Annotated in this window: 37 protein-coding genes and 2 rRNA genes (2 of these 39 running past the window's edge); 13 read left to right on the forward strand and 26 right to left on the reverse strand. The window is 61.0% G+C overall.

From position 1 onward, the window contains the following. Window positions 1–140 carry the start of a ferredoxin--NADP reductase gene (locus ACVWSC_RS25415; RefSeq protein ID WP_442109891.1) on the reverse strand. 637 nt of this gene lie to the left of the window's left edge, so only the first 140 of its 777 coding nucleotides appear in the window; the start codon lies at window positions 138–140; the stop codon falls past the left edge of the window. 230 nt (window positions 141–370) lie between these two features. Here ACVWSC_RS25415 and ACVWSC_RS25420 point away from each other — a divergent pair, with 230 nt between their 5' ends. Continuing rightward, complete coding sequence (locus tag ACVWSC_RS25420; protein ID WP_442109893.1) at window positions 371–1078, forward strand: LuxR family transcriptional regulator; 708 nt, start codon at window positions 371–373, stop codon at window positions 1076–1078. 87 nt (window positions 1079–1165) lie between these two features. Beyond that, complete coding sequence (locus ACVWSC_RS25425; RefSeq protein ID WP_442109895.1) at window positions 1166–2290, forward strand: methyltransferase; 1125 nt, start codon at window positions 1166–1168, stop codon at window positions 2288–2290. Window positions 2291–2355: 65 nt separating this feature from the next. Here ACVWSC_RS25425 and ACVWSC_RS25430 read toward each other — a convergent pair whose 3' ends face one another. Genes ACVWSC_RS25430 through ACVWSC_RS25440 form a run of 3 tightly spaced genes read right to left on the reverse strand, consistent with a single transcriptional unit; the run spans window position 2356 to window position 4974 of the window. Next, the gene (locus ACVWSC_RS25430) at window positions 2356–2511 is read right to left on the reverse strand and encodes a DUF2474 domain-containing protein (protein WP_442109897.1); all 156 of its coding nucleotides are present in this window, start codon (window positions 2509–2511) and stop codon (window positions 2356–2358) included. 12 nt (window positions 2512–2523) lie between these two features. After that, window positions 2524–3531, reverse strand: a complete 1008-nt coding sequence (gene cydB / locus ACVWSC_RS25435) for a cytochrome d ubiquinol oxidase subunit II (RefSeq protein ID WP_442109899.1) — start codon at window positions 3529–3531, stop codon at window positions 2524–2526. Window positions 3532–3534: 3 nt separating this feature from the next. After that, window positions 3535–4974 carry a cytochrome ubiquinol oxidase subunit I gene (locus ACVWSC_RS25440; protein ID WP_442109901.1) on the reverse strand — a complete coding sequence of 480 codons (1440 nt, stop codon included), beginning with the start codon at window positions 4972–4974 and terminating at the stop codon, window positions 3535–3537. Window positions 4975–5331: 357 nt separating this feature from the next. Here ACVWSC_RS25440 and ACVWSC_RS25445 point away from each other — a divergent pair, with 357 nt between their 5' ends. The 3 genes from ACVWSC_RS25445 (at window position 5332) to trmA (ending at window position 9181) form a co-directional block, all read left to right on the forward strand. Beyond that, the gene (locus tag ACVWSC_RS25445; protein WP_442109903.1) at window positions 5332–6552 is read left to right on the forward strand and encodes an MFS transporter; all 1221 of its coding nucleotides are present in this window, start codon (window positions 5332–5334) and stop codon (window positions 6550–6552) included. A gap of 251 nt (window positions 6553–6803) precedes the next feature. Further along, a complete protein-coding gene (locus ACVWSC_RS25450) occupies window positions 6804–8099 on the forward strand; it encodes an NCS2 family permease (protein WP_442109905.1) in 1296 nt (431 codons plus the stop codon). Next, entirely contained in the window at window positions 8096–9181 is a 1086-nt protein-coding gene (trmA, locus tag ACVWSC_RS25455; RefSeq protein WP_442109907.1) for a tRNA (uridine(54)-C5)-methyltransferase TrmA, read from the forward strand. Before ACVWSC_RS25450 ends, trmA begins: the two co-directional genes overlap by 4 nt. 61 nt (window positions 9182–9242) lie before the next feature. On the opposite strand, the gene ACVWSC_RS25460 is transcribed toward trmA, so the two are convergent. Next, window positions 9243–10400 carry an alkaline phosphatase family protein gene (locus ACVWSC_RS25460; protein WP_442109909.1) on the reverse strand — a complete coding sequence of 386 codons (1158 nt, stop codon included), beginning with the start codon at window positions 10398–10400 and terminating at the stop codon, window positions 9243–9245. 161 nt (window positions 10401–10561) lie between these two features. Here ACVWSC_RS25460 and ACVWSC_RS25465 point away from each other — a divergent pair, with 161 nt between their 5' ends. Then, on the forward strand, window positions 10562–11425 hold the full coding sequence (locus ACVWSC_RS25465) for a shikimate dehydrogenase (protein ID WP_442109911.1): 864 nt from the start codon (window positions 10562–10564) through the stop codon (window positions 11423–11425). 36 nt (window positions 11426–11461) lie between these two features. Here ACVWSC_RS25465 and ACVWSC_RS25470 read toward each other — a convergent pair whose 3' ends face one another. Further along, window positions 11462–12130 (reverse strand): TetR/AcrR family transcriptional regulator, encoded by a 669-nt coding sequence (locus ACVWSC_RS25470; RefSeq protein ID WP_442109913.1) that lies wholly within the window; start codon window positions 12128–12130, stop codon window positions 11462–11464. A 77-nt stretch (window positions 12131–12207) separates the two neighbouring features. Further along, entirely contained in the window at window positions 12208–14112 is a 1905-nt protein-coding gene (quiC, locus tag ACVWSC_RS25475; RefSeq protein ID WP_442109915.1) for a 3-dehydroshikimate dehydratase QuiC, read from the reverse strand. A 302-nt stretch (window positions 14113–14414) separates the two neighbouring features. On the opposite strand from quiC, the gene ACVWSC_RS25480 reads away from it, so the two are divergent. Beyond that, window positions 14415–15755, forward strand: coding sequence for an MFS transporter (locus tag ACVWSC_RS25480; RefSeq protein WP_442109917.1), 1341 nt, complete (start codon window positions 14415–14417; stop codon window positions 15753–15755). On the opposite strand, the gene ACVWSC_RS25485 is transcribed toward ACVWSC_RS25480, so the two are convergent. The 3 genes from ACVWSC_RS25485 to ACVWSC_RS25495 form a co-directional block, all read right to left on the reverse strand. Then, a complete protein-coding gene (locus tag ACVWSC_RS25485) occupies window positions 15752–16630 on the reverse strand; it encodes a DMT family transporter (protein ID WP_442109919.1) in 879 nt (292 codons plus the stop codon). The genes ACVWSC_RS25480 and ACVWSC_RS25485 overlap by 4 nt on opposite strands. Before the next feature lie 15 nt (window positions 16631–16645). Next, the gene (locus tag ACVWSC_RS25490) at window positions 16646–17461 is read right to left on the reverse strand and encodes a sugar phosphate isomerase/epimerase family protein (RefSeq protein WP_442109921.1); all 816 of its coding nucleotides are present in this window, start codon (window positions 17459–17461) and stop codon (window positions 16646–16648) included. A gap of 123 nt (window positions 17462–17584) precedes the next feature. Further along, window positions 17585–18361 (reverse strand): IclR family transcriptional regulator, encoded by a 777-nt coding sequence (locus ACVWSC_RS25495; RefSeq protein ID WP_442109923.1) that lies wholly within the window; start codon window positions 18359–18361, stop codon window positions 17585–17587. Between the two features lie 178 nt (window positions 18362–18539). Between ACVWSC_RS25495 and ACVWSC_RS25500 the strand changes: the two genes are divergently transcribed. Next, window positions 18540–20258 (forward strand): FAD-dependent oxidoreductase, encoded by a 1719-nt coding sequence (locus ACVWSC_RS25500; protein ID WP_442109925.1) that lies wholly within the window; start codon window positions 18540–18542, stop codon window positions 20256–20258. Window positions 20259–20392: 134 nt separating this feature from the next. Here the strand turns inward: ACVWSC_RS25500 and pcaG are convergent, their stop codons facing one another. Both pcaG and pcaH read right to left on the reverse strand, forming a co-directional pair. Beyond that, entirely contained in the window at window positions 20393–20998 is a 606-nt protein-coding gene (gene pcaG, locus ACVWSC_RS25505) for a protocatechuate 3,4-dioxygenase subunit alpha (protein ID WP_442109927.1), read from the reverse strand. A gap of 10 nt (window positions 20999–21008) precedes the next feature. After that, window positions 21009–21728 (reverse strand): protocatechuate 3,4-dioxygenase subunit beta, encoded by a 720-nt coding sequence (gene pcaH / locus ACVWSC_RS25510; protein ID WP_442109929.1) that lies wholly within the window; start codon window positions 21726–21728, stop codon window positions 21009–21011. A 200-nt stretch (window positions 21729–21928) separates the two neighbouring features. Here pcaH and ypfJ point away from each other — a divergent pair, with 200 nt between their 5' ends. Both ypfJ and ACVWSC_RS25520 read left to right on the forward strand, forming a co-directional pair. Next, window positions 21929–22810 (forward strand): KPN_02809 family neutral zinc metallopeptidase, encoded by an 882-nt coding sequence (gene ypfJ, locus ACVWSC_RS25515; protein ID WP_442109931.1) that lies wholly within the window; start codon window positions 21929–21931, stop codon window positions 22808–22810. Between the two features lie 200 nt (window positions 22811–23010). After that, window positions 23011–24930: a methyl-accepting chemotaxis protein gene (locus tag ACVWSC_RS25520; RefSeq protein WP_442109933.1), complete on the forward strand. Its 1920-nt coding sequence runs from the start codon at window positions 23011–23013 to the stop codon at window positions 24928–24930. Window positions 24931–25004: 74 nt separating this feature from the next. Here the strand turns inward: ACVWSC_RS25520 and ggt are convergent, their stop codons facing one another. The 3 genes from ggt to mdaB form a co-directional block, all read right to left on the reverse strand. Then, window positions 25005–26672, reverse strand: coding sequence for a gamma-glutamyltransferase (ggt, locus tag ACVWSC_RS25525; RefSeq protein ID WP_442109935.1), 1668 nt, complete (start codon window positions 26670–26672; stop codon window positions 25005–25007). A gap of 117 nt (window positions 26673–26789) precedes the next feature. Further along, window positions 26790–27686 (reverse strand): LysR substrate-binding domain-containing protein, encoded by an 897-nt coding sequence (locus ACVWSC_RS25530; protein ID WP_442109937.1) that lies wholly within the window; start codon window positions 27684–27686, stop codon window positions 26790–26792. 67 nt (window positions 27687–27753) lie between these two features. Beyond that, the gene (gene mdaB, locus ACVWSC_RS25535) at window positions 27754–28344 is read right to left on the reverse strand and encodes an NADPH:quinone oxidoreductase MdaB (protein ID WP_442109939.1); all 591 of its coding nucleotides are present in this window, start codon (window positions 28342–28344) and stop codon (window positions 27754–27756) included. 196 nt (window positions 28345–28540) lie between these two features. Here mdaB and ACVWSC_RS25540 point away from each other — a divergent pair, with 196 nt between their 5' ends. After that, window positions 28541–28855 carry a putative quinol monooxygenase gene (locus ACVWSC_RS25540; RefSeq protein ID WP_442109941.1) on the forward strand — a complete coding sequence of 105 codons (315 nt, stop codon included), beginning with the start codon at window positions 28541–28543 and terminating at the stop codon, window positions 28853–28855. Here the strand turns inward: ACVWSC_RS25540 and ACVWSC_RS25545 are convergent. Beyond that, a complete protein-coding gene (locus ACVWSC_RS25545) occupies window positions 28845–29609 on the reverse strand; it encodes a sulfite exporter TauE/SafE family protein (RefSeq protein WP_442109943.1) in 765 nt (254 codons plus the stop codon). The two genes, ACVWSC_RS25540 and ACVWSC_RS25545, sit on opposite strands and share 11 nt — an antisense overlap. A gap of 77 nt (window positions 29610–29686) precedes the next feature. On the opposite strand from ACVWSC_RS25545, the gene ACVWSC_RS25550 reads away from it, so the two are divergent. Next, window positions 29687–30592 carry a LysR family transcriptional regulator gene (locus ACVWSC_RS25550; protein WP_442109945.1) on the forward strand — a complete coding sequence of 302 codons (906 nt, stop codon included), beginning with the start codon at window positions 29687–29689 and terminating at the stop codon, window positions 30590–30592. Window positions 30593–30719: 127 nt separating this feature from the next. On the opposite strand, the gene mmsB is transcribed toward ACVWSC_RS25550, so the two are convergent. Further along, window positions 30720–31607, reverse strand: a complete 888-nt coding sequence (mmsB, locus tag ACVWSC_RS25555) for a 3-hydroxyisobutyrate dehydrogenase (protein WP_442109947.1) — start codon at window positions 31605–31607, stop codon at window positions 30720–30722. Window positions 31608–31618: 11 nt separating this feature from the next. Then, the gene (locus tag ACVWSC_RS25560; RefSeq protein ID WP_442109949.1) at window positions 31619–33145 is read right to left on the reverse strand and encodes a CoA-acylating methylmalonate-semialdehyde dehydrogenase; all 1527 of its coding nucleotides are present in this window, start codon (window positions 33143–33145) and stop codon (window positions 31619–31621) included. A 137-nt stretch (window positions 33146–33282) separates the two neighbouring features. Here ACVWSC_RS25560 and ACVWSC_RS25565 point away from each other — a divergent pair, with 137 nt between their 5' ends. After that, window positions 33283–34230, forward strand: a complete 948-nt coding sequence (locus ACVWSC_RS25565) for a LysR family transcriptional regulator (RefSeq protein ID WP_442109951.1) — start codon at window positions 33283–33285, stop codon at window positions 34228–34230. On the opposite strand, the gene yfiB is transcribed toward ACVWSC_RS25565, so the two are convergent. The 8 genes from yfiB to ACVWSC_RS25605 all read right to left on the reverse strand — a co-directional run. After that, window positions 34227–34727 carry an outer membrane lipoprotein YfiB gene (gene yfiB / locus ACVWSC_RS25570; protein WP_442109953.1) on the reverse strand — a complete coding sequence of 167 codons (501 nt, stop codon included), beginning with the start codon at window positions 34725–34727 and terminating at the stop codon, window positions 34227–34229. The genes ACVWSC_RS25565 and yfiB overlap by 4 nt on opposite strands. Window positions 34728–34730: 3 nt before the next feature. Continuing rightward, window positions 34731–36002, reverse strand: a complete 1272-nt coding sequence (gene dgcN / locus ACVWSC_RS25575) for a diguanylate cyclase DgcN/YfiN (protein WP_442109955.1) — start codon at window positions 36000–36002, stop codon at window positions 34731–34733. Then, window positions 35999–36574, reverse strand: coding sequence for a regulatory sequestration protein YfiR (yfiR, locus tag ACVWSC_RS25580; protein WP_442109957.1), 576 nt, complete (start codon window positions 36572–36574; stop codon window positions 35999–36001). Before yfiR ends, dgcN begins: the two co-directional genes overlap by 4 nt. Window positions 36575–36687: 113 nt before the next feature. Then, the gene (recD, locus tag ACVWSC_RS25585) at window positions 36688–38769 is read right to left on the reverse strand and encodes an exodeoxyribonuclease V subunit alpha (RefSeq protein ID WP_442109959.1); all 2082 of its coding nucleotides are present in this window, start codon (window positions 38767–38769) and stop codon (window positions 36688–36690) included. Continuing rightward, window positions 38766–42446: an exodeoxyribonuclease V subunit beta gene (gene recB, locus ACVWSC_RS25590; RefSeq protein ID WP_442109961.1), complete on the reverse strand. Its 3681-nt coding sequence runs from the start codon at window positions 42444–42446 to the stop codon at window positions 38766–38768. The genes recD and recB overlap by 4 nt, the downstream gene beginning before the upstream one ends. Then, window positions 42443–45922 carry an exodeoxyribonuclease V subunit gamma gene (gene recC / locus ACVWSC_RS25595; protein WP_442109963.1) on the reverse strand — a complete coding sequence of 1160 codons (3480 nt, stop codon included), beginning with the start codon at window positions 45920–45922 and terminating at the stop codon, window positions 42443–42445. Before recC ends, recB begins: the two co-directional genes overlap by 4 nt. Before the next feature lie 206 nt (window positions 45923–46128). Beyond that, window positions 46129–46244, reverse strand: a 5S ribosomal RNA gene (gene rrf, locus ACVWSC_RS25600). A 129-nt stretch (window positions 46245–46373) separates the two neighbouring features. Beyond that, window positions 46374–48013, reverse strand: a 23S ribosomal RNA gene (locus ACVWSC_RS25605) (it continues 1251 nt past the right edge of the window).

Consider the following 48013-nt stretch of genomic DNA (forward strand, 5'->3'; position numbering starts at 1 on the left):
GTGACACCCAAGCGCGCGAACTGGCCGGAACGAAAGCGAAACCCCGAATCGCGGGTGGTACGCAAGCTGAACAGGCTGGGGGTCAGCGGCTGGACGTCGAGTAACGTCTGGCGAGTGAACTTTTCAGCGCTGGCAGTCATGACTTACTCCAAAGAACAGATGCGCCCAGTGTCGCCCAAACGCGCCTGGATAAACACCGCTGGATTGTAGTGGCATCACCTGATGCTCAACTGCACACATCTGACAAAGTACCGTTCGGCATCAAAGACAACTGCTTGTTACGAAAAACTCAGCAAGGCACTCGGGTATTTCCTACACTGCCCTTCACTATCTTGGATCCTAGATTGTCTTCACAGGGAGGTGTGACGCCATGCGCGACTGGAAGCAAGAGCAGCTGCAACAATTACGCAGCGAAACGGATGAACAACGGATGTTCGAGGTGGTGGCGTCTCTGGCAGCACAACTGGGCATGGAGTTTTTTTCCTTTACGCTGCGCGCACCTCAAGCAGCCACGCAAGCGCAGTTCAAGTCTTACAACAACTACCCTGCCGCCTGGAATGAGCGCTACGAGCGCTGCAATTACCTGAGCATTGACCCGACCGTCGCCCATTGCCGTCAATCGATGCTGCCGATACTTTGGGACGATGAGGTGTTTCGAGAGACGCCCGAATTCTGGCAGCAGGCCCAGCTCAATGGGCTGCGTTATGGCTGGAGCCAATCGGCTCACGACCTGCGCCACAACGAAAGCATCCTGAGCGTGGCACGTAGCCACAGGCCGATAGAAACCCAAGAGTTTCATAAAGCTGCTGGGCAGATCATGTGGCTGTGTAACCTGCTGCATACGCTGATACTGGGTCGCCAACCCGCGCCGCCTCCCCTTTCGGTGCGCCTGTCTGCCCGTGAAACCGAAGTGCTGAAATGGTCAGCAGCCGGCAAAACCGCTGCCGACATCTCCTGCATCCTCACCCTCTCGCAAAGCACGGTGAATTTTCACATTCGCAGCATCATTAACAAGCTCGGCTGCAGCAACAAAGCCGGCGCCATTGCCATCGCTGCCAAGAACGGCCTTCTGGAATAACCCCCTGCCCGTCAAAGCCCTGTAGAATCATGCCCCTGTAATGCGTGGCCAACGGCGCCGCGCGCCCCTGCCTCAGAGCCTTTTGCCATGCCCTTGTTGACCAGCCCTTTTGCCGAACTCGACCTGCTTCGCCAGCCCGAGCAAGCCAACGATCCCCTGCAAGCGTTCGACGCCGCCGACGAATACCTGTTGGAACACCTGGCAGAACAGTCACCAGCCCCCAGCGCCCGCGTACTGGTACTCAACGACAGCTTCGGGGCCCTGGGCATCAGCTTGAGCCGTCATGTGCAGGTCAGCAGCAGCGGCGACTCGCACTTGGCCCGCCTGGCACTGGAGAAAAACCTGGTACGTAACGGCCAGGCCTTCGACGCGGTACCGTTCATTCCTGCCAGCAGCCACTGGCAAGGGCCGTTCGACCGTGTGCTGGTGCGCGTGCCCAAGACCCTGGCCTTGCTGGAGGAACAACTGATCCGCCTGCAGCCACATCTGGCGCCCGGCGCCCAGGTGATCGCCGGGGCAATGATCAAGCACCTGCCGCGTGCCGCTGGTGATTTGCTGGAAAAGTACATCGGCCCGGTCCAGGCATCGCTGGCGCAGAAAAAAGCCCGCCTGCTGATTGCCACGGCGCAGGACAAAGGCCCGTTCAGCTCCCCCTACCCCACGCGCTACGCGCTCGACGCACCGCGCCTGGAATTGCTCAATCATGCCAACGTGTTCTGCCGCGAAGGCCTGGACATCGGTACTCGGGCGTTTCTCCCGCACCTGCCCGGTAACCTGGGCAGCGCCCGGGTAGCCGATCTGGGTTGCGGCAACGGCGTGCTGGCGATTGTCAGCGCACTGAACAACCCGCAGGCGCAGTACACCCTGGTCGATGAGTCGTATATGGCGGCGCAATCAGCGCAGGAGAACTGGCAGGCGGCGCTGGGTGATCGTGCGGTCAGCATCCGCGCTGACGATGGCCTGGCCGGTCAACCGGCGCAGTCGCTGGACGTGGTGCTGTGCAATCCGCCGTTCCACCAACAGCAGGTAGTTGGCGACTTCCTCGCCTGGCGCATGTTCCAGCAGGCCCGCGAGGCACTGGTGGTGGGTGGGGCGCTGTATATCGTCGGTAACCGCCACCTGGGCTACCACAGCAAACTGGCACGACTGTTTCGTGGGGTTGAGCAGGTTGCGGCAACGCCCAAGTTCGTGGTGCTCAAGGCGCGTAAGTGATGTAAAAAAATCGCGGGGCAAGCCCGCTCCTACCGGTAGGAGCGGGCTTGCCCCGCGATCAGTTGCTAAGGCGTGCTCAACCCAGCGGCTGCCATGAACATGCGCATCAACCAGGCCACAATCCCCAGCGCCGTGACGCTGCCAGCCCAGATAACGGCCAGCCAGCCCAAACGATGCAAGAGCGGCTTCTTCTCTTCTTCAAAACTGTCTTTGCTATTCATCGCCAGGCACTCCTAGTGATAGCCATCCTCGTGGGTCACCTTGCCGCGGAACACGTAGTAGCTCCAGAAGGTGTAGCCAAGGATGAACGGAATGATGAACAGTGCCCCCACCAGCATAAAGCCCAGACTTTGCGGCGGCGCCGCAGCATCCCAGATCGAGATCGATGGCGGGATGATGTTCGGCCACAAGCTGATGCCAAGGCCACTGTAGCCAAGGAAGATCAGTGCCAGGGTCAGCAGAAACGGGGTGTAGTGTGCATTACGTGCCACCGCCCGCAGCAAACCGTACAGCGTCACCAGCACCAGGATCGGCACCGGCAGGAACCAGAACAGGTTAGGCAGGGTGAACCAGCGCGTAGCGATTTCCGGGTGCGCCAGCGGTGTCCAGATGCTGACGATACCGGTCACTGCCAGCAGCACCAGGGCCAGAGGACGGGCCAGGTCATGCATTTGCAGTTGCAGCTTGCCTTCGGTTTTCATGATCAGCCAGGTGCAGCCGAGCAAGGCGTAGGCAACGATCAGCCCCAGCCCACAGAACAGACTGAATGGCGTCAGCCAGTCAAAGGCTCCCCCGGCGTAGCTGCGGTCGACCACCTTGAAGCCTTCGATGAAGGCACCCAGCGCCACGCCCTGGAAGAAAGTGGCAGCCAACGAACCACCGATGAACGCTTTGTCCCACAGGTGACGTTTCTCGGCCGTGGCCTTGAAGCGAAACTCGAACGCCACGCCGCGGAAAATCAAACCGACCAGCATCAGCATCAATGGCAGGTAGAGTGCCGACAGCACCACGGCATAGGCCAGCGGGAAGGCGCCGAACAGCGCCGCCCCGCCTAGCACCAGCCAGGTTTCATTACCGTCCCAGACCGGTGCGACGGTGTTCATCATCACGTCACGGTCCTGCTCGCCTTTGACGAAGGGGAAGAGAATGCCAATCCCCAGGTCAAAGCCATCCATGACCACGTACATCATGATGCCGAAGATAATGATCACGGCCCAGATCAGTGGAAGATCAATACCCATGACTCAGTTCCCCTTGTTCAGGCTGGTGTGTTCGCCGTCATCGTGATCGTCATCGGCAGCCGACAACGGTCGCGCAGGTGTACGGTGCTGACCAGGCCCTCCCTTGATGGTTTCTTTACCCTCGCCGGTTTTTGGCCCTTTGCGCACCAGGCGCATCATGTAACCCAGGCCCGCACCGAACAGGGCGAAATAGACCACCACGAACATCACCAGCGTCACGCCCAACTGGACATAGCTGTGGTTCGAAACACCATCGGCGGTACGCATCACGCCATAGACCACCCAAGGCTGACGCCCGACTTCAGTGGTGAACCAGCCTGCGAGGATCGCAATCAGGCCAGAAGGCCCCATCCACAAGGTCAGGTAGAGGAAAGGACGCGAGCTGTAGAGTTTGTCGCGCATGCGCAGCCAGACACTCCACAAACCGACAAAGATCATCAGCATGCCCAGACCGACCATGATCCGGAACGACCAGAACACCACGGTGGAGTTAGGCCGATCTTCCTTCGGGAACTCCTTCATCGCCGGTACTTGCTTGTCCAGGCTATGGGTCAGGATCAAGCTTCCGAGTGCCGGAATTTCCAGTTTGAAGTGAGTGGTTTCAGCTTCCATGTCAGGAATGCCGAACAGGATCAGCGGGGTCGGCTCGTCACCGACATTCTCCCAGTGGCCTTCGATCGCCGCGATTTTCACCGGCTGATGCTTGAGGGTGTTCAAGCCGTGGAAGTCACCAATCACTGCCTGAATCGGCGCGACGATCAGGGCCATCCACATGGCCATCGAGAGCATTTTGCGAATCGCCGGGTTGTCACGGCCACGCAGCAAGTGCCAGGCCGCCGATGCGCCGACGAAGAACGCCGTGGCAACGAACGCCGCCGTCGCCATATGCATCAGGCGATACGGGAACGAAGGGTTGAAGATCACCGCGAACCAGTCAACAGGGACGACGACGCCGTTGACGATCTCGTAGCCCTGCGGGGTCTGCATCCAGCTGTTGGAGGCAAGAATCCAGAAGGTGGAAATGATCGTACCGATGGCAACCATGACGGTTGCGAAAAAGTGCAGGCCACGGCCTACGCGGTTCCAACCAAAGAGCATGACACCCAGGAAACCGGCTTCGAGGAAGAAAGCGGTAAGCACTTCATACGTCAGAAGTGGCCCGGTGATAGAACCGGCAAAGTCGGAGAACTTGCTCCAGTTAGTGCCGAATTGATAGGCCATGACCAGGCCGGAGACCACGCCCATACCGAAGTTGACGGCAAAGATTTTCGACCAGAAATGGTAAAGGTCACGGTAGACGCTGTTGTTGGTTTTGAGCCACAACCCCTCAAGCACAGCCAGGTAACTTGCCAGGCCAATGGTGATGGCTGGAAACAGGATGTGAAAGGACACGGTAAATGCAAACTGGATTCGGGCGAGATCTAGAGCCTCTAATCCGAACATAGTGCTTCCTCTGTCAGGTAATCCGGCGTCAGGCGATGCACCTTGGCGCCAACTGCCCCCACGGTAGTTCAGTGCGGCTAGTTGGAGTTGTTCTAAAACTTCACAACGCAGGGAATTCGGCCGTTAGGCCCAACCGTTGCAAATGAAACTATTGATCCAGATCAACGGCTGCTTGAAAAGGATAGTCCTGAAAGGCCCGCGAGGTTGTGTGGTTGATTGCCGCAGATCAGTTCCGTTGATTTTTTGGCGCCCCAAAATGGTGCACTCATTCGCGCCCGGGGGTGACCTGGCAACTAGTTGTTACAAACTAGTGGTAATCTGCTCCACTGTTTCCCTCGCCAAGGCTCTGTTCCGCCAATGTCAGCCCCTGCGCCGCTGCTTTTGCGTCACCACCGCCCTTTCCTCGCCTTCTGGCTGGCCCGGGTCTGTACGGCCAGCGGCTTTCAGATGCTGACCGTGGCGATTGGCTGGCACCTGTACCAACTGACGGGTAATGTCCTCGATCTGGGCCTGGTCGGCCTGGTGGAGTTCGCTCCACGGGTACTGTTCATGCTGCACACCGGGCATGTTGCCGACCGCTATGACCGCCGTCGCATCGCCGCCATCTGCCAGAGTGCCCAGGCCCTGATCGCCCTGGCCCTAGTGGTGGGCAGCAGCACTGACAACATCAGCCGCGAGCTGATTTTCATCCTGGCTTTTCTGCTCGGCAGCACCCGCTCGTTCGAAATGCCAGCGACCCAAGCACTGCTGCCGAATGTGGTGCCATCTTCGTTGTTTCCACGCGCCGTGGCGGCCTCGGCGTCGGCCATGCAAGCGGCCACCATCGTCGCCCCCGCCGTGGGAGGCTTTCTCTATGCTTTTGGCAGTGTGTGGGTCTATGGCCCGACCGTGGCGTTGTATGTCACCGCCTGCATCCTGACCCTGAGCCTCAATGTCCGACCACAAGTGCCGCAACAAGGGCGCGCCAGCCTCGACTCGCTATTGGCCGGAATACGCTTTATCCGCAGTCGCCCGGACATCCTCGGCGCCATTTCCCTGGACCTGTTCGCCGTGCTGCTCGGCGGTGCTACTGCCTTGTTGCCGGTATTCGCCAAAGACATCCTGCTCACCGGCCCCTGGGGCCTGGGCCTGCTGCGTTCGGCACCGGCAGTCGGCGCGCTGTTGATGTCGCTGTGGCTGGCGCGCTTCCCGGTCGAGCGCAAGGTGGGCCGGGTGATGTTCACTGCGGTCGGCATCTTTGGTGTGGCCACTATCGCCTTCGGCCTGTCGACCTCGTTCTGGTTCTCCCTCGCGGTGCTGGCCGTGCTCGGCGCGGCCGACATGATCAGCATGGTCATTCGCGGCGCTTTCGTGCAGCTGGAGACGCCGGATGAAATGCGTGGCCGGGTCAGTGCGGTGAATGGCTTGTTCATTGGCGCGTCGAACCAGCTGGGCGAGTTCGAGTCGGGGTTGACCGCGCATTGGTTCGGCACGGTACCAGCGGTGTTGCTGGGCGGGGTCGGGACGCTGGTGGTAACCGGGGTGTGGATTAAGCTGTTCCCAAGCCTGGCGCAGCGCGATCACCTGCACAACCGCTGAAAAACTGTCGTGTAAGGCATTGTGGGAGCGGGCTTGCCCCGCGAAGCGGTATGACTGACGAGTCGCAATCGCGGTACAAGTCGGATCGCCGCACCACCGCTCCCACCATGATCGTGCAATGACGAGCATGCTGGTATGATGCGCGGCTTTTTTCCGACTCAATCACAATCAACACGCCGTACGGTACGGTCTGTGCTTTGCTGATGGGGTCGATACATTCACGGCGCCGGGGCGCGCCACGGGGAGCAGGCATGCTGGAAAGGCTGTTTCAACTAAAAGCACACAACACCAATGTCCGCACCGAAATTCTCGCGGGCGTGACCACCTTCCTGGCCATGGCCTACATCCTGTTCGTCAACCCGAGCATTCTCGGCGAGACCGGCATGGACAAAGGCGCGCTGTTCGTAGCCACCTGTCTGGCCGCCGCCATCGGCTCGACCACCATGGGCCTGATCGCCAACTACCCGATTGCCCTGGCACCGGGCATGGGCCTGAACGCATTTTTCACCTACACCGTAGTCCTGCACATGGGCCACACCTGGCAGGTAGCGCTGGGGGCGGTGTTCATTTCGGCGGTGTGTTTCTTCCTGCTGTCGATCTTTCGCATCCGGGAGTGGATCGTCAATAGCATCCCGCTGCCGTTGCGTTCGGCCATCGCTGCCGGTATTGGCCTGTTTCTGGCGCTGATCGCCCTGCATAACGCCGGTATCGTCGTCGATAACTCGGCAACGCTGGTGGGCCTGGGTGACCTCAAGCAACCCGCCCCCATCCTCGCCACCCTGGGCTTCTTCCTGATTGTCGCCCTTGAAGCGCTGAAGATCCGCGGCGCGGTGTTGATCGGTATTCTGGTGGTGACCGTTGCCTCGATCGTATTGGGTGTTACCCCGTTCAACGGTGTGGTCTCGATGCCGCCTTCGCTGGCGCCAACCTTCCTGCAACTGGACATCAAAGGTGCACTGGATGTCGGCCTGATCAGTGTGATCTTTGCCTTCCTGTTCGTTGACCTGTTCGACAACTCCGGCACCCTGATCGGTGTTGCCAAGCGTGCTGGCCTGATGCGCAAAGACGGCCACATGCCGAAGATGGGTCGCGCCCTGATCGCCGACAGTACTGCGGCCATGGCCGGTTCCCTGCTGGGTACCTCGACCACCACCAGCTACATCGAATCGGCTGCAGGCGTGAGTGCGGGCGGCCGCACCGGCCTGACCGCTATCGTCGTCGCCATCCTGTTCCTGCTGGCGCTGTTCTTCGCACCGCTGGCCGGTAGCGTACCGGCCTTCGCCACCGCCCCTGCGCTGTTGTTCGTCGCCGTGTTGATGGCCTCGGGCCTGGCTGAAATAAACTGGGACGACATCACCGAAGCCGCGCCCGTGGTAGTAACCGCCCTGGCCATGCCGCTGACCTATTCGATCGCCAACGGCATCGCCTTCGGTTTCATCACCTGGACGGCGATCAAACTGATCTCTGGCCGTGGCCGTGACCTGAACCCGGCGCTGGTGATTCTCTCGGTTCTGTTCGTCGTCAAGTTGGGCTGGTTCAACGCATGAGTGCAGTTTTCGACCCTTCGACCTACACCCAGCAGCTCGACGCCAAGGTCGAGCGCCTGCGCGAGCTGCTGGCGCCTTTCGATGCGCCGGAGCCGGCGGTGTTCGATTCACCACGCGAGCACTATCGGCTGCGCGCCGAGTTCCGCCTGTGGCGTGAGAATGAACAGCGCTTCTATGCGATGTTTGCCCCTGGCGAGAAGTACACGCCGATTCTGATCGAGGACTTCCCGATCGCCAGCCTGCGCATCAATCAGCTGATGCCGCAGCTCAAGGCCGCCTGGCAAGCCAGCTCGGCGCTGAGCTTCAAGCTGTTCCAGGTCGAATTCCTCACCACCCTGGCTGGTGATGCAATGATCACCCTGTGCTACCACCGTCCACTGGACGAGCACTGGGAGACGGCAGCGCAGCAGCTGGCCCAAGACCTGGGCGTGAGTATCATCGGCCGCTCCAAGGGCAAGCGTGTGGTGATCGGTCGCGACTACGCGGTTGAAGAACTGCAGATTGCAGGGCGCAGTTTCCGTTACCGTCAGCCAGAAGGCGCGTTCACGCAGCCTAACGGCGCGGTGAACCAGAAGATGCTCAACTGGGCCTATGAAGCGCTCGGCGAGCGGCAGGACGATCTGTTGGAGCTGTACTGCGGCAACGGCAACTTCACCCTGCCCCTGGCGACCCGGGTGCGCAAGGTGCTGGCCACGGAAATCAGCAAGACTTCGGTCAACGCTGCGCTGCATAACCTCGACGACAACGCGGTGAATAACGTGCGCCTGGTGCGCCTGTCGGCCGAAGAGCTGACCGAAGCGCTGAATGAAGTGCGCCCGTTCCGTCGTCTGGAAGGGATCGACCTGAAGAGCTATGAGTTCGGCAGCGTATTCGTCGACCCGCCGCGTGCCGGGATGGACCCGGACACCTGCGAGCTGACCCGACGCTTCGACAACATTCTGTACATCTCGTGCAACCCGGAAACCCTGGCGGCGAATATCGCTCAGTTGCACGATACGCACCGTATCGAGCGTTGTGCGTTGTTTGACCAGTTTCCGTATACCCATCACATGGAGAGTGGGGTGTTGCTGGTTCGGCGTTGAGTGTTTCGCGGGGCAAGCCCGCTCCTACACAACCTGTAGGAGCGGGCTTGCCCCTCGATCCCTAGCACATCAATAGCGGTACCCGCTGGTCGTCATCAGTCAGTGCGCCGTGGTGCCCTCGCCACTGGCTGGCATGCTTCTCCACCTCGCTGCGAATAATCCCCCCTGCCCCCGTCGGCACCACAATCAGGTCGCCGATCCGCGCTTCGGCCTGGCTCAACATCACATCGCCAAACAGCCCCTTGGCAATCGCCTGGGCCTTGGACATCACCCGGTATTCATCGCCCAGGCGGTTTTGCCAGCGCTCGTGTACCCGATCCTGCTGGGTTGGCACATACACATGACGGGCACGGATATCACCGGCGATGGCGCGCACGCCGTCCTGCAACACCGGGTCGAGATCGAAGTCGCGCACCTGTGCGTTATCCAGCGCCAGCATGCCGTGGTCGGCGATCACCATCAGTTGCACGGAATCCGGCAGTTGGTCGGCGATGGCCCGCGCCAGCTGATCGGCGATTTCCAGCTGTTTGAGCCAGGCTTCGGAGCCTGGGCCGAACAAGTGCCCGGCGAAATCCAGGTCACCGAAATAGGCGAAGCAGAAGGCAGACCCGGAACGCGCCAAGGCGGCATTGATCAACTGCGGATAGGCGTCATAGGCCGGCGCCGGGAGGATCTGCCCGGCCTTGTAGATCGCCTGGCTGAACGCCGAGTTGGCATAACGCCCGAGCATCACCGTGCTGATGGCGATCCCCTGCGCACTGGCCAGGCTCCAGGCATCCGCGGGCACGATAAACGCCTCGGGCGCAGGGGCCGAACCTGGCTGCGCTTCGGCATGCAGCGCTGCGGTGGTCCACGACAAGGGCGACAGTTCGGTGTGTTCATCAAGAGCAAAGCTGCAGCCGACAATGCCATGGGCACCGCTGCCCAGCCCTGAACTCACCGAGGCCAGGCTGGCGGCCGTGGTCGCCGGAAAGCCGACGCGAAAATGCCCGTCCGGCTGCATTAACGAGGCCAGAAACGGCGCGTGCCGGGCATGGGCCTGCAACAGGTTCCAGCCCAAACCATCAATCAGCAGCAGGCAAGTCGCCTGCGAGCGATCAAGGTGGAAGCTGTTGCGAAAGCCCCGACCACCCAGGGCGGCGAAGATCGACTGCGTCAGGCTGGCCAGGCCCGGCCAGGTTTCTCCCATCAGCTGCAAATCGTTGAACGGCATCGCCATGTCTCCCTCCGTGGTCTGGTGCAAAGCAACAGGTGTAGCACAGGCTGTGCGATCAGCGCACACAAAAACAGCGCAAGGCGTGCTCATCGATTGACCAAATTAACCATTCGGTACATTTTCAATGCACGCGTCTTCCCAAGAACAACATTGGAGTTTCCCTCATGAATCCGGCTCACTCTGCAGGCATCCTCGCCGGCTTGATCGGTGCTGGCATCCAGGCCTCGCGAACCCCGGCGCTGCACGAGCACGAAGGTCATGCACAGGGCCTGAACTACCTGTACCGGCTGATCGACCTGGATCAGCTCAAACTCGACAGCAGTGCCCTGGAACAACTGCTCACGGCGGCCGAGTGCATGGGCTACACCGGATTGAACATTACCTACCCGTGCAAGCAGGTCATCCTGCCGTTGCTCGATGAACTGTCCGCCGAAGCCCGGGGTATTGGTGCCGTCAACACCGTGGTGCTCAAGGACGGTAAACGCATCGGCCACAACACCGACTGCCTGGGCTTTGCCGAAGGTTTTCGCCGTGGCTTGAGCGATGCACCACGCCGCCAGGTGGTGCAGATGGGTGCCGGAGGCGCGGGTGCGGCGGTGGCCCATGCGCTGCTGGCAGAAGGGGTTGAGTGCTTGATCATCTTCGATGTCGAGACGGACCGGGCCCAGGCGCTTGTGGATAACCTCAATACGCATTTCGACGGTGCCCGGGCCCGTGTCGGGCATGATCTGGACAGCGCCATGGCCAAGGCCGACGGGCTGGTCAACAGCACGCCGATGGGCATGGCCAAACTGCCGGGGATGCCGGTTCCCAAAGCGCTGCTAAGAGCCGATCTGTGGGTGGCGGAAATCGTCTACTTTCCGCTGCAAACCGAGCTGCTGCGCGAAGCCAGGGCGCTGGGCTGTCGCACCCTGGATGGCTCGAACATGGCGGTGTTTCAGGCGGTGAAGGCGTTTGAACTGTTCAGCGGGCGTGAGGCGGATGCTTCACGGATGCTTGGGCATTTTCAGCAGATGGGGGCTGAGTAGGATCGCGGGGCAAGCCCGCGCCTACATCCCCGCGATTCAGGCCTTCAGAAAGCGCAACACCGACTCACAGATCATCTCGCGATGCCGCGCCTTGAGCGCTGCATCCTCAAAGTCGACCTGGAAAATTTCGCCAAAGGTGTTGCGGTTCGAAACCCGGTAAAAGCAGAACGAACTGATCAGCAGGTGCACATCCAGCGCGTCCAGCCCCTGGCGGAAAACACCTTCGGCAGCGCCGCGGCGCAGAATCTCGTCCAGTGCGATCAGCACGGTTTTGTTCATCGAGCGAATCGCCGAGGAGCGCTTCACGTACTCGCCGTGGTGCATGTTTTCGTTGCAGACAATCCGCACGAAATCGACGTTGCGATCATGGTGATCAAAGGTGAACTCGATCAACCGGCGAATACCCTGGCGCGGCTCAAGCTCGGCCAGGTGCAGGCTGCTTTCGGTGTTGCGAATATCACCATAAAGCTTCTCCAGCACTTCGACATACAACTGCTCCTTACTGTTGAAGTAGTAGTAGATCATGCGCTTGGAGGTCTGGGTGCGCTCGGCAATGGCATCAACCCGGGCGCCCGCCAGTCCTTGCTGGACGAACTCGCTGATTGCCGCTTGAAGAATGTTCTCGCGGGTCTTTTCCGGATTGTTTTTGCGCCCCTTGCGCGCCACTGGTTCAGGGGCTGCGCAGAGTGCTGGAATTGTGGTCATACGGGACTCGTGGCCAACAGTTAACCCGGTGATTATGAGCCCCGGGTGCAAAGGAAGAAAGCCTGCCGGCCGCTTCGCTACAAACGCGCTTGCGCCGGTGAACCGCCTCGCGCCTTGGCCATGGCTGCCAGGCGCACGGCAACGTTGGCAGCGCCATAGCCGCTGTACCCGTTGCGCCGTTGCAAGACTTCGAAGAAAAACCGTTCTTCGAATGGCTCGGTGTACACGTGGAACAATTCGCCGCCTTGAGCATCACGGTCATAGAGCACGTTGTAATAGGCCAGCTCGCTGAGGAACTGGTCATCAAAATCAAAGCGTGCAGCCAGATCGTCGTAATAATTGAGCGGGATGTCGAGCAAGGCTACGCCCGCCTCCTTGGCCTTTTTCACGGCAGTGAAAATATCGTCGCAGTCGAAGGCAATGTGATGCACGCCCGAGCCACGGTAATGCGACAGTGCATGAGCGATGGCCGTGTTGCGATTCTCCGAGATGTTCAACGGCAAGCGAATCGAACTGCAGCGGCTGCGCAATGCCCGGCTTTTCACCAAACCATAGGGATCAGGCAGGACCACCTCGTCATCGGCAGTGAAATCCAGCAGGCTCTTGTAGAACAGCGCCCAGCTGTCCAGGCCATCGGCCGGCAAGGCCAGGGCCATGTGGTCTATACGCTTGAGCCCGAGGCTGTTGCCCTCAGCCTGCGCCAGGCTGAAATCGGTGTCGTAGATAGTCCGCCCTTGCGCGTCCTGATCGACCAGATAGATCAAGCTGCCATCTGGCGCCCGCACGGCCGCCAGTTCTCGCTCATTCGGCCCGACCAGCCCACGATACGGCTGGCCCTGATAAGCCACCGCCCGAGCCAGGGCCTGGGCACTGTCCTTGACCCGGATTGCCGTGGCGCACAATGAAGGGCCGTGGCTTTCAAAAAAGTTATGGGCAAACGAATAGGGCTCGGCGTTGAGAATCAGGTTGATATCGCCTTGGCGCAGCAAGCTGACATTCTTCGAACGATGCATGCCAGCGCGGGTGAATCCCAGACGCTCCAGCCAGTTGCCGAGCTTGGCGCCGAGGGCATCATCCACGGCAAACTCGAGGAACTCGATGCCGTCGTAGGCGCTGGCTGCAGGTGGCGCGAACAGCAGGTCGTCGGGTTGCTCAAGCGGCTGTGCCAGGCGCTGGCGGGTCTTCTCTTCAAGGTACAGCAGTGAGCGCAGACCATCGGCGGCGGTGGCCCGCGGCGGCGCTGCGCGGAATCCATCGTTGAAGATTTCCAGCGACAACGGCCCGCGGTAACCGCTGCTCAGAATCGGCGCCAGGAACCCGGCCAGATCGAATTCGCCCTGCCCCGGGAAGCAGCGAAAATGCCGGCTCCACTCCAGCACGTCCATGGCCAGCAGCGGCGCATCGGCCATTTGCACAAAGAAGATCTTGTCGCCGGGTACTTGGGCGATAGCACTGGGGTCGCCCTTGAGCGACAGGGTATGAAAACTGTCGAGAATCATCCCAAGGTTAGGATGATCGGCGGCCTGCACAATGTCCCAGACCTGCTGCCAGGTCTTCACATGGCGGCCCCAGGCCAACGCTTCGTAGCCGATGCGTAAATCACGGGCCCCGGCGCGTTCGGCCAGCAGTCGCAGGTCGTCGACCAGTACCTGGCGCTCGCCCAGCGAATCGGCAGCCACGTTGCTACACACCAGCACCAGATCGGTGCCCAGCTCCTGCATCAGGTCAAACTTGCGCTCGGCGCGGTCCAGGTTGCGTGCCAGCCGCTCACGGCGGCAGCCTTCAAAGTCGCGGAACGGCTGGAACAAGGTGATTGCCAGGCCCAGGTCCGCGCAGCGCTGGCGAATTTCCCGCGGGCTGCCGGCGTAGTAGAGCAAGTCATTCTCGAAGATCTCTACCCCGTCAAAGCCTGCGGCAGCAATGGCTTCGAGTTTTTCAGGCAAGGTACCGCTCAAGGACACAGTGGCAATCGAACGCTGCATTTTTATGGCTCCGATGGGTAGGCAAAACCCGGATGCTGCGATTATTGGCGGTGTACACTTTTTGCTCAATTAAAAAGGTACTAACTGGTTAGTTTTGTGTGCGATTATCGCCCAAAATAGCGTTCGGTGAATTGACCCTTTTTTGACCACAGGCGCACCATTTCGACACCGGGCAGAAATGTTCGACGCGCCAAAAGCGCCTCGACGCCTGCCATTTCAAACGACAGCCGCACACCCCGGCGTCCTTTGCGTTGCATTACCCATGCTTGACCCATAAACATAAAAATACGGGTACCCCTCCCATGATCCATTCGCACAGCACCCGCATAGCCCAACCGCTGGCCAGCGGTCCGCACGCCGGCATCGGCGATAAAATCCGTGGCGCCATGGCGGTCGGCAAGACCCGTTGGGTCATGCTTGCCCTGGTGTTCTTCGCCACCACCCTGAACTACATCGACCGCGCCGCCCTGGGCGTCATGCAGCCGATTCTGGCCAAGGAAATGAGCTGGACGGCGATGGATTACGCCAACATCAACTTCTGGTTCCAGGTCGGCTATGCCATCGGCTTCGTCCTTCAAGGGCGGTTGATCGACCGCATCGGCGTCAAGCGTGTGTTCTTCTGCGCCGTGCTGCTCTGGAGCCTGGCGACCGGTGCCCATGGCCTGGCGACTTCGGCGGTGGGCTTTATGGTTTGCCGCTTCATTCTTGGCCTGACTGAGGCGGCCAACTACCCGGCCTGCGTCAAAACCACCCGCCTGTGGTTCCCGGCGGGTGAGCGGGCTGTGGCTACTGGCATCTTCAATGCCGGCACCAACGTTGGTGCGATGTTCACCCCGATGCTGCTGCCGTTGGTGCTCACCATTTGGGGCTGGCAGGCCGCCTTCCTCGGCATGGCCGCGCTGGGCCTGGTGTGGGTCGTGTTCTGGGGCTTGAAGTACTTCAACCCGGAAGACCATCCAAGCGTCAGCAAGGAAGAACTGGCCTACGTGCAAAGTGAAGTGGAGCCGGAACAGAGCCGCGTACCCTTTTCGCGCATCTTGCGTATGCGCGGCACCTGGGCCTTCGCCTTGGCTTACTCGATGACCGCACCGGTGTTCTGGTTCTACCTGTACTGGTTGCCGCCGTTTCTCAACCAGCAGTACAACCTGGGCATCAGCGTGACGCAGATGGGTATCCCGTTGATCGTCATCTACATCAGCGCCGACTTCGGCAGCGTCGGAGGCGGCATTCTGTCTTCGTTCCTGATTGGACGTGGCATGGCACCGGTCAAGGCGCGCCTGCTGTCGATGCTGCTGTTTGCCCTGACCATCATCGGTGTGATCTTTGCCGCTGGCGCCAGCAGCCTGTGGGTCGCGGTACTGGCGATTTCGCTGGCAATCGCCGCGCACCAGGCCTGGACCGCCAACATCTGGAGCCTGGTGATGGACTACACGCCCAAGCACATGATGAGCACGGTGTTCGGCTTCGGCGGCATGTGCGCCGCGATTGGCGGGATGTTCATGACCCAGTTGGTGGGCTACATCCTGACCACCACCAACAACAACTACACCTTGCTGTTCACCATGATCCCGGCGATGTACTTCATTGCCCTGATCTGGATGTACTTGATGGCGCCGCGCAAAGTGCCGAACGTCGAAGCTTAGGGTTTGCGCTGCAACCAGGCAGCGCCCAGCCCACTCAGGCAAATCAGCGCAATCCCGACCAGCCCGGCCATGTCCGGGCTGTGTCCGAACAGCACCAGGCCGAGCAATCCGGCAAACACGATCTGACAGTAACTGAACGGCGCCAGCATCGCCGGTGGGGCATGGCGGAAAGCCTGAGTCAGAAACAGGTGCGCCGTCATGCCGCAAGTGCCCAGCGCCACGGCCATCAAGCCGTGAATGAAGCTTGGGGTTTGCCAGAACATTGGCACGATGGCGCTCATCACCAGGGTATTGAGCACGCCGGTGAAGAAGTTGCTGGTGGTCGGGCTATCGATGCCACTGAGCTTGCGGGTCAGCAACTGGTAGAAGCAGAAACACAGCGCTGAGCCGAACGGTAGCAGCACCGCAGGCGTGAACAGTTCGCCGCCCGGGTGAATGATCACGGTGACCCCGACAAAACTCACCAGCACCGCCACCCACTGCCCACGGGTGACCTTCTCGCCCAACAACGGCAACGACAACGCCGTTACCAGCAAAGGCGCGAGGAAGTTGACCGCCGTGGCTTCGGCGAGCGGGATGTATTGCAGGGCCGTGGTAAACAACAGGCTGGTGCCCAGCAGGCACAAGGCGCGCAACGCTTGCAGCCCGGGGCGGCGGGTGCGCAACACACGCAGCCCGGACTGCGGCAGGAAGATCGCCATCATCAGCAGGGTATGCACCAGATAACGGGCCCAGACCACCCAGAGAATCGGATAGAACCCAGCCAGGTACTTCGACAAGGCGTCATGACTGGCAAACAGGAAGGTCGCCAGCACCACCAGCAAAATGCCCCGCAATGGCTGGTTGGCATCGTTAAGCGCAGAGGAACGGGGCATGAGATCAGCTCGCGGTCAGTGCTGCACAAGCAGCTGATGGGTCTTGTCCAGGGCCATTTGTGCCCGTTGCAGAGCGCTGACGCCCTGTTCATACAAGTGCCGGGTGGGAATTTCCAGGCTCAAGGGGATCGAGGGCGGCAAGCTATCCAGCAGCCCTGGCAGGTCGCAATCGCCGTCCCCCGGAAAACGCCGCTCATTACGGGCTTGTCGCAAAATCTCGGCCATGTCTTGGGGACGCGGCCCCGCCACGTCGCACAATTGAGCATAACGCAGGCGTGACGGGGCCAGCTTGCGCAAGTCATCCAGCGACGATTCCGAACGATCGAAATGGAAGGCATCGACCAACACACACCCATTGTCGCGCCCGGCCTGCTCGACAATGCGCACGGCTTGATTGAGGTTCTTGGCATCGGTCCAGGGCATGAACTCAAGGTGTGGGTGCAAGCGGTAGTGTGCGGCCAGCTCACACAGCGCGGCGAAACGCTCGGTCAGACGCTGCTCATCAGGATCGTTGCCGGCCACCAACAGCTCGCTGGCTCCGAACTCGGCGCCCACTGCCAGCAAGGCCTCGAAGTCGGCGACGCAGGTGTCGGGTTTGAGCCGCAGGATTTCCACATCCAGCACGTTGATGCCGGTGTCACGCAGGCGGGCGGCAGTTTGCCGACGCAAACCGGCGTCGGTCACCAGCGGAAAGTGATGTTCCTCGGGTGTGGCGGGCTCAAGGCGCAGGCCGACATGGCTGTAACCGGCGCGGGCGGCAACTTCGACCATGTCCACAGGGGACAGCTCGAGCACGGTCAGGGCAGCGAGGGACATCACGCGTTGACTCATGGTTGTGATCTCTGAAAGTGGAATTCACTTATTTAGAACCATGTTCCACTTTCAGTGCAAGGGAAATAATAGGATCGCGGGGCAAGTCGGGTCGCTGTCCCGCCGCGCCTACAGGGTCGGGAATCAGGTGAAGAGTTCGGAGGCTGGGCTGGCTGCTGATAATTCTGCGGCGGCGGCCAACAGGGTGGGTGCCAGTTCATGCAGGCGGGCTTCGCTCATGCGTGCGCTGGGCCCGGCAACACTGAGGACACCCACGGCATGGCCATCCACCGGGTTACGCACCACGGCGGCCAGGGCCGAGGTGCCAACCGCCGAGCTTTCTACCACCCAGGCATACCCATGCTCGCGCGCCAGCCGCAGGCGCTCGAGCAGTTCGGCATTGGAGCGCGGCGCGTTGGGGCCGAACGCTTCTGGCTCGGCGATCCCCTGACGCTCGACCAGCAACAAGGCTTGCGCATCGCTCAGGCTGGACAGCCAGGCATGCCCGGAGGCGGTGTAGAACAACGGCGCGTCGCGCCCCATGTCGGGGTCATAGCGCAGGCCCGAACGGGCGCCCTGGGCCTTGGCAATCCAGGTTTGCCGGTCGCCATCGATCACTCCAAGGCGCACCAGTTCACCACTTTGCTGCGCCAGGCGATCGAGGATCGGCTGAACAATGTCGGCGCCGCTGCTGCCCAGGTAGCGAAAGCCCATGGCCACCAGGCGCGTGCTCAGGTGGTAACGCTGGCTCTCGGCGTTTTGCCGTACATAACCCAGGCGCATCAGCTCGGCGAGCATGCGGTGGGTGGCGCTCTTAGGGATATCCAGCTCTTCGGCCAGGGTCTGCAGGGGCAGCCCACGGGGTTCGCTGGTAAGGCGTTCGAGAAGGCTGAACGCGCGTTCGATCTGACTGCCGGCCATGGTTCACGGTCCTTGAAAATTGTGCCGATTCTAAAGAGCCACGGGCAAAGCGCAAAACACTGTCCGATCTTCGCCCACTTTATACGCTCAGCGCTTGGATGAGCAGCACATGGAAAACTAGAATATGGAATCTTGTTCCAGAATATAACAAAACCCATTGTTCGAGGAGAGACTGCCCATGGCTACCGGTTCCCCCACGCCCGCACAGGTCGATTGCGATGTACTGGTCATCGGCTCCGGTGCGGCCGGTTTGTCAGCTGCAGTGACGGCAGCATGGCATGGGCAGAAAGTGATTGTCGTGGAAAAGGATGCGGTGTTCGGCGGCGCTACGGCCTGGTCGGGCGGCTGGATGTGGGTGCCGTGCAACCCGCTGGCGCAGCGGGCCGGGATCATCGAAGCGCGTTCCCAGCCACGCACTTACCTTGAGCACGAATTGGGGGAACGCTTTGACGCCAGCATGATCGACGCCTTTCTTGAGGCTGCGCCACGCATGGTGTCTTTTTTCGAACGCCATACCGCGCTGCAATTTGCCGATGGCAACGGCATTGCCGATATCCATGGTCGAACCCCGGGTGCCGGTACCGGTGGGCGTTCGGTGATTGCCGCGCCCTATGACGGACGCGAGGTCGCCAAACTGCTCAAGCGCCTGCGCAAGACAATGCGCGAAACGTCGTTCCTGGGCATGCCGATCATGGCCGGCAAAGACCTCAACGCGTTCCTCACCCTGACCCGCTCGTGGCGCTCCCTGCTGCATGTGAGCAAGCGCTTCTGCCGCCACCTGCTCGACCTGGCGCAATACGGCCGGGCGATGCAACTGGTCAACGGTGTAGCGCTGGTTGCACGTTTGGCCAAGTCAGCGCAAGACCTCGGCGTGTTGCTCTGGGAGTCGGCCCCTGCCAGGCAGTTGCTACAGGAACAGGGCCGGGTCAGCGGCGCGGTGGTCGAGACGGCGCGTGGGCCCGTCAGCATTCATGCGCGAAAAGCCGTGGTGCTGGCGGCCGGTGGATTCGCCAACGACATCGAGCGGCGCAAAGCGCTGTTCCCGCGAACCCCAACCGGCCACGAACACCTGGCCCTGCCGCCGCTGGGCGCCAGCGGTGATGGCTTGCGCCTGGGCGAAAGTGCCGGAGGCCAGGTAGCTGACGACCTGCACAGCCCGGTGGCCTGGGCGCCGGTTTCGCGGGTTAACCACAAGGACGGCAGCAGCGGACACTTCCCGCACATTATCGAACGCGGCAAACCCGGCATCATCGGGGTGTTGGCCAACGGCAAACGCTTCGTCAACGAAGCTGACGGTTACTACGACTATGTCAGCGCCATGGTCGCCCAGGCACCTGGAGAGAAGGTCGAATCCTGGTTGATCTGCAGCCACGCCTTTCAACGCCGCTATGGCCTGGGCATGTCGCGGCCGTTTCCCTTGCCTGTGCAGCCATTCATCCGTTCCGGTTATCTGAAGTGCGGCCACAGCATCGAGGCCCTGGCCACGGCGTGCGGCATCGATCCACAAGGGTTGTCTGCCACACTTGCCGAATACAACCTGCACGCGCGCAACGGCGAAGACCCGCTGTTCGGCCGCGGCTCGACGTCTTACAACCGTAAACAGGGTGACGCCCTGCACGGGCCCAACCCTTGCGTCGCGCCGATCGAGCAGGGGCCGTTCTACGCGGTGAAAGTCGAGCCAGGCTGCTTTGGTACTTTCGCCGGGCTCAAGACCAACGAGCATGCCCAGGTGCTGGACAGCCAGCGTCAGCCGATCAGCGGCTTGTATGCGGTGGGGACGGACATGGCCAGCATCATGGGCGGGTTTTACCCGGCTGGCGGGATCAATCTGGGGCCAGCGGCAACCTTCGGCTACATCGCCGGGCGGCATATTGCCGGGGTGACGGAGTACGAATGATCGCGGTGAACGCAACACCATCCGGTAGAAGCGGGCTTGCCCCGCGATAGCGGTGTGTCAGTGCTATCGCTTCGCGGGGCAAGCCCACTCCTACCTGTGGGAGCGGGCTTGCCCCGCGATAAAACCAACCGCAATCAGAAGTCGAAGAACACCGTCTCGCCTTCGCCCTGAATACGGATATCAAAGCGGTAGGCCAGCTTGCCGTCCACTTCACAACGGCTCGCCACCAAAGTCTCGCGCCGCTGCGGCTGTTCGATCAGGTTGAGCACCGGGCACTGGGCATTGGCCTGGGCCTCGTCATCGAAGTACAGGCGCGTGTGCAGGTGGATGTTGATACCACGGGCAAACAGGCTGATGTTGATATGCGGTGCCATCGGCACCCCGGCAGCGTTACGCACGACGCCAGGCTTGATGGTGTGCAATGTCCACTCACCGGCGTCAAAGGTGGTCGCCGTGCGGCCAAAACTGTTGAACGGCTGTTCCAGGTCGAAGTCGCCCTGGTACTGACCATTGTGGTCGGCTTGCCAGAACTCCAGGAACGAGTCCCTGACCAGGTGGCCGTTGCCGTCATAGACATTGCCGAACACCAGAATGTGTTCACCCGGCGCATCGGTGCGGGCCATGCAGTTCCAGATTTCCTGATCGCGGGTTGGGTTGCCTGCCGCTTCCAGGGCCAAGCCGATGTGTACGTAAGGGCCTGCGGTTTGCGAAGGCGTTTCCGGCAGCAATTGAGTAGGCATGGGACGCTCCTCAGCAGTTTTCGAAGTGAGTCTTGCGCTGGCCGCGCAGGACGATGTCGAAGCGGTACGCCAGGCAGTCCATCGGGTTGGCGTTGCTCATGTCCAGGCGCGCAATCAGGCTCTGCACCGCATCCGGATTGGCAATCGATTTGACGATCGGGCACATCGGAATCAGCGGGTCGCCTTCGAAATACAGCTGGGTAATCAGACGGGTCGCAATCGACGGGCCGCTGATCGAGACATGCACATGCGCCGGGCGCCAGTCATTGGGGCCGTTACGCCATGGGTACGGGCCCGGCTTGATGGTGCGGAAACTGTAGTAGCCCTCGCTGTCGGTCAGCGCGCGGCCGACACCACCGAAGTTGGGGTCCAGCGGCGCCAGGTAGCGGTCGTTCTTGTGGCGGTAGCGGCCACCGGCGTTGGCTTGCCAGATTTCCACCAGGGTGTGCGGGATTGGCTTGCCGTACTGGTCGCAGACACGGCCGGCAATAATGATCCGCTCACCGATCGGCAGCCCACCGTTGTTGAAATTGAGCAGCAGGTCGTGATCATGCTGACCGAACTTCAGGTGAGAAAAGTCCGGCCCTGTGCTTTCGCTGATCGACTGAGGAATGCTCACCAGCGCCTGACGCGGCGAACGGGCAATGGAAGTTTTGTAATCCGGCGTGAAGGCCTTCGGGTGCCAGTTACGATCACGGATAGCGAAGCGACTGTTGTCTTGCACAGACATGCCGTTCTCCTGTCTTGGAATTATTGGAACACCTGAGCGTGGCAGGCGAGCTTGCAGTTTCCGGCATGTCCGCTGTGGAGAACATTGAAAAGAACCCCTGCATGCATAACCAATAGGTTATGAAAGACGCAGTAATCCCACGGAGCTACGCCGGGTGAACTAATCTTCTAGCTCATGTTTTCAAGCGCTGGAGAGCACTCATGCAATGGCGAAAAGGCAGGCGTAGCGACAATGTGGTCGATGCCCGTGGCGAGGGCGGTGGCGGCATGCGCTTCGGCGGTGGCAAGGGCCTGAGCATCGGGGCGATTCTGTTGATAGTCGGCATCGGTTGGATCACCGGGCAAGACCCGCTACAGATCCTCGGCCAATTGACCGGGCAGATGGGCCAGACCAGTGCGCCGGTCAGCACCGGCACCGGCAAGGCGCCACCGGCCAACGATGAGCAGGCCGAGTTCGTCGCCTCTATCCTCGGCGATACCGAGGACACCTGGCGGGCGATCTTCGCCCAGGCTGGCCGTCAGTACAAAGACCCGACCCTGACCCTGTTCAGCGGCCAGATCAACTCAGCCTGCGGCTTCGCCTCCTCGGCGGTCGGCCCGTTCTATTGCCCGGCTGACCAGAAGGTTTACCTCGACATGAGCTTCTTCCGCGAAATGGAGCAGCGCTTTGCCGCAGCGGGCGATTTCGCCCAGGCGTATGTGATTGCCCACGAAGTCGGTCACCATGTGCAGACCTTGCTTGGTGTGTCGACCCGGGTTCAGGCGGCGCGCCAGCGTGGCGAACGCATGGAAGGCGACAACGGCCTGCTGGTGCGTCAGGAGTTACAAGCCGACTGCCTGGCCGGTGTCTGGGCTTACCAGGCCCAGCAGCGCCTGAACTGGCTTGAGCCCGGCGATATCGAAGAAGCCCTGAACGCCGCCAATGCCATTGGTGACGACCGCTTGCAGCAGCAAGGCCAGGGTAGCGTAGTACCGGATTCGTTCACCCATGGCACCTCGCAGCAGCGCGTACGCTGGTTCAAGACCGGCTTCGCCAAAGGCGACATCAGCCAGTGCGATACCTTCTCCGCCCGCGCACTTTAAAGGCGCCCGCCTGACCCGCGGCAGGGCCCTTCCCTGCCGCGGAAACACTCTGAAACTTCCCCTGAATATTTTTGCTGAAAAAGCGTTTCAGCTCCGCCGCAAGTGGCCGATACACCTTGCTCAGAGCATCGGCTGGCCATCAAAAACAACAACCTTCCAGCGATATGGATCAAGACGCACAACGTTCCTGGAGGGATTACATGAATAGATGGTTTGCCAATATCAGCCTCAACCTGAAACTCGGCCTGGGCTTCGGCCTGGTGCTGCTGCTCACCGGCCTGTTGGCCTTGACCGGCTGGAACAGCATGGGTGGGCTGATTGATCGCAGTAACTGGATGAGTGACATCACTCAGCTCAACAGCGACCTGGCCGAACTGCGTGTCACCCGCCTGCAGTACATGCTGACCAACGGCGACGATGCCGCCGCTGGTAATGTCCAGGTCAAGCTCAACGCCTTCAGTGCACAGCAACAAAAGCTGCTCAAGAACTTCAAGAGCCCAGAGAACGTCAAACTGCTCCAGGACCTGGGCCTGACCATCAGCGAGTACCAGGTTTCGATCAACAAAATGCGCGCAGGCTACAAAACCAGCCTTGCCGCACGCGATGCGATGAACCTGGCCGCTTCCCGTGCCATCGAGCTGGTCGAAGCGATCAACCGCGACATCCTCGCCCTGCCCGAAACTGACGCCAGCCGCCTGGAGCAGTTCCGCACCATCACCCAGGCCAAGGAGCAACTGTTCCAAGTGCGTCTGGCCGTGCGCAGCTACATTGCCGATATCAGCAGCGAAACCGAACAACTGGCGCTGCGCCAGCTTGATAATGCGCTGGCCGAGATCGCCAGCCTGAACCGTCAGATGCCAGCCGAAGCGGCGCGTATCCAGCAGTTCGAAAGCGCCGTACTGGCCTACCGTGAGGCTGTTCGCCAGTTCCGCGACGCCACCGCCGACGTTGCCGTCGCCCGTCAGGAAATGACCGTACAAGGTGCAACCATCGTCAAGACCAGTAATGCGCTGTACAAGATCCAGATTGAACGCCGCGACAGCGAAAGTGCTCAGGCCCGCACCCTGCAACTCACCGCAACCCTGCTGGCCTTGCTGGCCGGCGTGCTGGCGGCGGTCATCATCACTCGCCAGATCACTCGCCCGCTGCGCGAAACCCTGGCCGTGGTCGAACGCATCGCCACTGGCGACCTCAGCCACAACCTGCACGTCACCCGCCGCGACGAACTGGGCGTACTGCAACAAGGCATTCAACGCATGGCGGCGACCCTGCGTGACCTGATCGGCGGCATCCGCGATGGTGTCACCCAGATCGCCAGCGCCGCGGAAGAGCTGTCGGCGGTCACTGAAGAAACCAGCGCCGGGGTCAACAGCCAGAAAATCGAGACTGATCAGGTTGCCACGGCCATGCACGAAATGGCGGCCACCGTGCAGGAAGTCGCGCGTAATGCCGAGCATGCCTCCTCTGCGGCCACCGACGCCGATGCGCAAGCGCGGGCCGGTGATCAAGTCGTGGCCGAGGCGATCAGCCAGATCGAACGCCTGGCCGAAGAAGTGCAGCGTTCCACCGAAGCCATGGCCCTGCTGCAACAGGAAAGCCAGAAGATCGGTAGCGTCATGGACGTGATCAAATCGGTGGCCGAGCAGACCAACCTGCTGGCGCTGAATGCCGCCATCGAAGCGGCCCGTGCCGGTGAAGCCGGTCGTGGCTTTGCGGTGGTGGCCGACGAAGTGCGCGGCCTGGCCCAGCGTACGCAGAAATCGACCGAAGAGATTGAAGAGCTGGTCGCCGGTTTGCAGAGTGGGACGCAGCAGGTGGCCAATGTGATGCTGGGTAGCCGTAACCTGACCGAAAGCAGTGTCGACCTGACGCGCAAAGCCGGCGCTTCGCTGGAGAGCATCACCCGCACGGTGTCGAACATCCAGTCGATGAACCAGCAGATCGCCGCTGCTGCTGAGCAGCAGAGCGCCGTGGCTGAACAGATCAGCCGCAGCATCGTTAACGTTCGTGATGTGTCAGAGCAGACAGCGGCGGCCAGCGATGAGACGGCGGCCTCCAGTGTTGAGTTGGCGCGGTTGGGTAATCAGCTGCAAACGTTGGTCAGTCACTTCCGCGTGTAAAAAATCGCGGGGCAAGCCCGCTCCCACCGGATAAGTCTGGTGGGAGCGGGCTTGCCCCGCGACAAATTCAACGCTTACTTAACCACCTGCCCCACCCCACGCCCACGTGGGTCAGAAGCGGTTTCCAGCGCGGTGCCATTGACGCGAATGGCCTGGATATCGCCCATCTCCCAGCCCTGATCCTCCAGGGTGTAGCCCATCTTCTTCAGCTCATCAGCGACCTTGCCGGTCAGTGGCGCATAAGCGTCGAAGTAAATGGTGTCTTTGGGCAGCAACTGGTGATGCACGCGCTGCGCCGCCACCGCTTTCTCCAGCGGCAGGTTGTAGTCGTACAGGTTGTTCAGCACCTGGAAGATCGAGGTGAAGATCCGCGAACCACCCGGCGTACCCAGTACCAGGGTGACCTGGCCATCACGGGTCACCAGGGTCGGCGCCATCGACGACAGCATGCGCTTGCCCGGCTCGATGGCGTTGGCGTCACCACCGACTACACCGAAGGCGTTAGCCACACCCGGCTTGGAGCTGAAGTCGTCCATCTCGTCGTTGAGCAAGAAGCCTGCGCCCTTGACCACCACACCACTGCCGTAGTCCCAGTTCAGGGTGTAGGTGTTGCTGACGGCGTTGCCGTCTTTGTCAACGATGGAGAAGTGCGTGGTCTGGTGCGGTTCCAGGCCTGGGCGGACTTTCTCGGTTTCCGAGATGGCGTTCGGGTTGACCTCTTGAGCGCGCTTGGCGATGTAGTCCTTGGCGATCAGCTTATCCACCGGCACCTTGGAAAACGCCGGGTCTCCCAGGTAGTCGGCACGGTCAGCGAACACGCGCTTTTCGATTTCCGCCAGCAAGTGAATGTAGCGCGCCGAGTTCAGCTCCACGCCTTTGAAGTCAGCCGCACGGTTTTCCTTGATGCCCAGCAGCTGCGCCAGCGCGACACCACCCGAACTTGGCAGCGGTGCGGTGTAGACCATGTTGCCGCGCCATTCGATGCCCATCGGCTCACGCCACACCGCCTTGTAATCCTTGAGGTCGTCTTTGCTGATCAGGCCTTTGTCCGCCTGCATCTGCGCAACCAGCAGGTCGGCGGTTTTGCCCTGATAGAACTCACTGACGCCCTTGTCGGCAATGCGCTCCAGGGTTTGCGCCAGCTCCGGCTGCTTGAAGGTCTCGCCAACTTTCATGGTGCCGAAGTAGTCATTGAAGTTGGTGCTGTCCTTGAACAGGCCCAAGGCATCTTCGCGGTACTGATACTGCTTGGCAGCAATCTTGAAGCCGTTCTTCGCGTAGCCCACCGCCGGGGTGATCAGCTCAGCCCAGGGCAGCTTGCCAAACTTTTGATGCGCCTCCCACAAGCCCATCACCGTACCGGGTACACCAGCTGCGCGGGCACCGACCAGGCTCAGGTTCTCGATAATTTCGCCTTTTTCGTCCAGGTACATGTTGCGGCTGGCAGCCTTGGGCGCAATTTCGCGGTAATCAAGGAAGTAAGGCTTGCCGTCCATGTACAGGGTCATGAACCCACCGCCGCCGATGTTGCCGGCTTCGGGGTAGGTCACGGCCAGGGTGAAGGCCGTGGCGACGGCGGCGTCTACCGCGTTACCACCTTTTTTGAGGATTTCGGCGGCCACCTGTGCACCATATTGATCGGGTGCAGCCACCGCGCCACCTTCCAGTGTCACGGCGTAAGCCGATGAGCTGGCGATTATCGCGGCACTCAGGGCCAGGGATCGGAACATCACAACGTGCATGAGCGCTTCCTTGGTGTTGTTTTCGTTGAACAGCCATTAAGGCTTATGTCGGAAAACTAATCAAACACCGCTGGCGTTTTCGCCGCTCGCAGGAAGGTTCTGTCGCAAGCCGATTATTCAGCAGGCGTAGGCCGCCAGCTTGTGCTGGATGAAGTCGAGGAAGCACTGGATGCGCAGGGCAAGCTGCGAGTTGCGGTAGTACACCGCGTTGATCGGTTGGCGATAGCCGCTGTTGTACTCGGGCAACACCACCTGCAGACGCCCGCTGCGGATATCTTCATGGGTCATGAAGTGCGACAGGCAGGCGATGCCCTCACCGGCCAGCGCCAGCTCGCGCAAGGTTTCGCCGCTGGAGGCCGAGACACTCGGGCGGATCAGCAAGCGGTCACCCTCGACATGGCGCAGCGGCCAATGATTGAGGGTTTCGGTCTGGGTAAAACCGAGCAGCGAATGCGCCTGCAAATCTTCGACCCGCTCGGGGGTGCCATGCCGCGCCAGGTACTCGGGGCTGGCCAGCACGATCAAGGGGCTGCAGCCCAGCGAACGGGCATGCAGGCTGGAGTCGGCCAGCTCGCCGATGCGGATGGCAACGTCGGTGCTCTGCTCGATCAAGTCGATGATCTGGTCACTGGTGTTGAGTTCCAGCTGGATCTGCGGATACAACGCGCGGAACTCACCGACCCACGGCACGATGGCATGCAACATGAACGGCAAGGCCGCATTGATTCGCAGGCGACCTGAAGGCGTTTGATGGTGCAGCGACAGGTGCTCTTCAAGCTCATCCATTTGCTGCAGGATCGCCTTGGCCCGCTCGAAGAAGAATCGCCCTTCTTCGGTCAGGTCCATGCGCCGTGTCGTACGGTTGATCAACGTGGTGCCGAGCTTGGCTTCCAGGCGCGACAACGTTCGGCTGACCGCCGAAGGCGTCTGCGCATTGAGCTCGGCGGCGGCAGAAATCGAGCCGCACTCGATCACCGAGACGAACACCTGCAATTCATCGGACCTGACTTTCACGGCTGTATCCCGGAGATGGCAACAACCGTGATAGATAGCCGCTTGCCACGGCCTGCGCAAGACTTCATCAGGCCGGGATCTGGAAAACCCGGGCCAGATGTTGCTCGTAGGCCGCCACGGCGGCTTCGACATTCGGGCGCTTCATCACATCGACGGCCAGGTAGGTTGGCAGTGCGCTCATGCCGAGGAACTGGTTGGCCTTGTGGAATGGGAAATACACCGCATCCACACCTTTGCCTTCGAAGAAATCCGTGGGGTCGTCGAACGCCTGCTGCGGAGCGTTCCAGGTCAGCGAGAGCATGTACTGCTTACCGTGGATCAGGCCACCACTGCCGTACTTCTGCGATGCATCGGAACGGGTGCGACCGTCATTGGCGTAGAGGCTGCCGTGACCGGCGGTAAACACCTCGTCCAGGTATTGCTTGACGGTCCAGGGTGCGCCCATCCACCAACCTGGCATCTGATAGATGATCACGTCAGCCCAGAGAAACTTCTGCACTTCTTCAGCGTTGTCATAACCGCCGTCGATGTAGGTGGTCTTGATATCGAAACCGGCGCGATCGAGAAACGCCAGGGCCGCTTCATGCAGGGTCTCGTTGAGACGGCCATCGGAGTGGGCGAACTTTTTACCGCCATTGAGCAGCAGAACTTTTTTCATCACGTGCCTCATCTGTGGTTCGATCCGCGGCGGTGTCTGGAACGGCCCGGCTCGGGTGAATTGGAATGGCGGCAGATTAAGGAAAGCAAGGTGATGGAAAAACCGTCGATGGTGCAAAAAACTTTTGACTGAAAAGCACGAATCAAGCAGACATTATTGAAATAAAATCAGCGCATCCCCACCAGAGGTCAACCTCATGAGCGAACCTTACGGCTTCATTCTCAAAGCCAAGACCCGCCCGGAAAAAGCTGAAGCCTTCGAAACCCTGTTTCGCGCCTATGTCGAACCGAGTCGTGCCGAGCCCGGGTGCATCGAGTACCACATGCTGCGTGACAAGCAAGACCCGAGCCTGTTCGTGTTCTACGAAATCTGGGCCAGCAAGGCTGCACTGGACGAGCACTCAGCACTGCCGCACATGCAGCAGTTCTTCGAAAAACGCATGGACTACCTCGAACGCGACTTCGACATTCAACTGATCGACATGCTCAGCCCATCCTCGGCTAGCCGTTAAACAGCAGGTGTGCGCCAAGTAGTGCCAGGCCGACGAAGAAGCACCGTTTGAACAGCACGGCACTGATGCGCTGGCGCAACCACTGGCCAGCGAGCATGCCCAGTAGCGCCGGAAACAGCACCAGCAAGGATGCCCCCAACGCCTCGACACCGAGCGAATCTTGCCCGGCCAGGCCCAAGGCCAGTGCCAGGGTCGAAACCGTGAACGACAGGCCCAACGCTTGCACCATCTCGTCACGGTTCAACCCCAGGCTCTGCAAGTACGGCACCGCCGGGATCACAAACACCCCGGTGACCGCAGTGACCACGCCGGTGGCCAGCCCACACATCGGCCCTGCCACACGCTCCCATGCCGGGGGCAAGCACACAGCCGGGCCGAACACGCCATACAACGCATAGACCAGCAACGCTGCACCCAGCGCGTGCGCTGCCCACGCGCCAGTGTTGATGCCCAGCCAGGCGCTGCCAGCCACGGTTCCGACAAAGATCATCAGCAACATTGGCCACAATCGACGCAACAGGGCTGACAGGTGAGCGCCTGCGCCGAGTTGCCAGAGGTTGGTCAGTGTCGACGGCACAATCAGCAACGCGGCTGCCTGCGCTGGCGGCATAGCCAGCCCGAGCAGGCCCATGGCAACGGTGGGCAGCCCCAGGCCGATCACCCCCTTGACCGCACCGGCCAGCAGAAACGTGAACACCACCAGCAGCGACAGCGCCGGGCCGAGTGCCTGATAAAAGCCAAATAAGGTTGTCATAGGCCCATCCTGCCTGTGCAGCGGGCCGCTGAAAATCTGCCATATACTGAGTCAGACTATTGCTCAGGCAGAGGCACATGCATTTCGATCTGATTGACCTGCAACTGTTCCAGCACACCCTGGAGTGCGGCAACATCACCGCTGGCGCCCAACGCAGCCACCTCTCGCTACCGGCTGCCAGCGCGCGGATTCGCGCCATGGAGGCATCCCTGGGTACGCCCTTGCTGGAGCGTAATCGCCGTGGCGTACAGGCAACCTCGGCAGGCCAGGCGCTGCTGCAGCACGCGCGCTTGATCGGCCAACAGGTGGAGCGTTTGCAGTTCGATCTGGCGCAGTACGCTCAAGGCCTGCAAGGCCAGATCCGCCTGCTGTGCAATACGGCGGCGCTGAGCGAATACCTGCCTGAACGGCTGGCAAGCTTTCTCGCCAGCTACCCGGCCATCACCCTCGACGTTCAGGAGCTGCCGAGCCTGCGCATCGTCCAGGCCATCACCCAGGGCGCGGCGGACCTTGGCATCATCTCCACTGCCGCCAGCCACGAGCATTTGCAGACACAGTTCTTTCGCGACGACCCATTGGTATTGATCATGCCGCCTGCTCATCCGTTAGCGGCACACGGCGACCTGCGTTTTGCCGACACGCTGGAACAGGGATTCGTCGGGTTGTCGTCTGACAGCGCGTTGGCGCTGCATCTGGAGCAACAGGCCTTGCAACTCGGGAGACGTATGCAGGTGCGGGTCAGGGCCGAGAGCTTCGACGGGGTCATCCGCATGGTGGCTCACGGTGCCGGGCTAGGCGTGGTGCCACTGGCCGCCGTGCGCCGCTGGCAAGGCGTGCTGGAACTGCGCAGTGTGGCGTTAAAAGACCCCTGGGCCAATCGCCAACTGTTGCTCTGCGCCCGAGACTTTCTGAACCTGCCCGGCCACAGCCAAGCCTTGGTCGGCCACTTGGTAGGAGCGGGCTTGCCCCGCGATACGATGTGACAGACAGCCCACCATCGCGGGGCAAGCCCGCTCCTACCCAAAAAAAATATCGCGAGCCCCCTCCTCACCCACCCGGTGCGCAGTTACAGGTGGGTGTGGAACGGGAGTCGCGATAAAGTCCGCCTCGTTACTCTGGTTTGCGGTAACTCTCGACAATGGCCGAGAAGTCCTTGCCGCCGTCACCGCGCAGGCTCATGGCCTGGTAAAGCTGTTGTGCTACGGCACCGAGAATCACCGGCTGATGCGCCTGACGCGCCGCTTCAGTGGCCAGCCCCAGGTCCTTGAGCATCAGCTCGGCACCGAACCCTCCGGTATAACCGCGAGACGCAGGTGCCGTCTCGATGATCCCCGGCCACGGGTTGTAGGTATCAGAACTCCAGCAACGCCCGGTGGAACTGTTGATGATGCCCGCCAGCACTTTGGTGTCGATGCCCAGCGCATTGCCCAGGGCCATGGCCTCGGACACACCGACCATCGAGATGCCCAACAGCAGGTTGTTGCAGATCTTGGCAATCTGCCCGGTCCCTACCGCACCGCAATGCACAATGTTGCGGCCCATCTGCGCCAGCACCGGTTGCAGCGTGGCGAACAGCTCATCGCTGGCACCGACCATAAAGGTCAGGGTACCCGCCGCTGCGCCACCGGTACCGCCAGACACCGGGGCATCAGCCAGGTCTACGCCCTGTTTGGCCGCCGCTGCGGAAACATCACGGGCGGTCTGCGGGTCGATGGTGCTGCAGTCGACCACCGGCGTACCGGCACGCACACCGGCCAACACGCCGTCTTCACCCAGGTACACACCGCGCACATGGGCCGCAGCTGGCAGCATGGTGATCACCAGCTCGCTCTGCTGCGCGGCATCACGCGGCGAGCTGCTGATTTGCCCGCCCAGCTCGGCAAGCTCGGCCAGCACCGTCTTGTTCAGGTCGAACAGGTTCAGTTGATGCCCGGCCTTGATCAGGTTGCGTGCCATGGGCGCGCCCATATTTCCCAGGCCGATAAATGCGATACGCATGATGCAGCTCCTTAGCGCAGGCTGATGGTGGTGTTCACACCGTCGTTGACGCTGTCGTCATCAAACCAGCGGCTGGTGACGGTCTTGGTCTGAGTGTAGAACTGCACCACTTGCTTGCCGTATGGGCCCAGATCACCCAGCTTCGAGCCGCGGGAACCGGTGAAGCTGAAGAACGGTACTGGCACCGGAATCGGGATGTTGATACCCACCTGGCCCACATCGATTTCGTTCTGGAATTTGCGCGCCGCAGCGCCGCTTTGGGTAAACAGGCCAGTGCCGTTACCGAAGGGGTTACGGTTGACCAGGGCAATCGCCTCATCGAGGGTATCGACCTCCAGCACCACCAGTACCGGGCCGAAAATTTCCTGGGTGTAGATCTGCATGTCGGTGGTCACCCCGGAGAACAGGGTCGGGCCGACAAAGTTGCCTTGCTCGTAGCCCGGCACGCTGACGTCGCGGCCATCGAGTTCCAGCTTGGCGCCTTCCTTGATGCCGCTCTCGATCAAGCCCAGCACACGCTCCTTGGCACGCTTGGAAATCAGTGGGCCAACGTCAGTGCCTGGCTCGCTGCCGGCGTTGACCTTGAGGTTGGCCGCCAGTTCTTTCAGTTCCGGCAGCCACTCACGCGCCTTGCCCACCAGCACCGCCACCGAGGTAGCCATGCAGCGCTGACCGGCAGCACCGAAACCGGCGCCGACCAGGGCATTGAGGGTTTGCGTACGGTTGGCATCTGGCAGCACCACCGCGTGGTTCTTCGCGCCCATCATCGACTGCACACGCTTGCCATGCTGGCCCGCGAGGTTGTAGACGTGGGTGCCCACTTCGGTAGAACCAACGAAGGAAATCGCCTTGATATCGGTGTGAGTGCACAGGGCATCGACCACCTGCTTGCCGCCGTGTACCACGTTCAGTACACCGGCTGGCACACCGGCTTCCAGCGCCAGCTCGACCAGCATCATGGTCGACAGCGGGTCCTGCTCGGACGGCTTGAGCACGAAGGTGTTGCCGCAGACGATCGCCATCGGGAACATCCACAGCGGGATCATCGCCGGGAAGTTGAACGGGGTAATACCGGCGCACACACCGATGGGCTGGCGCAGGGTGTAGGTATCGACACCACCGGCAACGTTCTCGGCAAACTCGCCCATCTGCAGGCTGCCAATGCTGCAGGCATGCTCCACCACTTCCAGGCCGCGGAAAATATCGCCTTCGGCGTCGGCAATGGTTTTGCCCTGCTCGGCGCTGAGCACCACGGCAATGCGCTTGGAGTGCTCACGGATCAGCGCTTGCAGCTTGAGCATGATGCGCATACGCGCGCCAATCGGGGTATCACGCCAGGTTTTGAAGGCACGTTGGCCGGCAGCGATAGCCGCGTCGACTTCTTCAGCGGTGGCAAACGGCACACGCGCCAGCACTTGCTGGGTGGCCGGGTTGACCACGTCACGCCACTCAGTGGTTTTCGACTCGACCCACTGGCCGTCGATCAGCAGCTTGACCTGCTCGACCTTGGTCTGGTCGGGAGTAAGGGATGCGTTCATGTGCGTTCTCCTGAAATTGTTGTTTGGGAGAGATCGACGCCGCCGGGTCTGTCACGACGGACGCTTGGGTCTAGGGGCTGATTTGGAGTATAGATGTGCAAAGATCCTATAAGAACGAACATAAAAACCGGACCAACATGCAAAAAAACATCACCTCCCTGGGCTCCCTGAACTGGGATGACCTGAAGTTCTTTCTTGAAGTGGCGCGAACCCGCAAGGCCAGCAGCGCGGCCAAACGCCTGGGCGTGGACTACACCACGGTGTCGCGGCGCATCAGTTCGCTGGAAGGTGCGCTGGGTACCCTGCTGTTCGAGAAATCGCGGACCAACGGCTTTGTTCTCACCGCTGAAGGGCAGCGCCTGCTGAGCTATGCCGAGTCAATCGAAAGCACCCTGCACATGGCCTGTGAGCAGGTGTCAGGGTCCGGTGTGGCGCTCTCCGGGCATGTGCGCATGGGCTGTACCGAAGGCTTTGGCAGTTTCTTCGTCACCCCGCAACTGAGTCATTTCGTCGACACCTACCCGGCGATCTCGGTAGACATCCTGCCGCTGCCGCACTTCATCAGCCTGTCCAAGCGTGAAGCCGATATCGTCATTGCCCTGGAACGCCCGGAGCATGGCCCCTACGTGTGCTGCAAGCTGTGTGATTACCGCCTGCGCCTGTACGCCACCCAGGAATACCTCGACAACCACGCGCCGATCACCCGCAGCAGCGACCTGGCTGACCATCAGTTCATCAGTTACGTCGACGACCTGGCTTTCAGTTCAGAGTTGCTGTACCTGGCCAACCTGATCCCGGCGGCCAGCGCCAACCTGCGCAGCACCAGCGTGATTGCCCAGTATGTGGCTGCGCAACAAGGCCGTGGGCTGGCGATTCTCCCGTGTTTTCTGGCCGCACAGGATCCGCGCCTGGTGGCGATCCTGCCGCAAGAGGTGGAGATTACCCGGCAGTTCTGGATGTACTGCCGCGAGGACTTGAGGAAACTCAAGCGAATTACCCTATTGTGGGATTACATCCGCAATGTCACTGAGCGCAACGCACCACTATTGATGGGTGAGTCGCGCCAGATTGTCTTCGCTGATTAGTCAGATGCAACCACGATAGCAACGCGGCGGTTTTCCATACGCCCGGCGCTGGTGTCGTTGCTGGCCACCGGAACGCGGCTGCCCAGGCCACGGGTTTCGATGTTTTCCGGGCGCATGCCGATAGCGCTCAACGCATTGGCAACACTCTTGGCCCGGCGCAGTGACAGTTGCTCGTTGTACGCGGCACGGCCGGAAGCGTCGGTGTGTCCGTCAACCCGCACGCGCTGGATATCCACCGACAACAGCGACTTGCCAAGACGCTCGACAATGGCCTGGCTCTCGCTGTTCAGGGCATCCAAGTCGCTGCCAAACAGCACTTTGCTCGACAGGCCGAATTCCCAGCCTTCGTCGGTCAGGCGAAAGCCTTCGTGCTTGAGCAAGGCGATCTGTTCAGGCGTCAGGCCTTTGGGCGGCACGCTCTGGCAACCGGTCAAGGCCAGCAGCACCAGGGCCAGCCAGGCAAAGTGAAAGCGCAGATATCGACTCAGGTGGATCACAATTCAGCTCCTGTTTTTTACATGATGGGCAGAGCGTTCCGTCTCTGCCGCTTGCCACTGGCCACGCGTGGTGCGCTTGGCCTGATACATCGCCGCATCGGCGGCACTGAGCAAGTCTGCCGGTGTCGTGCCGTCATCCGGGAAGAAAGCAATGCCGACACTCAGCGAGGTCGTGATGCTGTGGCCTTCAGCCAGGCGAATCGGCAAACGCATGCTGCCGATGATTTTCTCGGCGATACGCTGGGCATCTTCGCGGCTGTGCAAAGGCGTCAGCAGCACGGCAAATTCGTCACCGCCCAGGCGCGCGACCAGATCGCCTTCGCGTAACTGCGCCCGCACCCGAGTGGCGACGCTGACCAACACTTCGTCACCAGCGGCATGACCATGGCTGTCGTTGATGGCCTTGAAGTTGTCGCTGTCGAGAAACAGCAACGCCATGTGTTCCTCAAACTTGCTGGCGTTGCGCAGGGAGCGGCTGAGCCGGCCTTCGAAGAACGAACGGTTGGGCAAACCGGTGAGGCTGTCGTGACTGGCCTGGTGAGCCAGGCTTTCGTTCTCGCTTTGCAGGTGGCTGTGCCAGCTTTCCAATTCATCGAGCAAGGCGTTGAAGTCGTTGCCCAGCTCATTGAGCTCGGCGATCTGCGCCTCGGGTACGCGGCGGTCAAAGCGGCGCTCACGGCGCGCCGCATGGGCGACCGTCGCCAGGCTGCGCAGCGGCCCAACGATATCGCCGAACATGCGCCGCGACAGGTACAACGCCCCGAGGGCGCTGAGCAGCGTGGCAAAGACAATCCCGGCCAGACCGCTGAGCAGAAAGCGCACCAGACTGCCCCCTTGGCCTTCCAGCTCGATCCGCCCGACCTGCTGGCCCTGATGCATCACGGGTAGGATGACCGGTTCTTCCAGCAAGCTACGCGCCACCTGTTGCTCCACTTGCGCAAGCAGGCTGTCATTGTTGCGCTGCCAACGGGCAAGCAACTGATTGCTGTCGTCGAAAACTTTGACGTCTGCCACTTCTTCCGTGGCGGCGATCATCGACAGGGCTTCATTGGCAGCGCTGCTGTCGTTGAACACCACGGCGGCTTCGACCGTGTAGTTGATCGAACGGGCGATCAGGTGCAGGTTGTGGTTGGCATATACACGCAGCGCCAGCACGCCGAGTACGGTCAAGGCCACCCCGGCCAAGCCTACGGCCAGCAACGCCACACTCAGGTGACGACGCCCGAGCACGGCGCGCAAGGTCGGGCGCTGACGGCCCCAGCCAAAGCCGATCATGGCTGCGCCGCCCGTCGTCGCGACAATTGCAGCACGGAGGGGTGAATACGCACACCACTGCGCGCCACCGAATCCAGGTTGACCTCGAACGCCACCTGGCGATCGCTGACGCGCAGGCAGAACACACTGCCCACCGTGCACGGGTCATCGGCTTCGCTGATGCTCAACACCGGATGACCGCTGATTGCGTTGAAGAGTTGGCTGCGTTCGCTGGGATTCAACTCGCCGAGGTAAATCGCATCGCATTCGCTGGAAATGCGCGAGTCTGCGGCCAACAGGCGGCGAACCTGTACAGGGCGGCCGGTGGGCTGTGTCGTGCCCTTGACCAGATCGTCGGCATACTCGGTAGGGCCGACCAGGCACAGGCGCAACTGCTCTGGCTCTACCGGCCAGCGGGCATAACTGAGAATTCCCAGTACCACCTGAGTCACGGCAGCAGCGCGTTGTTCGGCCATGGTTGCAGTGGCGGGCGCCTCAGCGCAGACGAGCGGGCTTAGCAGCACCAGTAACGCCGCGATCAGCGAGCGCCCCCGGCGCGTCACACGTCCCGGTGTCGGGGCCGCCACTTTCATGAAGGAAGTCTCTTAAGTCCCAGCGGGATGATGCCGTAACGATAGCATAATGGTCGATTTTCCAGCGAGTAGGCTGGCCCCTGAGGATCCGCTCAAAGGCCGAATCGCCCTGTTCAAACCTGCTCTAGCATCAAACCGGAAATGCGCTTGACCTTGCGCCGTACCGCGTCTTCGAACACGCCCAGGCGCGGCTCGATCAAAGTGAAACAGTTTTTCGCCCGGGTGATACCGGTGTAGATCAACTCCTTGGTCAAAACCGGGTTCAAGGCGTCCGGCAGCACCAAGGCGGTATGGGAGAACTCCGAGCCTTGCGACTTGTGCACGGTCATGGCGAACACCGTCTCCACCTCATTGAGGCGGCTGGGCAATACAAAGCGCACGCCGCCGCGGCCATCGTTACGGGCAAATGCCACGCGCAGCACCTGCTGCCCGGGTTGCTGTTCATCCGGCAGGCGCAGGGCGATCCCGATGTCACCGTTCATCAGGCCCAGGCCATAGTCGTTGCGGGTCATCAGCACCGGCCGCCCCTCATACCACGGCTGCTCGGCATCAATCAGCCCGGCGGCGCCGAGTACCCGGCTAACCCGCTGGTTCAGCCCTTCGACACCCCAGGGGCCTTTACGCACGGCACACAGCAACTGGAAGGTTTCAAAGCCTTGCAGCACGGCCATGGCCCACGCCTCCCAGCGTGGGTCATCGACCGGCGTCGTCAGCGCCGGGCGTTGACGACCGATGACTTGCAGATAACTGCGATAACCCTGTGGGCCATTCTCGCCGCGGCCAAGCCCTTCCAGCAGCAGACGATCCAGGGCGCGATCCTGTTCACCGCGCAAGGTCAGGCCAAACACATCATCCTGGGTCTGCTTCAACAAGGCCCGCGCCTGATCGGCATCCTGCAGGTTGACCAGCCGCGCCAGCCGACCAATACCGCTGCTCTCACCAAAGCGCCGGGAAAAGCGCAGCATCACCACCTGCTGGGCCAATGGATACTGCTCGGCGGTACCTGCCTGCAGCTCACTGCTCGTCAGGCTTTCGCCGCTGACCTGCTCCAGCCAGGCCTGAGTCTGCGCGCTGTAGCGGCCAGCCTCGGCATCGCGGCAGAGGTCACCCAGCACGGCACCCGCTTCCACCGACGCCAACTGGTCCTTATCGCCCAACAACACCAGACGAGCATGGGGCGGTAGCGCCGCCAGCAAGTTGGCCATCATCTCCAGGTCGATCATCGAGGCTTCATCGACGACCAGAACATCCAGCGGCAACGGGTTGCCCGCATGGTGGCGAAAATGTCGCGAGCCCGGGCGGCTGCCCAATAGCCGGTGCACAGTCGAGACGTCGGTAGGAATGTTTTCCCGCACCTGCGGCTCAACTTCCAGGCGCTCAACCTGCTGGCCGATCGACTCGGTCAAACGCGCTGCGGCCTTGCCGGTCGGTGCCGCCAGACGGATGCGCAAGGGGCGACCCGCTTCTACTGCCGGCGCCTGCAACAAGGCGAGCAAACGCACTACCGTCGTGGTCTTGCCGGTGCCGGGGCCGCCAGTAATGATGCTGAAGGCGCCACGGGTAGCCAGTGCGCAGGCCAGTTTCTGCCAATCCACCTGCCCTGGCTGAGCGCCCGCTACGAACAGTTGCGCCAGCCGCGCAGGCAGATCGGCCGGACTCGGCTCGACCTGCTCCAGACGCTGACGCAGGGCACTGTCGATCTGCCGTTCATAGGCCCAGTAACGGCGCAAGTACAGGCGCTGAGCGCTGAGCACCAGAGGCCGCGAACCCTCTTCAGCCCGGCCACCCTGGGCGACGAGACGGCTGCTGGCCAGGCGCTGCAGCCAGGTGCTCAAGGCCAACTGTTCAAGCAACTGCGACGGCAACAACAACGGACCTGCCAACGCATCACCTTCCGGCGGCAGCGACAGGGCAAAGTCCGGCTCGGCCAGGGTCTCGGCCAAGTCCAGGCACACATGCCCGTGCCCCAACTGGTGACTGGCCAGGGCCGCGGCCAGCAGTACCAAGGGATCGCCGCCGGGATCACGCTCCTCAAGGAAGCCGACAAAGGCCCGGTCCAGGGCGCGCAACCAGCCACGTTCGACCCAACGGTCAAGCAGCGCCAACAGGTCGGCGCTGTTACTCAAAGGCTCGAGTGCCGCCAGATGCGCAGCATCCAGCGGCGTCGGCAACAGGTCGTCGAGGGTACGGCTCATGGTGCTTCTCCCAGGAACAGGTCATGTTGCTGCGGTACGCTGACGCCACGGAACAAAGCATCGAGGCGCTCGATCAGCTCCCGTGGCGGTTTGACGAAATACACCCCGCCAGACGCCGCATGCACACCACGCAAAAAGACAAACAACGCACCGCCGACATGGCGGTCGTAGTCGTAATCGACCAGCCGTGCGCTGAGCTGGCGATGCAGGGCCAGCAGGTACAACACGTACTGCAGGTCATAACGGTGACTGAGGATCGCCGACTCCATGGCCAGCTCGCTGTAGGCCTGTTCGTCCGGGCCGAGCCAGTTAGACTTGTAGTCGGCCACGTAGTAACGCCCGTCGTGCTCGAAGGCCAGGTCGATGAAGCCTTTGAACATACCGTTGAGCTGGGCCGGCTGGGCAGCGACCCGTGCGGCGCCTTGATGGGTGTACTCACACACCAGACGGTCGAGCTGGAGCACATCGACCTTGTGGCTGGCAAACCAGAACTCCATCTCGATCTGGTACTGCGTCAGCTGGTTCAACGCCAAGGGTGGGCTTTCTGGCGCCAGGGCCATGGGTTGCACCAACACATGCTGCAGCCAGTCGCCGAGGGTGTTGATCCAACCCGTCCAGTCGCGACGGTTGCAGCGCTGACCGACCATGCGCTTGAGCGCTTCATCGTTAGCCGTTACCTGAGCAAAGCCTTCATGCCCTGCCCATTCGAGCAGGCCGTGGAGGAAGGTCCCGGGGTTGGGGCCGCGCGGGAAGCGGTGGATATCACCACTGCCCGGCATCACTTCGCGCAACTGCTGTGGGTCGGGACGTTCGTCATCCAGCAGTTGCTGGGCCTGAGAGCTGTCTGCCGTCAGCGTCAGCGCCTCTTCACCAATGCGCAGCGCACTGTAGGAAGCAATCCACCAGTTTTCCGCCGCACGGCGCTTGGGTTGCCGCGCAGGCAACAGTTCGGCCTGGTTACGCGGTGCGCTGTAGCACTGCTCATTCGGCTCAGGCATGGCGCTGCTGGCGATAGCCTTGCATCCGCCCTGCAAGGCCTGCAACCAATCACTCAGTTGGCTGGAGGCAGCCAACGGCAGGCCGCCGCCGAGCAGATAGCCCAGGGCCGAGCGGTGCAGCAACGACGTCTTGCCGGTACCACGCTTGAGGTCGGCAACCCCGAGCCAACAGGCGTGCTGGGCGCGGGTCAGGGCCACGTAGAGCAGGCGAAGGTCTTCGGCCAGGCGCTCATCGTCGGCCAAGGCAATCTGTTCGGCATTCGGCGTCAGGGTCAGGTGGGCCTGGCCATCGCTGTCGTGCCAGGCCAGCGGCAGGCGTTGGCCGTCCACCGGTTTACTGGTGCAGATGAATGGCAGGAACACCAGCGGGTATTCCAGGCCCTTGGACTTGTGGATGGTGACCACTTTGACCAGTTGCTCATCGCTTTCCAGACGCAGAATCTGCTCTTCACCGGCCTGTCCGGCACTGGCCAGATGCTCGCCCAGATGGCGGATCAGCGCTTGCTCACCATCCAGCTCGCTGGCTGCCTGCTGCAGCAACTCGGCCAGGTGCAAGAGGTTGGTCAGCACCCGCTCACCGTCACTGCGGCCGATCAACACCTGTGGCAGCTCAAAATCGTGCAGCAGATGGCGCAGCATCGGCAACACGCCCTGGCTGCGCCAGATCAGCCGGTACTGGCGGAACTGCATGACCCAGCGCTCCCACACCCGCTCATTCTGGTTCAACTGCTCCAGCGCCGACAGCGGTAGGTTGAGGGTGATGCTCGCCAGCGCCGCCTTGAGCAAACGTTCGGCATCGGGTTCGGCACAGGCCTTGAGCCAGGCCAGCAGGTCCTGAGCTTCCTGCGCGGCGAATACCGAGTCCTTGTCCGACAGGTACACGCTGCGGACATCGCGGGCCGCCAGTTCGGCGCGAATCAGTTGTGCTTCGCGGCCGTCACGGACAAGGATGGCAATGTCAGACGGCATGCAGCCGCGCAGCGACTGGTCGGCCTGGAGGAAACCACTACGGCCCTGTTGTCCACCATTGAGCAGCGCGACGATCTGACTGGCGCAACTGGCAGCGAGCTGCTGGCGGTAGACCGCGCCGGATACCGGCTCTTCACTACCCAACTGCCAGAGGTTGAGCGCCGCAAGCGTCTGCCCATCGACTTGAAATTGCTCGCTGCGCCCTTTGGCCTTGACCTCGACGAAGGGCACCGGGTTGTCATCGCTGCTGCGAAACAGGAAGGCGCCGCGCCCCTGTTCGCGCAGTTCGGCTTGCATGAACACATGGTTGACCGCACTGACCATCGCCTCGCTGGAGCGGTAGTTGGTATCCAGGCTGTGCAAGCGCCCGGCGGTGGCGCGACGCGCTTGCAGGTAGGTGAAGATATCCGCACCACGAAACGCGTAGATCGCCTGCTTGGGGTCACCGATCATGAACAGGCCAGTGTCCTGGACGTTCTCCTCAATGCAGTAGATGCGTTGAAAGATCCGATACTGGACTGGGTCGGTGTCCTGGAATTCATCGATCAGGGCGACCGGAAACTGCTCGCGGATCAGACCGGCCAGACGTTCGCCGGCATCGCCATGCAAAGCGTGGTCAAGACGCACGAGCATGTCGTCAAAGCCCATTTCCGCACGGCGGCGCTTTTCCTGTTCAAAGCGTGCACCCACCCAGGCGGCGGCATGCTCCAACAAACAGGCGTCAGGGGTTGGCAAGGCTTTGAGTTGCTCTTGCAAACCTTCCATAGCCTGCAGTGCGGGGTGGCTCGGCGCCTCGCCCTTCCAGGCTTCGGCCATGCCCGCTCGGGTAAAGCGGGTAAAGCCGGTACCCAGATCAAGCTCCAGCGCTTGCTCATCACTGGCCCACGCGGCCAGCTTCTCGCACCAGGGCTCGAAGTAACGCGCTTGCATCTTGCGCCCGTCCACCTGCTTGGCGGCCAGGCCGTCGCGGCAGATCTGCAGCAGTTGCGCAGACCACTGCAGCCAAGGCGCCTTGAGCGTGCGCAATTGCTCGGCGCGCTGTTGCAGCACGGCATCGATCAACGCCTGCGGCTCTTCGCCAGTGTTGTCGATGTGCTTACGACCAAACAGTGCGCGTACTCGCGGCAACAGTGCATCCGGGCTGACCCACTGGCTGCGCACCCAGGCCAGGGCGTCACCTTGCATGCTGTAGCAAAAGCGCCGCCAGTAGTCGCGCATGACCTGAGCGAGCAATTCACTGTGGTCAGTTTCCAGGGTTTGCGTAAACAGGCTGCCGCTGTCGAACGCATGCTCACGCAGCATACGTTGGCACCAACTGTGGATAGTCGAGACAGCCGCCTCATCCATCCATTGCGCCGCCACATCCAGGCGATTGGCGCAGGCCGGCCAAAGCTCAGGTTGATAGTCGTCACGCAGTAGCTGCAGCAACGGGTCGGCTTCACTCAGTTCACCACGGAAGAAGCGCGCGGCTTCTGCCAGACGGGTACGAATACGCTCGCGCAGCTCCTTGGTGGCCGCGTCGGTAAAGGTCACCACCAATACCTGTGGTGGCAACAGCTCACGGCCAAAACCCTGCTCGCCGCCATGGCCAAGCACCAGGCGCAAGTACAGTGCGGAAATGGTGAAGGTCTTGCCGGTACCGGCGCTGGCTTCGATCAGTTGGCTGCCATGCAACGGAAACGTCAGGGCCAACGGTGCACTGCGACTCATTGGCCGTTCTCCTCATTGCTCAGGGTCTGCCAGGGCGCTTCCAGCATCGGACGGTACAAGGCTTCACACCAGCCTTCGAACTCTTCACTGGCGGTGAGCGCGGCGAAATCGTTGAACTGACGTGCCAGGGCGGTGCTTTCACTGCGCTCGCCAAAGCTGTTCTGGCCATCGCCTTCATAGGCCTTGGCCGCAGCAGCCAGGGCTTTGTCCGGGTCACTTTGGGCCAGCCAGGCAAAGGCGGTTTTGACACCCACCGGCAGCGGCGCCCCCATGCCGGTCTGACGCGCCAGGAGCAGGTCACCGAACAATTCGGTGGCCCGCGATTGCTCTAGTGGAGCCAACAGCAGGGTAATGTCAGTGGCAACCACCGCACTGTGCAACGGCAGGCCAACGGCGCAGGCGGCCAGGTGCATGACCCAGGTCGCGGTCAGCCGATGCCACTTCAGCGAGCGGCCGCTGCTGATGCCATTAGGTAACGTGGTAATACTCAGCAACGACTGATCGTCGCGCTGATAGACCCGCCCGAGCCAACCTTCGAGCTTGAGCTGGCGATACTCGAAGCGAATCGGCAATGCACTGTCCAGGGCGTTGGGCCACTGACGCAGCAGCTGTTGATGACGTAGCAGCAGATCGGGCAACGGCTCGACCAGTTCAGCTTGCAGGCATTGCCCGAAGCCCGCCAACGGCAGCATGCCACTACCCTGCAGACGACGAGCCTGACTACCGAGTGCCTGGGCGGCGTCGTCAGGTGCGGCCAGGGCGGCTGCCAGCAGACTTTCGCTGAGGCTATAGCGTTGCAAGGCGTCGAGTACGAAGGGCTCCTCATCCGCCAGTGGTGCTTGCGCCGACTCGAAGAACACCTTCAAACGCTGGCTGAAAAAGTGGCGTACCGGGTGGCGCAGGAAGTCTTGCAGCAAGGTCAGACTCAAGGCTTCGTCGCTGCTGTACGGCGGCAACGCATCGTCGGCCTTCGATTGTTCTTCGCCAGGCAGGTGCAAAGCTCGCCATTCCAGGGCGTAACTGAACAGGTTGCTGCCTTTGTGGAAATAGCGAGTACTGAACGGTTGCAACGGGTGCTCTACGGTCAAGGCATGCAGCAACTGCTCGCCAGCATCGAGCTTATCACCGGTGGTTGCTCCCTCCAGCCGCCAACCGGCAGCGAGGTGGTCACGCAATTGCCCAATCAACACCGAGGCTGGGCGCTCACTGTTGTCGCGGATACTGCGGCCGACCCAGCTGACGTAGAGCTGATCGCGGGCCGACAGCAGTGCTTCGAGCAACAGGTAGCGGTCGTCTTCACGGCGCGAACGGTCGCCGGGCCGGTAGTCACTGCCCATCAGGTCGAAGTCCAATGGCGGCTGCGCACGCGGGTAATCGCCGTCGTTCATGCCCAGCAGGCAGACCACCTTGAACGGGATGGCGCGCATCGGCATCAGGGTGCAGAAATTCACCGAACCGGCGAGGAAGCGTTGCGACAGACGCCCTTGATCAAGGCCGGCCAGCCAGGCTTCGCGAACCACCGTCAATGGCAGCAAGTCTTCAAGCGCAACCGACTCGCAGGTTTGCAACCAGTCCTCGCGCAAGGTTTGCAGTTGCACCAGCAAATAATCGTCATGCTCGGTTTCGGCCAGGAAGAACACCTGCAACAAAGCATGCAGACGCTCACCCCATTGCTGCGCAGTCGCCGGCTTGGACAACTGCTGGTAGGCAACTTCCAGAGCATCGAGCAAGGCTACCAGCGGGCCGATCAGTGCTGCATCCAGGCCCCCGATTTCGTCGAACGGTTCGATGCCATCACAACTTTCACCCACACCGACGGCATAGCCGAGCAGCATGCGTCGCAAACCGAAGCGCCAACTGTTCTGCTCAAGATCTGCGGGCAAACCGAGATTGGCACGTTGCTCGGCGTTCAACCCCCAACGGATGCCCGCACCCTCGATCCAGCGGTGCAAGGTTGCCAGGTCGCTTTCCTTGATGGAGAAGCGGGCACGCAAGGCCGGTACGTCCAGCAGGTCGAGAATTTCGCTGACGGCAAATCGGCTATCGGGCAACTTCAGCAGGTGCTCAAGGGCAATCAGCAGCGGGTCGCGGCCACGCTGGCCTTGGTCCGTCAGGGTGAAAGGAATGAAGCGTGGATCATCGCGGCCCAGTTGACCAAACACCGCGCGGATATGCGGGGCGTAGGTGTTAATGTCTGGCAGCATGACGATCACATCGCGCGGACGCAACTGCGGATCGGCACTGAAGCGTGCGAGCAACTGGTCATGCAGTATTTCCACTTCACGCTGCGGACTGTGCGCGATATGAAAACGTACCGAGGGGTCCTTGTTCGGTTTGACCGCCGGCCACAAGGCGCGGGTTTCGGCTAGTGGGCGCAGTTCCAGAATGTCGTCCTGCAACTGATTGAGCAGGGTTTTTGGCTGACTTTCACTGAACAGATCGATACGCCCATCAGTGAAGGCTGCGCTATAGCTTGCAGGATCATCGTAACTGTCGAGCAGGTTGATGTAGTCGCGGCCCTGCTTACCCCACGCAGCCAGCAACGGGTGTGCGTGCTGATGCAACGATTGGGCGTCGATCAGGCTGGGCATACCCTGCTTGCGTTGCTGGCGCTTGTACTGGTGTCGCAGCAGGTCTTTGTCGGCAACGATGTCGGCCCAGTGATGACGGCAGGGGTTGTGTACACACAACAGCACCTGACTGAAACGTGCCAGGCCAGCCAAGGCTTCCAGCGCCTGGGCGGGCAAGGAAGAAATGCCAAATACGATCACTCGCGAAGGGAGACCAGCGGGTGCATGTTCAAGGCGGTTGATGCGTTCGATGAAGCGCTGGTGCACACCGGCACGACTCTGCGCCATGCCCTCCTCGCCGACATCCAGCAGCAGCGCACGCCACAACTCCGCTTGCCAGCAGTTGGCCGGTGGTAGTGGCTTGCTGTCCCCCCGCGCGGTATTGAGCACATGCCGCCCGGCTGCCCAGTCTTTCAGCCAGTCGGCACGGTACACCTGATATTGGTCGAACAGGTCGGCCAGGCGCTCAGCCAACTGGTAGCGCTTGCGCAAATCGGTGTCGTCGGTGAGAAAGCGCTGCAGGGGTTCGAAGTGCGGCTTGTCGATCACTTCAGGCAACAGGCGCATCAAGCGCCACGTCAGTGGTGCCTTGTCGAGCAGGGAAACCTCTGGGATCTCATCTCGCCCCAGAACACGGCGATACAACTGCCACATGAAACTGCCGGGCAACTGCACCTCGACTGCGGCGGCAATGCCACAGCCGCCCAGGTCGTCATCCTCGGGGTCTTCAGCAAGAGCCAGCTTGAGCCACTGGGCAATGCCGTTGCTTTGCACCAGAACAATCTCATTTTCCAGCGGAGCGAGGGGATAGCGCCGCATCCAACTCACAACCAAGCTGCGCAGTTCATCCAGGCGGTTGCCGTGAACCACCATGAATCCTGGTAGGAGTGAGTTTGCTTGCGACATTGGACATCCTTGAGGCTGGGCGGACAGGCGCAAACCATAGCATGGCGCTGTAGGAGCGGGCTTGCCCCGCGATAGCGATCTGCCTGACACACCGCTATCGCGGGGCAAGCCCGCTCCCACAAGAAGAAGCCCATCCCAGCAGATTTTGGTCGGCGGAAAAGACAAAACCCCTACCTGCGTACGCAGATAGGGGTTTCGGAATTTAATCTTGACGATGACCTACTCTCACATGGGGAAACCCCACACTACCATCGGCGATGCATCGTTTCACTGCTGAGTTCGGGATGGGATCAGGTGGTTCCAATGCTCTATGGTCGTCAAGAAATTCTGTTGCCAGAAGGTCTTGTTAGACACTCCAGCGAATTGGGTATGTGACTTTGTGGTTTTGCAAACTTTCGGTGACTTTCGTCTTCACCACCACAATCTGCGCTGCAGATTGCTTGGGTGTTATATGGTCAAGCCTCACGGGCAATTAGTATTGGTTAGCTCAACGCCTCACAGCGCTTACACACCCAACCTATCAACGTCGTAGTCTTCGACGGCCCTTCAGGGAGCTCAAGGCTCCAGTGAGATCTCATCTTGAGGCAAGTTTCCCGCTTAGATGCTTTCAGCGGTTATCTCTCCCGAACATAGCTACCCGGCAATGCCACTGGCGTGACAACCGGAACACCAGAGGTTCGTCCACTCCGGTCCTCTCGTACTAGGAGCAGCCCCTCTCAAATCTCAAACGTCCACGGCAGATAGGGACCGAACTGTCTCACGACGTTCTAAACCCAGCTCGCGTACCACTTTAAATGGCGAACAGCCATACCCTTGGGACCGGCTTCAGCCCCAGGATGTGATGAGCCGACATCGAGGTGCCAAACACCGCCGTCGATATGAACTCTTGGGCGGTATCAGCCTGTTATCCCCGGAGTACCTTTTATCCGTTGAGCGATGGCCCTTCCATACAGAACCACCGGATCACTAAGACCTACTTTCGTACCTGCTCGACGTGTCTGTCTCGCAGTCAAGCGCGCTTTTGCCTTTATACTCTACGACCGATTTCCGACCGGTCTGAGCGCACCTTCGTACTCCTCCGTTACTCTTTAGGAGGAGACCGCCCCAGTCAAACTACCCACCATACACTGTCCTCGATCCGGATAACGGACCTGAGTTAGAACCTCAAAGTTGCCAGGGTGGTATTTCAAGGATGGCTCCACGCGAACTGGCGTCCACGCTTCAAAGCCTCCCACCTATCCTACACAAGCAAATTCAAAGTCCAGTGCAAAGCTATAGTAAAGGTTCACGGGGTCTTTCCGTCTAGCCGCGGATACACTGCATCTTCACAGCGATTTCAATTTCACTGAGTCTCGGGTGGAGACAGCGCCGCCATCGTTACGCCATTCGTGCAGGTCGGAACTTACCCGACAAGGAATTTCGCTACCTTAGGACCGTTATAGTTACGGCCGCCGTTTACCGGGGCTTCGATCAAGAGCTTCGCGTTAGCTAACCCCATCAATTAACCTTCCGGCACCGGGCAGGCGTCACACCCTATACGTCCACTTTCGTGTTTGCAGAGTGCTGTGTTTTTAATAAACAGTCGCAGCGGCCTGGTATCTTCGACCGGCATGGGCTTACGGAGCAAGTCCTTCACCCTCACCGGCGCACCTTCTCCCGAAGTTACGGTGCCATTTTGCCTAGTTCCTTCACCCGAGTTCTCTCAAGCGCCTTGGTATTCTCTACCCAACCACCTGTGTCGGTTTGGGGTACGGTTCCTAGTTATCTGAAGCTTAGAAGCTTTTCTTGGAAGCATGGCATCAACCACTTCGTCGCCTAAAGGCAACTCGTCATCAGCTCTCGGCCTTAAGATCCCGGATTTACCTAAGATCTCAGCCTACCACCTTAAACTTGGACAACCAACGCCAAGCTGGCCTAGCCTTCTCCGTCCCTCCATCGCAATAACTAGAAGTACAGGAATATTAACCTGTTTTCCATCGACTACGCTTTTCAGCCTCGCCTTAGGGACCGACTAACCCTGCGTCGATTAACGTTGCGCAGGAAACCTTGGTCTTTCGGCGTGGGAGTTTTTCACTCCCATTGTCGTTACTC

It is taken from the genome of Pseudomonas sp. NUPR-002 (assembly GCF_056322725.1).

Coding starts and splice junctions, on each gene's coding strand:
- ACVWSC_RS25420 (WP_442109893.1), top strand. CDS start 371: ATGCGCGACTGGAAGCAAGAGCAGCTGCAACAATTACGCAGCGAAACG.
- ACVWSC_RS25425 (WP_442109895.1), top strand. CDS start 1,166: ATGCCCTTGTTGACCAGCCCTTTTGCCGAACTCGACCTGCTTCGCCAG.
- ACVWSC_RS25430 (WP_442109897.1), bottom strand. CDS start 2,511: ATGAATAGCAAAGACAGTTTTGAAGAAGAGAAGAAGCCGCTCTTGCAT.
- cydB (WP_442109899.1), bottom strand. CDS start 3,531: ATGGGTATTGATCTTCCACTGATCTGGGCCGTGATCATTATCTTCGGC.
- ACVWSC_RS25440 (WP_442109901.1), bottom strand. CDS start 4,974: ATGTTCGGATTAGAGGCTCTAGATCTCGCCCGAATCCAGTTTGCATTT.
- ACVWSC_RS25445 (WP_442109903.1), top strand. CDS start 5,332: ATGTCAGCCCCTGCGCCGCTGCTTTTGCGTCACCACCGCCCTTTCCTC.
- ACVWSC_RS25450 (WP_442109905.1), top strand. CDS start 6,804: ATGCTGGAAAGGCTGTTTCAACTAAAAGCACACAACACCAATGTCCGC.
- trmA (WP_442109907.1), top strand. CDS start 8,096: ATGAGTGCAGTTTTCGACCCTTCGACCTACACCCAGCAGCTCGACGCC.
- ACVWSC_RS25460 (WP_442109909.1), bottom strand. CDS start 10,400: ATGGCGATGCCGTTCAACGATTTGCAGCTGATGGGAGAAACCTGGCCG.
- ACVWSC_RS25465 (WP_442109911.1), top strand. CDS start 10,562: ATGAATCCGGCTCACTCTGCAGGCATCCTCGCCGGCTTGATCGGTGCT.
- ACVWSC_RS25470 (WP_442109913.1), bottom strand. CDS start 12,130: ATGACCACAATTCCAGCACTCTGCGCAGCCCCTGAACCAGTGGCGCGC.
- quiC (WP_442109915.1), bottom strand. CDS start 14,112: ATGCAGCGTTCGATTGCCACTGTGTCCTTGAGCGGTACCTTGCCTGAA.
- ACVWSC_RS25480 (WP_442109917.1), top strand. CDS start 14,415: ATGATCCATTCGCACAGCACCCGCATAGCCCAACCGCTGGCCAGCGGT.
- ACVWSC_RS25485 (WP_442109919.1), bottom strand. CDS start 16,630: ATGCCCCGTTCCTCTGCGCTTAACGATGCCAACCAGCCATTGCGGGGC.
- ACVWSC_RS25490 (WP_442109921.1), bottom strand. CDS start 17,461: ATGAGTCAACGCGTGATGTCCCTCGCTGCCCTGACCGTGCTCGAGCTG.
- ACVWSC_RS25495 (WP_442109923.1), bottom strand. CDS start 18,361: ATGGCCGGCAGTCAGATCGAACGCGCGTTCAGCCTTCTCGAACGCCTT.
- ACVWSC_RS25500 (WP_442109925.1), top strand. CDS start 18,540: ATGGCTACCGGTTCCCCCACGCCCGCACAGGTCGATTGCGATGTACTG.
- pcaG (WP_442109927.1), bottom strand. CDS start 20,998: ATGCCTACTCAATTGCTGCCGGAAACGCCTTCGCAAACCGCAGGCCCT.
- pcaH (WP_442109929.1), bottom strand. CDS start 21,728: ATGTCTGTGCAAGACAACAGTCGCTTCGCTATCCGTGATCGTAACTGG.
- ypfJ (WP_442109931.1), top strand. CDS start 21,929: ATGCAATGGCGAAAAGGCAGGCGTAGCGACAATGTGGTCGATGCCCGT.
- ACVWSC_RS25520 (WP_442109933.1), top strand. CDS start 23,011: ATGAATAGATGGTTTGCCAATATCAGCCTCAACCTGAAACTCGGCCTG.
- ggt (WP_442109935.1), bottom strand. CDS start 26,672: ATGCACGTTGTGATGTTCCGATCCCTGGCCCTGAGTGCCGCGATAATC.
- mdaB (WP_442109939.1), bottom strand. CDS start 28,344: ATGAAAAAAGTTCTGCTGCTCAATGGCGGTAAAAAGTTCGCCCACTCC.
- ACVWSC_RS25540 (WP_442109941.1), top strand. CDS start 28,541: ATGAGCGAACCTTACGGCTTCATTCTCAAAGCCAAGACCCGCCCGGAA.
- ACVWSC_RS25545 (WP_442109943.1), bottom strand. CDS start 29,609: ATGACAACCTTATTTGGCTTTTATCAGGCACTCGGCCCGGCGCTGTCG.
- ACVWSC_RS25550 (WP_442109945.1), top strand. CDS start 29,687: ATGCATTTCGATCTGATTGACCTGCAACTGTTCCAGCACACCCTGGAG.
- mmsB (WP_442109947.1), bottom strand. CDS start 31,607: ATGCGTATCGCATTTATCGGCCTGGGAAATATGGGCGCGCCCATGGCA.
- ACVWSC_RS25560 (WP_442109949.1), bottom strand. CDS start 33,145: ATGAACGCATCCCTTACTCCCGACCAGACCAAGGTCGAGCAGGTCAAG.
- ACVWSC_RS25565 (WP_442109951.1), top strand. CDS start 33,283: ATGCAAAAAAACATCACCTCCCTGGGCTCCCTGAACTGGGATGACCTG.
- dgcN (WP_442109955.1), bottom strand. CDS start 36,002: ATGATCGGCTTTGGCTGGGGCCGTCAGCGCCCGACCTTGCGCGCCGTG.
- yfiR (WP_442109957.1), bottom strand. CDS start 36,574: ATGAAAGTGGCGGCCCCGACACCGGGACGTGTGACGCGCCGGGGGCGC.
- recD (WP_442109959.1), bottom strand. CDS start 38,769: ATGAGCCGTACCCTCGACGACCTGTTGCCGACGCCGCTGGATGCTGCG.
- recB (WP_442109961.1), bottom strand. CDS start 42,446: ATGAGTCGCAGTGCACCGTTGGCCCTGACGTTTCCGTTGCATGGCAGC.
- recC (WP_442109963.1), bottom strand. CDS start 45,922: ATGTCGCAAGCAAACTCACTCCTACCAGGATTCATGGTGGTTCACGGC.